Source organism: Nonomuraea sp. NPDC050691 (assembly GCF_040654455.1).
GTDB lineage: Bacteria > Actinomycetota > Actinomycetes > Streptosporangiales > Streptosporangiaceae > Nonomuraea.
In genome coordinates, this window is record NZ_JBFAIA010000010.1 from 1 (window position 1) to 57,671 (window position 57,671).

At 65.6% G+C, this 57,671-nt stretch carries 55 protein-coding genes, 2 tRNA genes and 5 pseudogenes (1 of these 62 running past the window's edge); 31 read left to right on the plus strand and 31 right to left on the minus strand.

The features are described 5' to 3' along the window. Positions 1–12: 12 nt before the first annotated feature. A complete protein-coding gene (locus AB0H81_RS06415) occupies positions 13–168 on the plus strand; it encodes a hypothetical protein (protein WP_358370308.1) in 156 nt (51 codons plus the stop codon). Between the two features lie 93 nt (positions 169–261). Next, positions 262–645 (plus strand): annotated as a pseudogene (locus tag AB0H81_RS06420) (DUF4158 domain-containing protein); the annotation flags it as partial. A 131-nt stretch (positions 646–776) separates the two neighbouring features. Here the strand turns inward: AB0H81_RS06420 and AB0H81_RS06425 are convergent. Further along, positions 777–956: pseudogene (locus AB0H81_RS06425) on the minus strand (hypothetical protein); the annotation flags it as partial. Positions 957–1,367: 411 nt separating this feature from the next. Beyond that, positions 1,368–1,894, minus strand: a pseudogene (locus tag AB0H81_RS06430) (transposase); the annotation flags it as partial. A 339-nt stretch (positions 1,895–2,233) separates the two neighbouring features. Between AB0H81_RS06430 and AB0H81_RS06435 the strand changes: the two are divergent. Then, on the plus strand, positions 2,234–2,842 hold the full coding sequence (locus AB0H81_RS06435; RefSeq protein ID WP_358370070.1) for a TetR family transcriptional regulator: 609 nt from the start codon (positions 2,234–2,236) through the stop codon (positions 2,840–2,842). Between the two features lie 2 nt (positions 2,843–2,844). Next, positions 2,845–3,801 carry a hypothetical protein gene (locus AB0H81_RS06440; protein ID WP_358370072.1) on the plus strand — a complete coding sequence of 319 codons (957 nt, stop codon included), beginning with the start codon at positions 2,845–2,847 and terminating at the stop codon, positions 3,799–3,801. 283 nt (positions 3,802–4,084) lie between these two features. On the opposite strand, the gene AB0H81_RS06445 is transcribed toward AB0H81_RS06440, so the two are convergent. Next, positions 4,085–4,279 (minus strand): DUF6461 domain-containing protein, encoded by a 195-nt coding sequence (locus tag AB0H81_RS06445; RefSeq protein WP_358370074.1) that lies wholly within the window; start codon positions 4,277–4,279, stop codon positions 4,085–4,087. A gap of 274 nt (positions 4,280–4,553) precedes the next feature. Between AB0H81_RS06445 and AB0H81_RS06450 the strand changes: the two genes are divergently transcribed. After that, a complete protein-coding gene (locus tag AB0H81_RS06450; RefSeq protein WP_358370077.1) occupies positions 4,554–5,051 on the plus strand; it encodes a hypothetical protein in 498 nt (165 codons plus the stop codon). 110 nt (positions 5,052–5,161) lie between these two features. Here the strand turns inward: AB0H81_RS06450 and AB0H81_RS06455 are convergent, their stop codons facing one another. The 5 genes from AB0H81_RS06455 to AB0H81_RS06475 all read right to left on the minus strand — a co-directional run bounded on the left by AB0H81_RS06455 (position 5,162) and on the right by AB0H81_RS06475 (position 8,247). Beyond that, a complete protein-coding gene (locus AB0H81_RS06455; protein WP_358370080.1) occupies positions 5,162–5,467 on the minus strand; it encodes a hypothetical protein in 306 nt (101 codons plus the stop codon). Between the two features lie 5 nt (positions 5,468–5,472). Next, a complete protein-coding gene (locus AB0H81_RS06460) occupies positions 5,473–6,441 on the minus strand; it encodes a winged helix-turn-helix domain-containing protein (protein ID WP_358370083.1) in 969 nt (322 codons plus the stop codon). A gap of 105 nt (positions 6,442–6,546) precedes the next feature. Further along, the gene (locus AB0H81_RS06465) at positions 6,547–6,867 is read right to left on the minus strand and encodes a hypothetical protein (protein WP_358370086.1); all 321 of its coding nucleotides are present in this window, start codon (positions 6,865–6,867) and stop codon (positions 6,547–6,549) included. Between the two features lie 916 nt (positions 6,868–7,783). Beyond that, positions 7,784–7,975 (minus strand): hypothetical protein, encoded by a 192-nt coding sequence (locus AB0H81_RS06470; protein WP_358370088.1) that lies wholly within the window; start codon positions 7,973–7,975, stop codon positions 7,784–7,786. A gap of 59 nt (positions 7,976–8,034) precedes the next feature. Further along, positions 8,035–8,247 (minus strand): NUDIX domain-containing protein, encoded by a 213-nt coding sequence (locus AB0H81_RS06475; RefSeq protein ID WP_358370090.1) that lies wholly within the window; start codon positions 8,245–8,247, stop codon positions 8,035–8,037. Positions 8,248–8,694: 447 nt separating this feature from the next. On the opposite strand from AB0H81_RS06475, the gene AB0H81_RS06480 reads away from it, so the two are divergent. After that, positions 8,695–9,099, plus strand: coding sequence for a hypothetical protein (locus tag AB0H81_RS06480; protein ID WP_358370093.1), 405 nt, complete (start codon positions 8,695–8,697; stop codon positions 9,097–9,099). A 278-nt stretch (positions 9,100–9,377) separates the two neighbouring features. On the opposite strand, the gene AB0H81_RS06485 is transcribed toward AB0H81_RS06480, so the two are convergent. Beyond that, a complete protein-coding gene (locus AB0H81_RS06485) occupies positions 9,378–9,692 on the minus strand; it encodes a helix-turn-helix transcriptional regulator (RefSeq protein WP_358370096.1) in 315 nt (104 codons plus the stop codon). Positions 9,693–10,116: 424 nt separating this feature from the next. Here AB0H81_RS06485 and AB0H81_RS06490 point away from each other — a divergent pair, with 424 nt between their 5' ends. Both AB0H81_RS06490 and AB0H81_RS06495 read left to right on the plus strand, forming a co-directional pair. Further along, positions 10,117–10,695 carry a hypothetical protein gene (locus AB0H81_RS06490; protein WP_358370099.1) on the plus strand — a complete coding sequence of 193 codons (579 nt, stop codon included), beginning with the start codon at positions 10,117–10,119 and terminating at the stop codon, positions 10,693–10,695. Beyond that, positions 10,692–11,183: a hypothetical protein gene (locus tag AB0H81_RS06495; RefSeq protein ID WP_358370102.1), complete on the plus strand. Its 492-nt coding sequence runs from the start codon at positions 10,692–10,694 to the stop codon at positions 11,181–11,183. Before AB0H81_RS06490 ends, AB0H81_RS06495 begins: the two co-directional genes overlap by 4 nt. 523 nt (positions 11,184–11,706) lie before the next feature. On the opposite strand, the gene AB0H81_RS06500 is transcribed toward AB0H81_RS06495, so the two are convergent. From AB0H81_RS06500 to AB0H81_RS06525, 6 genes are all read right to left on the minus strand, one after another. Next, positions 11,707–12,243: a hypothetical protein gene (locus tag AB0H81_RS06500; protein WP_358370105.1), complete on the minus strand. Its 537-nt coding sequence runs from the start codon at positions 12,241–12,243 to the stop codon at positions 11,707–11,709. Between the two features lie 149 nt (positions 12,244–12,392). Then, positions 12,393–17,996 carry a DNRLRE domain-containing protein gene (locus AB0H81_RS06505; RefSeq protein ID WP_358370107.1) on the minus strand — a complete coding sequence of 1,868 codons (5,604 nt, stop codon included), beginning with the start codon at positions 17,994–17,996 and terminating at the stop codon, positions 12,393–12,395. A gap of 472 nt (positions 17,997–18,468) precedes the next feature. Further along, positions 18,469–18,756, minus strand: coding sequence for a winged helix-turn-helix domain-containing protein (locus AB0H81_RS06510; protein ID WP_358370110.1), 288 nt, complete (start codon positions 18,754–18,756; stop codon positions 18,469–18,471). Between the two features lie 1,002 nt (positions 18,757–19,758). After that, a complete protein-coding gene (locus AB0H81_RS06515; RefSeq protein WP_358370112.1) occupies positions 19,759–20,121 on the minus strand; it encodes a hypothetical protein in 363 nt (120 codons plus the stop codon). 132 nt (positions 20,122–20,253) lie between these two features. Next, positions 20,254–20,937 carry an HAD family hydrolase gene (locus tag AB0H81_RS06520; RefSeq protein WP_358370114.1) on the minus strand — a complete coding sequence of 228 codons (684 nt, stop codon included), beginning with the start codon at positions 20,935–20,937 and terminating at the stop codon, positions 20,254–20,256. Next, positions 20,934–21,776: a GntR family transcriptional regulator gene (locus tag AB0H81_RS06525; protein WP_358370117.1), complete on the minus strand. Its 843-nt coding sequence runs from the start codon at positions 21,774–21,776 to the stop codon at positions 20,934–20,936. The genes AB0H81_RS06520 and AB0H81_RS06525 overlap by 4 nt, the downstream gene beginning before the upstream one ends. Before the next feature lie 139 nt (positions 21,777–21,915). On the opposite strand from AB0H81_RS06525, the gene AB0H81_RS06530 reads away from it, so the two are divergent. The 9 genes from AB0H81_RS06530 (at position 21,916) to AB0H81_RS06570 (ending at position 27,968) form a co-directional block, all read left to right on the plus strand. Beyond that, entirely contained in the window at positions 21,916–22,245 is a 330-nt protein-coding gene (locus tag AB0H81_RS06530) for a hypothetical protein (protein WP_357621515.1), read from the plus strand. Between the two features lie 104 nt (positions 22,246–22,349). Further along, positions 22,350–23,723 (plus strand): FtsK/SpoIIIE domain-containing protein, encoded by a 1,374-nt coding sequence (locus AB0H81_RS06535; protein ID WP_358370121.1) that lies wholly within the window; start codon positions 22,350–22,352, stop codon positions 23,721–23,723. Positions 23,724–23,809: 86 nt separating this feature from the next. After that, a complete protein-coding gene (locus tag AB0H81_RS06540) occupies positions 23,810–24,457 on the plus strand; it encodes a DUF2637 domain-containing protein (protein WP_358370124.1) in 648 nt (215 codons plus the stop codon). A 13-nt stretch (positions 24,458–24,470) separates the two neighbouring features. Beyond that, positions 24,471–24,872, plus strand: coding sequence for a hypothetical protein (locus tag AB0H81_RS06545; protein WP_358370127.1), 402 nt, complete (start codon positions 24,471–24,473; stop codon positions 24,870–24,872). After that, positions 24,869–25,015, plus strand: a complete 147-nt coding sequence (locus AB0H81_RS06550; RefSeq protein ID WP_358370129.1) for a hypothetical protein — start codon at positions 24,869–24,871, stop codon at positions 25,013–25,015. The genes AB0H81_RS06545 and AB0H81_RS06550 overlap by 4 nt, the downstream gene beginning before the upstream one ends. After that, entirely contained in the window at positions 25,012–25,137 is a 126-nt protein-coding gene (locus AB0H81_RS06555; RefSeq protein ID WP_358370132.1) for a hypothetical protein, read from the plus strand. The genes AB0H81_RS06550 and AB0H81_RS06555 overlap by 4 nt, the downstream gene beginning before the upstream one ends. Positions 25,138–25,280: 143 nt before the next feature. Further along, positions 25,281–26,663: a replication initiator gene (locus AB0H81_RS06560; protein WP_358370133.1), complete on the plus strand. Its 1,383-nt coding sequence runs from the start codon at positions 25,281–25,283 to the stop codon at positions 26,661–26,663. After that, on the plus strand, positions 26,653–26,838 hold the full coding sequence (locus tag AB0H81_RS06565; RefSeq protein ID WP_358370135.1) for a helix-turn-helix domain-containing protein: 186 nt from the start codon (positions 26,653–26,655) through the stop codon (positions 26,836–26,838). The genes AB0H81_RS06560 and AB0H81_RS06565 overlap by 11 nt, the downstream gene beginning before the upstream one ends. Next, entirely contained in the window at positions 26,835–27,968 is a 1,134-nt protein-coding gene (locus AB0H81_RS06570; RefSeq protein WP_358370136.1) for a tyrosine-type recombinase/integrase, read from the plus strand. The genes AB0H81_RS06565 and AB0H81_RS06570 overlap by 4 nt, the downstream gene beginning before the upstream one ends. A gap of 69 nt (positions 27,969–28,037) precedes the next feature. Here the strand turns inward: AB0H81_RS06570 and AB0H81_RS06575 are convergent. The 7 genes from AB0H81_RS06575 to galU form a co-directional block, all read right to left on the minus strand. Continuing rightward, positions 28,038–28,111 (minus strand) — tRNA-Ala (locus AB0H81_RS06575). A 67-nt stretch (positions 28,112–28,178) separates the two neighbouring features. Beyond that, entirely contained in the window at positions 28,179–28,817 is a 639-nt protein-coding gene (locus AB0H81_RS06580) for a hypothetical protein (protein WP_358370138.1), read from the minus strand. A 124-nt stretch (positions 28,818–28,941) separates the two neighbouring features. Continuing rightward, complete coding sequence (locus tag AB0H81_RS06585) at positions 28,942–29,586, minus strand: GNAT family protein (RefSeq protein WP_358370140.1); 645 nt, start codon at positions 29,584–29,586, stop codon at positions 28,942–28,944. A gap of 40 nt (positions 29,587–29,626) precedes the next feature. Further along, positions 29,627–30,109 (minus strand): MogA/MoaB family molybdenum cofactor biosynthesis protein, encoded by a 483-nt coding sequence (locus AB0H81_RS06590; RefSeq protein WP_358370143.1) that lies wholly within the window; start codon positions 30,107–30,109, stop codon positions 29,627–29,629. Beyond that, positions 30,106–30,579 (minus strand): cyclic pyranopterin monophosphate synthase MoaC, encoded by a 474-nt coding sequence (moaC, locus tag AB0H81_RS06595; RefSeq protein WP_358370146.1) that lies wholly within the window; start codon positions 30,577–30,579, stop codon positions 30,106–30,108. Before moaC ends, AB0H81_RS06590 begins: the two co-directional genes overlap by 4 nt. Positions 30,580–30,590: 11 nt before the next feature. After that, positions 30,591–31,778: a gephyrin-like molybdotransferase Glp gene (glp, locus tag AB0H81_RS06600; protein ID WP_358370149.1), complete on the minus strand. Its 1,188-nt coding sequence runs from the start codon at positions 31,776–31,778 to the stop codon at positions 30,591–30,593. Positions 31,779–31,877: 99 nt separating this feature from the next. After that, complete coding sequence (gene galU / locus AB0H81_RS06605; protein WP_358370151.1) at positions 31,878–32,780, minus strand: UTP--glucose-1-phosphate uridylyltransferase GalU; 903 nt, start codon at positions 32,778–32,780, stop codon at positions 31,878–31,880. Between the two features lie 24 nt (positions 32,781–32,804). Here galU and AB0H81_RS06610 point away from each other — a divergent pair, with 24 nt between their 5' ends. From AB0H81_RS06610 to AB0H81_RS06630, 5 genes are all read left to right on the plus strand, one after another. Continuing rightward, positions 32,805–33,374 (plus strand): 5-formyltetrahydrofolate cyclo-ligase, encoded by a 570-nt coding sequence (locus AB0H81_RS06610; protein ID WP_358370154.1) that lies wholly within the window; start codon positions 32,805–32,807, stop codon positions 33,372–33,374. A 23-nt stretch (positions 33,375–33,397) separates the two neighbouring features. After that, complete coding sequence (locus tag AB0H81_RS06615; RefSeq protein WP_358370157.1) at positions 33,398–34,903, plus strand: potassium/proton antiporter; 1,506 nt, start codon at positions 33,398–33,400, stop codon at positions 34,901–34,903. Positions 34,904–35,112: 209 nt separating this feature from the next. Then, a complete protein-coding gene (locus tag AB0H81_RS06620) occupies positions 35,113–35,433 on the plus strand; it encodes an FmdB family zinc ribbon protein (RefSeq protein WP_358370160.1) in 321 nt (106 codons plus the stop codon). A 774-nt stretch (positions 35,434–36,207) separates the two neighbouring features. After that, entirely contained in the window at positions 36,208–36,471 is a 264-nt protein-coding gene (locus AB0H81_RS06625; RefSeq protein ID WP_358370162.1) for a hypothetical protein, read from the plus strand. A gap of 327 nt (positions 36,472–36,798) precedes the next feature. Then, on the plus strand, positions 36,799–37,458 hold the full coding sequence (locus tag AB0H81_RS06630; RefSeq protein ID WP_358370165.1) for a DUF6461 domain-containing protein: 660 nt from the start codon (positions 36,799–36,801) through the stop codon (positions 37,456–37,458). 101 nt (positions 37,459–37,559) lie between these two features. Here the strand turns inward: AB0H81_RS06630 and AB0H81_RS06635 are convergent. Both AB0H81_RS06635 and AB0H81_RS06640 read right to left on the minus strand, forming a co-directional pair. Further along, positions 37,560–37,652, minus strand: a pseudogene (locus AB0H81_RS06635) (IS5/IS1182 family transposase); the annotation flags it as partial. A gap of 63 nt (positions 37,653–37,715) precedes the next feature. Next, positions 37,716–37,940, minus strand: a pseudogene (locus AB0H81_RS06640) (MFS transporter); the annotation flags it as partial. 143 nt (positions 37,941–38,083) lie between these two features. Between AB0H81_RS06640 and AB0H81_RS06645 the strand changes: the two are divergent. The 3 genes from AB0H81_RS06645 (at position 38,084) to AB0H81_RS06655 (ending at position 40,615) form a co-directional block, all read left to right on the plus strand. Next, a complete protein-coding gene (locus AB0H81_RS06645) occupies positions 38,084–38,890 on the plus strand; it encodes an S-methyl-5'-thioadenosine phosphorylase (protein ID WP_358370168.1) in 807 nt (268 codons plus the stop codon). 344 nt (positions 38,891–39,234) lie between these two features. Next, positions 39,235–39,729 carry an SAF domain-containing protein gene (locus AB0H81_RS06650; protein WP_358370171.1) on the plus strand — a complete coding sequence of 165 codons (495 nt, stop codon included), beginning with the start codon at positions 39,235–39,237 and terminating at the stop codon, positions 39,727–39,729. A gap of 292 nt (positions 39,730–40,021) precedes the next feature. After that, the gene (locus AB0H81_RS06655) at positions 40,022–40,615 is read left to right on the plus strand and encodes a plasmid pRiA4b ORF-3 family protein (protein WP_358370174.1); all 594 of its coding nucleotides are present in this window, start codon (positions 40,022–40,024) and stop codon (positions 40,613–40,615) included. 69 nt (positions 40,616–40,684) lie between these two features. Here AB0H81_RS06655 and AB0H81_RS06660 read toward each other — a convergent pair whose 3' ends face one another. Then, entirely contained in the window at positions 40,685–41,731 is a 1,047-nt protein-coding gene (locus tag AB0H81_RS06660; protein WP_358370176.1) for a D-alanyl-D-alanine carboxypeptidase family protein, read from the minus strand. A 1,594-nt stretch (positions 41,732–43,325) separates the two neighbouring features. On the opposite strand from AB0H81_RS06660, the gene AB0H81_RS06665 reads away from it, so the two are divergent. The 3 genes from AB0H81_RS06665 to AB0H81_RS06675 all read left to right on the plus strand — a co-directional run bounded on the left by AB0H81_RS06665 (position 43,326) and on the right by AB0H81_RS06675 (position 45,841). Continuing rightward, positions 43,326–43,398: transfer RNA gene (locus tag AB0H81_RS06665), tRNA-Arg, on the plus strand. A gap of 671 nt (positions 43,399–44,069) precedes the next feature. Continuing rightward, the gene (locus tag AB0H81_RS06670) at positions 44,070–44,543 is read left to right on the plus strand and encodes a hypothetical protein (RefSeq protein WP_358370179.1); all 474 of its coding nucleotides are present in this window, start codon (positions 44,070–44,072) and stop codon (positions 44,541–44,543) included. A gap of 263 nt (positions 44,544–44,806) precedes the next feature. Next, the gene (locus AB0H81_RS06675) at positions 44,807–45,841 is read left to right on the plus strand and encodes a hypothetical protein (protein ID WP_358370182.1); all 1,035 of its coding nucleotides are present in this window, start codon (positions 44,807–44,809) and stop codon (positions 45,839–45,841) included. Between the two features lie 199 nt (positions 45,842–46,040). Here AB0H81_RS06675 and AB0H81_RS06680 read toward each other — a convergent pair whose 3' ends face one another. The 6 genes from AB0H81_RS06680 to AB0H81_RS06705 all read right to left on the minus strand — a co-directional run bounded on the left by AB0H81_RS06680 (position 46,041) and on the right by AB0H81_RS06705 (position 54,818). Next, the gene (locus AB0H81_RS06680; RefSeq protein ID WP_358370185.1) at positions 46,041–48,017 is read right to left on the minus strand and encodes a hypothetical protein; all 1,977 of its coding nucleotides are present in this window, start codon (positions 48,015–48,017) and stop codon (positions 46,041–46,043) included. Further along, positions 48,014–49,132 carry a 5'-methylthioadenosine/S-adenosylhomocysteine nucleosidase gene (locus AB0H81_RS06685; RefSeq protein ID WP_358370188.1) on the minus strand — a complete coding sequence of 373 codons (1,119 nt, stop codon included), beginning with the start codon at positions 49,130–49,132 and terminating at the stop codon, positions 48,014–48,016. The genes AB0H81_RS06680 and AB0H81_RS06685 overlap by 4 nt, the downstream gene beginning before the upstream one ends. Further along, a complete protein-coding gene (locus AB0H81_RS06690; protein ID WP_358370190.1) occupies positions 49,129–49,863 on the minus strand; it encodes an NUDIX domain-containing protein in 735 nt (244 codons plus the stop codon). The genes AB0H81_RS06685 and AB0H81_RS06690 overlap by 4 nt, the downstream gene beginning before the upstream one ends. A gap of 994 nt (positions 49,864–50,857) precedes the next feature. Then, positions 50,858–52,024: a hypothetical protein gene (locus AB0H81_RS06695; protein ID WP_358370193.1), complete on the minus strand. Its 1,167-nt coding sequence runs from the start codon at positions 52,022–52,024 to the stop codon at positions 50,858–50,860. Continuing rightward, positions 52,021–52,500, minus strand: a complete 480-nt coding sequence (locus AB0H81_RS06700; RefSeq protein ID WP_358370196.1) for a DUF4365 domain-containing protein — start codon at positions 52,498–52,500, stop codon at positions 52,021–52,023. Before AB0H81_RS06700 ends, AB0H81_RS06695 begins: the two co-directional genes overlap by 4 nt. Before the next feature lie 434 nt (positions 52,501–52,934). Further along, a complete protein-coding gene (locus AB0H81_RS06705) occupies positions 52,935–54,818 on the minus strand; it encodes a DUF2075 domain-containing protein (RefSeq protein ID WP_358370199.1) in 1,884 nt (627 codons plus the stop codon). A gap of 296 nt (positions 54,819–55,114) precedes the next feature. Here AB0H81_RS06705 and AB0H81_RS06710 point away from each other — a divergent pair, with 296 nt between their 5' ends. The 3 genes in view from AB0H81_RS06710 to AB0H81_RS06720 are tightly spaced (at most 42 nt apart) and all read left to right on the plus strand, a layout consistent with a single transcriptional unit that may run on beyond the window. After that, entirely contained in the window at positions 55,115–55,822 is a 708-nt protein-coding gene (locus tag AB0H81_RS06710; RefSeq protein ID WP_358370201.1) for an HAD family hydrolase, read from the plus strand. A 42-nt stretch (positions 55,823–55,864) separates the two neighbouring features. Next, positions 55,865–56,155 (plus strand): hypothetical protein, encoded by a 291-nt coding sequence (locus AB0H81_RS06715; protein ID WP_358370204.1) that lies wholly within the window; start codon positions 55,865–55,867, stop codon positions 56,153–56,155. Further along, positions 56,155–57,671, plus strand: partial view of a hypothetical protein gene (locus tag AB0H81_RS06720; RefSeq protein WP_358370207.1) — the 5' portion only. The gene runs 520 nt beyond the window's last position; 1,517 of the gene's 2,037 nt are visible here — the first part of the coding sequence; it begins with the start codon at positions 56,155–56,157; its stop codon lies beyond the right edge, outside the window. Before AB0H81_RS06715 ends, AB0H81_RS06720 begins: the two co-directional genes overlap by 1 nt.

A 57,671-nucleotide genomic window follows, 5' to 3' on the forward strand; every position in this document is an offset into this window, starting at 1 on the left:
CAGGCCGCGCTGATGGACGACATGATCAGCCATCGGCGATCCGTCGGCGTGGAAGCCATGCGGATGCGGGAGGTCAAGGAGCTGATGGACCGCAGAATCGCCGACGGCCACGGCGACCAGGGCTTCTCAAGCCTGTTCGAGCTGCTGGCCAAGCACAGCGGCACGTAAGACCGCCCACTCCGCGCACGCACACGACCCCGGAACGCAACCCATGCCATCGAACGACACCGCGAGCGTGCCCGCCAAGGCAGACGCCCGCCGATGGGCAGGACTGGCCATCCTCGCCCTGCCGTCGGCTGGGCCCTGCAATGGGGCACGGTGCGCAGGCCCGGGGTGTTCCTGACCGACGACCCGCTGGCCGTACCCCCGGGCGCGGTCGCGTTCGTGACCGAGCAACTCGCGCTGGACCCCGCGCACTTCGCCGACTACGGCCAGCGGCAGCAGACGGTGTACGAGCACGCCAGGAAAATCCAGGAACTGCCGGGTTGTCGCGACTTCGGCTCGTGCGAGAGCGAGGTGCGTCAGTACATGGCGGCCCGGGTGTGGGCCTCGGTGGAAGGGCCGCGGGCGCTGTTCGACCGGGCTCGGGTCCACATGCTCAAGGAACGCATCCTGCTGCCGGGCATGACCGTGTTGGTGCGGCTGGTCGGAGAGGTGCGGCGGGCGGAGAACGAGCGGCTGCCACGCGCTGTTGTCGGGGCGGTTGTCAGCCAGGTGTCGCTCAGCGGCATCGACTCCCGCTTGGCCAGTTCCTTCGCGCCGGACGGGGCCGCGCCCACGACCGACGGGCCGAGGACCCGCACGCCGTGCTTGGTCAGCGCCTCGCGGAACAGCGCCGACACGTACGCGGTCGCGTCGTCCACGGCGGCCCGCTCCTGGTAGGGGGTGGCGACCGTGCCGGTGATGACGACGGGTGCCGTGCCGGCGCTCGATGAGCACGTTCGTGGACGGGCCAACCGTCGCGTTGTTGACGATCTTCAGGTAGTCGGTCTCGGGCGTGGTGGAGACCTTGACCTTGTCACCGTCGGCGGCCGCCCTGCGCGAGTCCGCAGGCGCGCCCCTGCCCCCGAGGAGCGCGGCGACGTCGACAGCATCACGGCCACAGCACGATCCGCCCTCGGTGACGAGGCTTTCACCACGGCACGAGGACCTCGACCGAACTCCTGAGAGATGAATCTGCCGCCGGGCACTGCGGGCCGTTCTTGGAGAGGCTGGACTGAAGTTGACGGGATCCCGTCTGATCATCGCGATCAGGCGGGATCTGGTCGTTTCAGAGGTTTGCGAATTGGGTTCGTCCTGGTTTGGGGACCGCGGAGCGGGGACTGTACGGTCTTCGGCTCCGTCTCTCTTTCGGTGGCGACAGAGGGTTAGGCCAGGATGATGCGGTGGCGGAGCAACGTGAAGCCGGCCGGACCGCGCATCTGGCGCATGATGCGCTTGGTCTTTTGTGTTAACGCCCTCGGCCCCGCCGTTGTGGTACGGCAGGGTGACGGCCGCGCGGACGGCATCGCGATCCTGGTCAAGGCCGCGGACGAAGGCATGCAGATGAGGGAGATCGGCGGCGCGGGCGGTGGCGATCCACGCCAAGAGACAGTCGGCGTTGCCGTCGCGTGTCCGCAGCAGGTCGGCGAAGCCATGGACGAGTCCGGCCTGGTCCATCATCTCCGGGCAGGCGGCGGTGAGGTCGTACAGCAGGCTCCGGTGCGGCTCTTTGAGATCGTCGAGCCGGGTGAGCAGGAGCCGGGCAAGTCGGCCCGGGGAGATGGGCAGGCGGTCGGCTTCGACACGGCCCTGGGTGATGTAGCGGTAGAGAAGATGAAGCTACGCGGGGGCCGAGGGCTTAGATCTCGTTGAACAACTGCAGCACGGGGACGGCAGGGTTGTCGGCGCGACGGTGACCGAGCCGGCCGCTCGGTTCTCCACGCCCGCGCCGCCGCCGCTGAAACCCTCCTCAAGGCTGCCTCCTCCGCATGAGGCCCGGGTCAACCCCAAAAGCTTCTGGAACCGGCCACCTGGCTAGTGGGTCCGAGGCCAGCACTGGTCAGGCGGCACTTCGTCAGAGATTTCTTCATTGAGCCTCCGCCAACTTGAAGAAGCAGGTCAAAGGGATGGTGTGACGGGCTTCCGGGGTGCTCGTGCTGGTTGTGGGTGGCAGTCTGCGGAGAGATCATGTCAGTGGATCGAATGACAGACCGAGTTTGTTTTTGAACCGAGTATGGTTATTGTGACCTGTGTGGCAGGTCTTCGCGAGCGTAAGAAGGAACAGACCAGGCAGCGGATCGCTGCGGTGGCGTTGCGGCTGTTCGCCGAGCGCGGTTTCGACGCAGTGACGGTCAACGAGATCGCAGAGGCCGCCGAGGTGGCCAAGGCGACGCTCTTCGCGTATTTCCCATCCAAGGAATCACTCGCCCTGAATGGTGTGGGCGGCGACGACTTGGCCGGGATTGTCGCCCGGCGCCCGGCCGACGAGACCTTCCTGGACGCGCTACGAGCGCACTATCGTGCGTTCGCCGCCGGACAGATGCCAGATGCGGGCCTTGACGCGCTGCTCGCTCGCGCGCGTGTGATCCAGGACAGCCCGGCACTACTGAACGCGGCGAACGGCTTGCTCTACCAGCAGCGCCAGGCATTGGCGCAGGTCTTGACCGACGAGTACAGCCCCACGGCAGCCGCACTCATGGCCGCCCAGATCGCGGCGTCCCTGCTCACTCTCCAGGAGACGTACTTCCAGCGTCTGCTCGGCGGCATCTCAGCCCAGGACGCCGGCCGCGCTCTGGCCCGGGACGTGGAGTTGGCCTTCGACCTGCTGGAACACGGACTCACTCACGCGGAAGGACACTGACGTTGCGCGCACGAGGCATCAACTACGACACCGGAACCTTCCCTGGCCACCTGCTCACCCGAAAGACCTTCGATCCCGAGCAAGTCCGACACGAGATGACCGCGATCGCCGACAATCTGCACTGCGACGCCGTGCGCATCTCCGGCGGCGACGCCGAGCGGCTGAGCATCGCAGCCCGGCATGCAGCCGATGCCGGCCTCGAGGTGTGGTTCTCCCCGTTCCCGGCTGACCTTTCCCCGGGGCAGATCCTGCCGTTCTTCGCCGACTGCGCGCAGCGCGCCGAGGCCCTGCGACAGGGCGGCGCCCAGGTGGTGCTCGTCGCCGGCTGCGAGCTCAGCGCCTTCTCCCACGGCTTCCTTCCCGGCGACACCTACCTCGACCGCCTCCACGCCATGGCCACCGCCGACATCCAATGGTGGACCTCACTCGGGCCGGTCCCCGAACGCCTCAACACCTTCCTTGCCCAAGCCGCGACGACGGTCCGCGCCCACTTCGGCGGGAGGATCACCTACGCATCCGGCCCCTGGGAGCCCGTCGACTGGGGCCCGTTCGACCTGGTGGGCATCGACGCCTACCGAACGGCGCAGAACGCCGACACCTTCCGCATCCATCTCCGCGAGGCCCTCTCCCACGGCAAGCCTGTCGCTATCACCGAGTACGGCACGTGCGCCTACCGCGGCGCGGGCGACCTCGGCGGCATGGCCTGGCAGCCACCGCAAGGAGCGATCCCGGACGAGGACGAGCAGGTCCGTTACCTCAATGAACTCCTCGACATCTTCGAGGAAGAAGATGTGGATACCGCGCTGTGGTTCTCCTTCGCCAACTACGACAAGCCCCGCGACCGCGACATCGCCTCCTACGGTGTCGTGCGCATGCTCGACGAGACCCGCTGGGAACCGAAGAAGGTCTTCCATGCCATGAGCGCCAGACACCAACGGCCAATCCGCCGCCCCAACTGACGTGACTCTCCGCGACGCAGGATCTCACTCACCCATGAGGAACTCAGCCACAGCCACCACGAGGCGAAGGTCTTCTGGCACTGCAGTAGCGATCGCGCCCTGAGCCAGGGGTCGGCTGGCGGGTGGGGCTGTAACGGCGATGCATGGGATCGAACCTGGCGCGCACCTGGCCGTCGATGGCGTAGCCTTCCAGTTAACGTTGCGCTTGACGGTGGCGATGACCGTATCGGCCGACATATCGCGAACGACGTCTCGCATGATGCCTGCGTAGCCACCCATTCGATCATGACGGATCCCCCGATGCAGTGCCCACCTCGATGCCGCCCGGGCCGATGTAGTCGGGGTCGTCCACGGCCCGCAGGCGGCGCAGCACGTCCTCCGGATCAAGCGCCTTAGCAAAGGTGAAACAGAAGCCGGAGTCGAAGCGGTAATCGAACTCCTCCAGCCAGCGGTAGTCATCGGCCGTCACGCTGCTCATAGCCATCTCCTTTATCGGCAGCCGCCATCATTCCGCGACAGCTGACGGGATCACGTGGTCCTTCAGATGATCTTTCACGTCCAGCGAATGAGCTGTGTCTATCACCCCTACGACGGCAGAGCGGACTGCTCTCCGAGACTCTGCAGCGAGGGATCGCCTCAAGGCAGCGCACAGTGCGTGGATTGTCGAGCCACGCGGCGGGTCTGCAGTCGCACAGGGACAGCTGTGGCAGCCGACTGCAGACGAGGAGTCCGTCCGCGGGCAACTTGAGTTGTTGCGTGAGCAGGTGGCGGCCCTGGAAGAGCGACTGAGTGACCTGGCCACCGCCCGAAGGGTAGTTGCGCCGATGCTGGCCGGCGTTCCCGGCCCGAAGCAAGCGCCTTCTGACGGCACGCCTGACGCCCCGACGCACGCCTCACCGAAGGAAGCCGCGTCGGCGCCGAAACCGGTCGCCGGGGTCGACAAGCAGGTCGTTGGGATCATGGCGAGTTCTGGGCGGACGATGCGCGCCAAGGAAGTGGCTCAAGCGTTGGGCGAGCCCGACGTGTTCGCATTGCTCGTCACGGTCGCCAACGACCACTTCCTCGACCAGTGGCACCACACCCGCCGGCTCCAAAACGAGCCGATCACACCCGCCCGACACCCCGTCAAACCACGATGTATCCGATTCGGAAATCCCCGAAACGACAAGATCCCGTCCGTTCAGACGGGATCCCGTCAACCTCAGTCCAGCCGTTTCAGGAACGGCCGCTGGTGGGGTGTTCACGAGTAGGTCTGGCCTGGAGCGCGAGCAGGGTCGAGAAGATCGCTTCCCAGGCTGAGGCTGATCGTTTCCCAGGTTTCAATCGCTGACTCAACGCGTGGTGTCGGCGATGTCCACCGTCACGCGGGGTGGTCTTGGTCGAACCGCTCGCTGGTCCAAGGTGGCTGCGGGTGGGTGCTGGCGTCCACCGCGAAGGTCAGCGGCCACTCGGGCGGGCCAGCGGCCATCAGCAACTCACCCACCCGTTCCGCATCGATCCGGCCTGTGGCCAGCGCGTCGTACAGACTGCCCCAGCTGCGGCGAAAGACCGGCTCCAGGCTCAGATATGGCAGCGAGGTGACCGTCGGCGCGGACAACACCGCGTCCGTGAGCTCGAATAACGCGTCCGCCCGCACGGTCAGGCAGTCATACCAGCCGCCGCGCAACTCGGTCAGTTTTCGCCATCCAGGAGGGCCGAGCCGAGAGGGGTGAGTGCATGAAGAACTGCGCTTCCCGTCCGGGTCGTCGTGATGAGTCCGGCGTTCCGCAGCACTGCGGTGTGCTGGCTGACCGACGCGAGAGAGATTCCGGCCCGTTCCGCGACGGCGGTGGTTGTAGCCGGCTCGCGAAGAGCCATGAGGACGCCCGCTCGCGTCCGGCCGAGCAGCGGTCCAAGAGCGTCGGCGGAGCCGGTCGGCGACCCCCCGGTGTACATCGGATAGATGAGTACGGTCGAGTCATCCGGCCGGGACATCACGGTGGGTCTGAGCGCGAAATACGACGGGATCAGCATTAAGCCGCGTCCGCGCAGCCGGACGTCGCATGTCGTGGCAGTCGGCATGTGCAGGATTGGCGGCCGCCAGTACCAGTCGGCACCGAGCGTGGCGAGTAACGCGTCGATCCCGCCCCGAAGCAGGGTCTCGGCCCGGAGGGCACGGTCGGCGACGGCCGTGGCCCGGATCCGCGGCCACAGCGAGTGGAGTGAGCTGTTGAAGTAACCGATCAAATCTTCGGCGAGAGTCCGCCGTGCCGCGGCGGCGCCAGTGGAAATCTCTCTGTACCAGCGGCCGGTCCGTTGTGAGGGATGAAGTGGGCTGAGGTCGGCGGCCAACCGTGTGGTGGGCGTCTGCGCGGCCAGCTCGACGGCTGGCACCAGGTCATGGACAGACGGCTGGAGCAGGAAGTCGGGCACGAAGCCGTCCTGTTTCCGCGGTATCAGATTGAAGAGCACGCCCGCCCGGTCCTCCAGGCCACCGGCCATCTCCCGGCACCACTTCTGGAGACCGGGACGGGAGATACCGCGACCTGTGGGCCCGACAAGCGTCCGGTGCACACTCATCGTGGTCTCCAGCAGGGCGTTCGGCGCGGGCGCGAACGTGATCTTGAGCAGATCGACGGCGGTGAAATGTAGACGCATCATGCGGCCCATCTTCGCTCGGGCAAGGCATGCGAACAGCCCCGACACCGCAAGGCATCGGGGCTGGGTGGTGCCTGGGATAACGGCACGAACGGCTGTCTGCTTTCCCTACTCGTTGTCCAGGCTGGCCTCACCGCCGCACTTTGTGCCACGGAAGGTCGCCTTGAGGTGATACCAGGAGTACACGCGGAACAGTCTGGTGGAGAAGTTGGAGACGCCCGTTGCCCGGTAGATGATTTCCTGGTTGCGGGCGTCCCAGATGTAGAAGTCCGCCTTGCATCCCGAGTACGGATCGACATGGACATCGATCCAGCCGTTCGCGTGCGCCTGCACAGCATCGGTGGTGCAGCTGGTGATGACCGGGTTGAGCCATCCGTTGACCGAGCAGTAGGACGATTGAGCCTGGGCGACGCCCGGGGAAGCTAGCACCGCCGCCCCAAGGGCCGTTGCGGCTGCTACGGCCGATAACCGCTTAACGACTGCCGTACGGGTTCCCATTATTTTCCCCATGCTTGCCTCCAGTTATACGGGTTGAGCGATGCGGGATCTCATCGAACTTATAGGTAAACCTCCGGGCCGCACGTCCCGAGATTGTTGCAGACGTGGAAACTCCGGAACCGGGATCTTTCGGTGATCGGATATTTGGTCGTGCACTGGTATGTCGGCACGGTGAGGTATCCGCCGATTTCCTTGCCTGGAATTTCTGACTCCGTATAATAAAGTCTCGCCCAGGCTATTCCCCCTCCCGCGCAAATGGTGGCCTTGGCTGGATATACCGTCCCGCGAGCACCGTCCACCTCCTGAACCGCGGCCCATGCCGGGGCCGCCGCAGTAACTAATAACAGTGTTGCCGCTCCCAAAACGGTAAGCGCATGCATAAACCGACTCCGACGCCACGGAGCCACGACAATTTTGTGCAGCTTCGACTGTCGCATCATGTACTCCCTGCTTCTTCCGGGGAACATGACACATCGTGGTGTCAATGGTTATGCCCCCGCGTGCACCATCGGCCGGTGGCCCTTGAGTGACATCATTAGACTTCCCGGAAGGCTGTGCAACGCCTTTCAAGGCAGGCTAAAAAGCCCACGTCGTCCGCCTGCCGGCAGCAGGCTCGTCGAGGACCTGCGAGGAATCGCCCACTCTATTGGAGCTGCGCTTTCATCGGCATTTGCGGGTCGCGTGGATGTCGGCGCACTCCCTGACATGCAGAGCTGAGTACGAGTAAATGTGCAAAGCCTCATGGGGGTCGAGAAGATCGCTTCCCGAAGGGGTAGTGATCGTTTCCCGTACTGCCGCGTCGTCGACGGGGGCAGACGAGTGGACGCTTGCTGCAGTACGTCGCCTGCTATGGGGCGCCTGGCAGGTCTCGGCGGCGAATCCGCTGGTCGAGTTCCCAAAGCGCTGTCTTGTCGTCGTCGTAACGCAGCGACTCGTATGCGGCCTGATACGGCAGCCACTGTGTGTCTCGATGCTCCGAGGAGAGCACTATCTGGGCCTTTTCTCGGGTGACGTCGCAGGCGAAGAAGTGCTTGGGCACGATATAGAGGCTGTCGGGCCAGAGCTTGCTCGCCGCAAAACAACTCTTCTCTACTCCGCTTACCATGTCGAGCTTGAACAGCGATCAGTCGCAGACAGGCCGGTCTCCTCGGCGAACTCGCGACGGGCCGCGCTCTCCAGATCCTCGCCTTCTTCGACGCCGCCAGCCACGCTCTGCCAATGGGAATCATCCGCTCTCTGAAAGAGAGCGCATTCCGGCATACCTGCGATTGTCCGGAAAGGAAAAACGAGCACGGTGTAGGGCTGGCGCATATGGCGTGTCCGATCTAGGAGGCTATGCCTTGAATGTTCCGAGCAGCGGGAGAGTGACAGCTCGGCTATGACTACCTGACGATGGACGGTCTCTTCTCTCCCGGTCCACGGGCCGCCGGAGCCTCTACCTTGTGTTGCTGGCGGTGGCTCATCCTCGGCAAGCAGTTTGCGATCTTACTGAGGTCTGCCGGTGCAGCACCGCTGTCGAGCCTTCCGGCGGTCTGCAGTCGTGGAGGCGGAGCTGTGCTCGGCTGTGAAGGGCCTGTTGCAGATGTGTCTCTTCACGTGCAGGCACTGTGTGACTCTGTGCAGCCGCAAACTCTCGCGGGTTAAGCACGGCGCCAGTACGTGGAGGTCGGCATGACGTTGGGCGAAGCATCGCTGCTCGAGCAGCTGGCTGCGGACGTGAAGTCCGTCCATGCGTAACTTGAGTCGCTGCGTGAGCAGGTGGCGACCCTGGAAGAGCAACTGCGCGACCTGGCCACTGCCCGAAGGATAGTCACGCCGATGCTCGCCGGGCGTTCCCGGCCCGAGCAAGCGTCTTCTGGCGGCACGCCTGACGCCCCGACGCACGCCTCGCCGGGGAAGGCCGCGCCGGCGCCGAAACCAGTCACCGGGCTCGACAAGCAGGTCGTTGTGATCATGGCGAGTTCCGGGCGGACGATGCGTACCAAGGAAGTGGCTCAAGCGCTGGGCGAGCCCGACGTGCGGGGGCGGGTGGAGACCACCCGAGCACGGCTCAAGCGGCTGACGGCGCTGGGCTGGCTGACCCAGCACGAGCCGGGCCTGTTCTCCATCGCCCCAGACATCAATGGCCACGCGCTGGGGGGAGTCGCCAACGACGAGGCATAGAGCAAGAGCCACATCGCAGGTCGGGCACTCGACGACGGTCGTGGGCGCCGGGCCGGACGAGCAGGGTGCCGACGAGATTAGGCCCTCGGCGGCACCCGAGGTTGCGTGAGCACCCTCCAGCTTCTAACTGACAGTGCCTCGCCCACTCCCGAGAGTAACTCGAATGGGGTCTCTTGGGGAGGCGTCGAGCCTGGATTTCGCCTGCCCTGCGATCGGCAGGGCAGGCGCGGGAAGGATCGACGATGCCCTCACCAGGGCGAGAAGGGGTCTGGCACGGGTCAGTTTCCGCGGGTCCCGGTCGGCGAAGCAGGCCACAGCCGGACGGCCAGGCCGGCCTCCAGTTGGGCGATGGTGGCCACGTCCGGCCAGCAACGCCCGGCGGCCACGTCGTTGACGGTCTGCCGGTTCACCCCACTGATCTGGGCCAGCTGGCGGAAGCTCAGCCTTCGCTCAGCCATCACTGCTTGCAGAGCTGCGGCGATGGCCTGGACGACGGCGGCGGCCGGATGGCCGGACAGGTCCGCGTGGGGCCAGTTCTCCGGGTCGTCGGCCAACTCCCGGGGAGAGCGGGAACGCCCGCGTCCTCCGACCATGACAAACGGCTCCTTTCATAGATGTCGTCGCCCTCCGTAACGGCAGGTTGTTCTGCCGCTATGGGTGGGGTGTGACTCTCGACGCGGAAACCTCGGCGAAGATCACCGGCTATCGGCCGCAGCAGGACACGCCGGAATGGGAACAGATCACCGGGCACGTGCGGATGTTGGTCGCCGCCAGCGCCGACCGCTCCCCTACCGGTGCAGCGGCTGCTCACCGCGACCACCCGGCTGGCCGTGTGGTGTCACCGCTCCGGCCTGCCCGATGACCCGGAAGTATGGCTGCGGCACGAGACGATCGACGCGTTCATCCTGACCGGCTGCACCGACCTGGCCCCGAGCTCGGCGCAGACCTACCGCAGCTGGCTGCGGCACATGCGCCCCACCGGCCTGGCTGGAACGCGGCGAACAGGTGCCGCCACCGATGACGGCCCCCGAGACGGTCAGCCCGCCCTACTCGCCCGCCCAGCTCGGCCGCCTTCGCGGCTGGGCCGAACACCTGCCCGGCCAGGCTCGCACCGACGCGCTCATGCTGATGGCGCTCGCCTGCGGCTGCGGTCTGACCTCTGGAGAAGTGGCCGCCGTCCGCACCGAGCATCTGTGCCGCTTGGACTGCGGCGCGGTCGTGGTCGCCGCCCCCGGCACCGAGCAGTTGATCGTCTGCCGCGCCGCCTGGGAGGACGTCCTGGCTCATGCCGCCCACCAACCGGGCGACCGGTTCGTGTTCCGGCCCAGGCGCACCGCCCGGCACGCCAAGAACCTGTTCAGCTCCTGGACAGCCCGCCACGCCCCGACCGGCGGCCTGCCCGCCCTGTCGGTGCGCCGGCTGCGCTCCTCCTGGATCGTCGAACTGCTGAGCGCCCGCATCGATCTGGGGGTGGTGGCCGCCGCGGCCGGGATGAGCACCTCCGCGCTGGCCCTCTACCAACATTTCGTCCCCGTCCTGGACGAGTCCACCGCGGTCGCGCTGCTGCGCGGCAGGCCCGACGAACAGGCCCAGTGAGCACGGCGAAGCCACGCGCCTGGCCGCCGCGCACCACCCGAGCCCGAGCCACCCGGCCCCGGCCACCCGCCAAGCGGACGGCACAGATTTGCGATGCCGTCGTCGGTCATCAGCAGACCGTCACCCTGCACCCCGGCGACCTCGGCCACCTCGACAAGTTCCGCCAGGACCTGGCTTACCTCAGCTCTTCGTGGCGGGCGACGTACTCCACCGTCAGGGCGATGACGGAGGGACTGAACCGCCGTCTCAATGGCCACGACCTCGACCTGAGTGACCCAAAGAACCGGCTCGCCCACGGCCGCGTCGCCCAGACCATCCTGGTTGCCCTGCTCGTCACCTTCGCTAACGACCTCTTCCTCGACACCTGGCGCCACACCCACCAGCCCCCAGACGAGCCCGACACATCCGCCGAGACCTTCGAGATCCCAGCAGAGCACCTCGACCGCTCGCCGCTCACAGGCCGGAGCCGGCCACCACCCATCCCATAACGCGCAGTTCAAATCGCCTTGTCGCAGCACCCAGCCCGGAGCCGGCATCGCCATGCCCAGCGACGCAAACCCAGTCCTCCACCAGCGACCAGACACCACCCGGGCCTTCCCGGACACCCGCTCCGCGATCCCCAAACCAGGAGGAACCCGATTCGGAAACCCCCGAAACAACAAGATCCCGCCTGATCGCGATGATCAGACGGGATCCCGTCAACTTCAGTCCAGCCGTCTCAAGAACGACCTCTTGTGGAGATGAGGGGATTCGAACCCCTGACCCCTTCGATGCGAACTCACTTCACCAAGCGTCCCACCAGCGCCTTCGCTGCCCTGACTGCTTTGACAGCCCGTTGATGTCCTCAGACGTCCACGCTCGTACGTCTGGGCTGTCACTCAGTTCGTCACTCAAACGGGCACCATCAAGGTGAAGGCGCCGTCCACCCCAGGGCCAGTGTCGCAGGAACCACCTTCACCGTTGCACCGAAATCGGGCTTGCGCGATCTGCCAATAATTGTACGGACTTATGCTACTCGTCAGCACTACCTTCAGGCCCGACAGGGGGACGAGTTATGGACAGTCCCGATTGGGGTTGATTGATCCAGTCTTGATCCAGACGTGCACCAGTAACATCCTCGATAATAGCCATCGCGGTGGCCGTCAATGCAGGCCATTTCCGCCTTGATGCCGACCGGAGGAGAGGCAGGTAATCATCAACTATATCCAGGCCTATTCCGTGGGCTGCACTAGGGTCCAGGTCAAGAATTTCCGCCTGGACGTGTCCATTCTGCGCCACGCGCATCATGCTTCGGCCGGTAATATTCCAGGATACATGCCAGACGCTGTTGTCGACCGCGAGGCGCTCCATATTCGGCGCGTATCCCACATGAGAGAACCCCTCCGCCTCAAAGAGGGCCAAACATGTGTTGCGGGCATCAATATAAGCGACATCAGGCAGCCCCACTATCAGGCCCGTCTGCAGACAGTTTCCCGGAAGTTCAAGTCGAGAGATCAAGTCTGGGATAGAAATCTTTTCGTTCTCGGGGACGAGCACCGTCCAAGCCATGCCCTCACCTAACCACTCGACGTCCCGCATGAGCTGCCCATAGTGACTTACGTTCCCCTGAAATGTCATACCGCTACCTCTCGCTAAAACGACCACTGCCCGCCTCCACTGCAATTCGAATCGGCGGAGACGGGCAGCGTACGCAATGGTTAAGGCTCGTTCGTATACTTACCCACGGCCGGCTTCCAGCATACCTGATCCATTGATTCGACCGACGTGAGTTGCGTATTGAACCTCATGAAGAATGGATCAGCGCTACGCAGAACTCTTTCGCGATTGAGGAAGCGAGTGAAGATTTTCCCCGCTATTTGATTGGGCCCCGTTTCGCTGCCCCGCATTGCGCAGACCGATAGATTGCGCTCTTTATCGCTATCCCTAGTCCTTTCTTTGGTAGCAGCCCAGGGGTACTCGTCACAGTCTTGACCGTTTCTTCCGTAGCTAGGCCACAAACTCTTGCAGCGCGTTGTGGCCCTACCTCTATTAGCTACAGCTGTGGCTGTGGACTGAGCGCGGTGTAGATATTGCTTCTCGTGTGGAGGCGTATTGCTCGAGAAGTTCCAGCAGCCGGGAATGCTTTTGCTGGCTTTCTTGGGGTACGTATCCGCTCTATCGTAGCAGGCCTTCCAGATATGCTTGTATGCAGCGTCATATCCCGAAGCCATCTTCAGCATTAAGGACGGCACAGAACTCAGCACACAGCCCCCCTGGAACTGCACGTTGATGTATCCTGCGGAGTCACACCTGGCAGTAACGGGCTGCGGCGGCGCGTCATAGTGCCAATCGAATTTGATCGGCTCCGCAAGATCGTCGTCGTCGGTATACACCCATGGATTGAAACTGCAATTGGAAATGCGGTCCGTGGCAGAGGTGTCCGCAGGAGCGGCACGCATCCGGAATGTGGCGACTTTCTCGTAGTCCTCGTCGAGCGGATGGCCGAGGACTCTGACCTCCTCTCCTGACTTTGTGATCTTGTTTTTCTGCGTCCCACCGTTCCAGGTTGTGATGTGTTTGCAGGCACTCTGCCCATCGGCCGGCTTGAGCCCGAGCGTGTAATCCGCCGCGACAAAATCGTCGTCGGTGAAGGTGAACTCGCGGAAGTAGAGGTCGTAATACATATCACGGCTGGTCTCACCCTTACCAGGGTCTCGACCTTCTATGCCGTTGGTGGTATTTGTTACCAGCATGACGTACACGCGGCCCCTATCGGCGCCATCGCCGGCGAACCTCAGCTCATGTATCGTACAGCCAGAGAAGCGGTTTCGAACATATTCTACGCCGACTCTGTTTCGGGCCAGGAACTTTCTCCAGCACATCTGCGGTGTGACGCGATCATAGTTCATCGGATCAGCAGCCATAACGTTGTCCGACTTTGTCCCTACACGACTTGCTGAGATTCTTTCGATTGCGCTTCCATCGAATAGCTCAGCAATCTCGTCGTGCGTCAATGCCCGATCGTAGATCCAGACCTCGTCCAGAGCTCCGTTCATACGTGTGCCCAGCGTGAGCGGACCGGCGGAATTCCATCCAGGAAAACTGATCGGAACGGTCGCGATTGGATCGATATCGTCCGATTCGTCGTCTTCTTCGGGATATCCGATTAGGTCTCCGTTGAGATACAGATCGGCAGTGCGTTGAGCGGCGTTGTAAACCGCGGCAACATGGAACCACTCATTTATCGGGCTGTTATCTCCAGACAACACCCCTTCCACGACTGCATCCGCGGAGTCAGAGCTAGCGAGTGTGAAGACAAGCCCTTTCTCCGGATCATTGCCCAATCGGAAGGGAGAATTATGTTCCCCCTTCTGCTCAAGAATCGTGTAGTTGCCCAGATTGTCGTTCCACTTGACCCAGGCGCCCACGGTGAAGCTCTGGTCTGTGCGAATCACCGGTCCAGCAGTCGTGGCGAGCGGCTTCTCACCGGGTTGGGCGACGGCCACAGTGACCGACTGCCACTCCGCCCAGCCGGAGTTGGCCGTTCCAGCAACCGCGCGGGCTCGCCAGCGAATCTTCCATCCGTCGGTGAGCTGGCCGCCAGGGATTTGTATGCCAGCTTGCGTTCCAGAGGCGATATTGTCCACAGCACCAGCCCAGATCTGTCCGGTGCCCTGCCCGGTGGCGGCGGGGTCATGCTCGACCTCGAACTCTGCCCTGGACGGGTTTCCGTCTGGGTTGGTGACCGTGGCCTTCAGCATGGGTGTGAGCACACTCGTGATCGTCACGCTGTCCACAACTCGCGAGGGCGTGATGACCAGTTCGCTCACGCTCGGCGCCGACGCGGTGACGGTGACAGTGACGAGCTGCCAACTCGACCACCCCGAAGTGGTGCCGGCGACGGGGTTGGCGGCTCGAGCCCGCCAGCGGATCTTCCACCCGTTGGTAAGTTTTCCGGTGGGGATGGTCAATGTGGCCTGGCCGCCGGAGGCGACAGCCGCGGAGCTTCCGGTCCAGATCTGTCCGGTGCCCTGCCCGGTGGCGGTCGGATCGTGCTCGACCTCGAACTCGCCGGTGAGGTTACCACCGATCGCATCGGTGACAGTGGCGGCCAGTCGCGGAGTGAGCGAGCTGGTCACCGTGGTGCCGTCAACCGTCTTGGCCGGGGTGATAGTCAGAGCGCTGACCGTTGGGGAAGAGGAGGGACCGCTGCTAGTGACAATCAGCTTCGGTGGGATGTTGAAATCGGAGTCGTCCGAGGAGGTGAATACCCGGTAGTTGTCGACGTTGGTCTCGGACGGGGACTGCAGCACCAGGCCGTGGTTGGAGGCCCCGGCGGCCCAATCCTGGGCAATGCCGGTGACATTCCACTCCATGGCATCAGGCCACGTGGCACAGTTCTGGTTGACGCCCTTGGTGTTTGTCGAGGCGTCCTCGGTGGTGGATGGGGGCATGTTGGCCCAGTAGAGGTTGTTCGGGTCCCATGCTCCGGTAAGGCGGCGCACCTGGATGCCGGCGCCAACTGCAGTACCGCAGGCAGGTGCATCCAGGGTATTCATCGAGAGCTTAGCGTCGGTCACCGTGCGCCCCACCAGCTCCGTGGTGTCGAACTTCAGGTGCGCCCGAGACTTGACACCTCCAGATATGGTGCCTGCCATCAGGTTCGTAGCGGAGGGGTAGGCAGGCACATCTTCCGTGCTGTCGTTGGTCACCTCCACATCCGCAGTGAGTGGCAACGTGATCGCCGGATCCACCCGGACGGGATAGACGGTGGCCGGGTCGGCGAGAACTGTGGGGTTGGGCTTGAGCACTAGCTCGGTACGGCCGCCCCTTTTCACGACGTCTGTGTCGACCTTGGTGCTCTTGGGGAGCGAGAGCAGACCCTTGGCGCTGCCAGGCCACATCAGCGGCTGTGGCGCCGAGGCGACCAGCTTCTTGTTCTTGTCCTTCAGCAGCAGTCGTCCACCCTCACCCTCGGTCAGGGTCAGGCCGTCGTCTTCTACACCGATGCGCAGTTCTAGCGGCTTGGAGGGCCGATGCCGCAGCACCACATCGTGCCGAAACCCGGTTGGCAGCACTGTCACCACGAGGTCGGCTCCGGCGCCTGCGGCATCGGTGTACGTAGCCACACTGCCCTTGACGGTCGGCTTCGGAAGCGGCGTCGGCCAACGCAGCGCGTAAGACTTTCCGTCTGTGGTCATCTTGACGAATGGGTCCGTACCACCAGCCGAGAGCTCGACCATGGCGCCCTCGGCAAGCGCCTTGGGGCGAAGCTTTCCGGCCTGCTCGACCAACTGGGTGTCGATCGGCACCCATGTGCTGCCCCGCTTGGTCCGCACGGGACCAGCCGTGATCTCAGTCCTGAACGTCTTCCCGTCGGGCTGGGCATATGTGATGCTCGTCGCGGTAGTTTCGTTCGCGACCTCGACCCGCGTGGCCCGCGCTTTCGCTTGCTGCAGCGCGATTGCGTGTGCTGATGGAGGGTTCCGCGTCTCGTCGTTCTCCGCAGTGGTTGAGGTTACGCCAACGTTGGTCAGCGCGGAGTCGGCTATCCCAGGAGTCCACCTCGTGCCCTCGTTGATCGTGGCTTGGTAGCCATTACCGGACGAGTCAGCGGTTGTTGAGCCTTCTCCTTCTGCGAAGGACCATCGCGCCTTGACTCCATCTACGGGGGCGGGAAGTGGCGCCTGAATGAGATCGTCGGAGTCGGCGACGTTGTGGTCTACAGGGTTGGCGAACTTGGCCTGGAAGGCTTCGTCCGAGAGCGCCGGAAGCGAGGGTTCTGTTTCCGACAAGCGGCCACGCGCCTTGAGGGCCTCGATCTCCGCAGTCGTCTGCGGCATGGGCTCTCCGGGCTCAAGCATGACAACGCCTCGAAGCGGCTTAGGCGCAAAATCCACCGTGAGGATAGGCGGGTGGAGCTGCCCCTTGCAGGCCTCCCGCGGCGCTGTGGTGCAGCCGCCGGCGTCCTCGGATCGGTAGCGTCGCCAGTTGGTCACGTCAGATTCGCTACCAGCGGTGAGCTGGATGCCGTAGTTGGGGTCGCCGTCGACCCATGCCTGGACGATGTCGTCGACTGAGTGGATCAGGTCCCAGGCGTAGTTCATCGAGCCGGCGCAGTCAGTGCTGTAGGCGCCGGGCTCATTGTCAGCACCCACATTGGTGACGGACGGCTGGGTGTTCCAGTGCAGCGTCGTCTCATCCCAGTCGGAGGTGATCTGCCGTGCCGTGATGCCAGAGCCGACGTACTGCCCGCAGGTGTTGGACAGGTAGTTCCACAGAATCAGGTCGGCGTTCTCGACCTTGCTGCCTGCGAACTCGGCGGGGATGTCAGGGAACTGGAGGTAGCCTCGCCAACGCACTGAGCCGCTGTTGGACTTGCCGACCAGAATGCGGTCCAGCGTGAAGTTGTCCCAGCTGTCCTGGTAGTCGGCGTTGTTGACGAAGGTGTCCATGCCACCGAGGTGCCATTCGCTGGTGTCGGTCTCCCACCAGTCATCCGCGGCGGCTGCCATCGTCACCGGATAGGTGACCGCCGGGTCGGCCAGAAACGCGGCGTCCGGAGTGAACACCAAGGTGTTTCCGTCCTCACCGAGCGCGACGGCCGTCTTGCCCACCTTGCCCGCATCCATCGACGCGTTGGCGTCGGCGGCCTTGGCGTCCTGCAGCAAGGTCGGCCGTACTTCGGTGAGCGTCTTGCCGCCCTTGCCCACGATGATGGGGCGGCCGGCGTCGTTCTTCTTGAATGACAGGCCCTTAGGCAGGTCCACCGGCACCCGGAAGGAGACCGGGTCGGTGGGACGCTCAGCGATGATGATCTGCTGCCGGAAGCCGGTCGCATTAGCGATCACTGCCAGGTCGCGCCCCTTGCCGTAGGCATCAGGGTAGGTGGCAGTGTTGCCCTTCAGCCGCGGCTTCGGTAGAGCCGACGGCGTGCTGATTTCTGCTGTGGCGTCAGCCGCCTGGCTCTTGAGCAGGGTCTTGTCCTGGCCGGCGGAAAGGACCAGGTTACCCTTCACAGCCTTCGGCTTTATGGCGCCGTCCGCCTCAACGAGGGTGGTGTCGATCGGCGTAAAACCTTTGCCGTCGGCGTTCTTGACACGGATAGGCTGGGTGTGGAGCTCCATCCGGACCGTCTTGCCGTCCGGGTTGGCGTAGTAGGTGGCGCTCTCCGAGCGCAGTGACTCGATCTCAACGCGCCGGTTGTCCTTCTTGGCCTGCGCGAGCGCCTCGCTGGTAGGCGTGGTGGCCGGTGGCTGCGAGGTTACGGGAGTGGACTTGGGGGGTGGCGTAGGCTCCTGGGCGATCGCAGGCGCGCTCATCAGCGAGACAGGCAGCGTCAGAGCCGCGATCAGGGCAGCGCGACGGCGTGTCCGGGTGGATAAGCCGGACGCTATTCGTGATGTGTTCACTCCAGCCTTTCGAACAGACATTGGCAAAACGGAGTGATCATCACATGCGTAGTGGATCTAAGTAAAGATCATTTTCGTGAGGGGAGGGTTACGCATCGCAAGCACCGGCCGGGCTAGGTGCTGGCGAGGTGTGACGTAGTGACCAGTCTGGGTAGATGGACGCACTATCCGTGGTCGATGCCGCGGCGTTCTCACAGGTTTGGACGCGGCCTCGTTCGCGATCTCAGCTATCCGAACGCCGCAAGGACGGTATACCGCCCCTCTCAACCCTTCATGTTGCCACTCTGAGCGGTCGCGAATCCAAAGACTGCCTGGATGCTCCCACTCTTACTCACAACGCTCAACACCAAGAGAGGCGAGACTGACAGCACCTAGCGCACCCTCAACAGCGGTTACTCTCTTCATCCTTCACCCGCTGATCTTTGACATCCTGGCGCTCCTCAGGGGTTGTCACGAAGCTGCCCATGCCAGGCTCAGTGCGAATCAAGCCGTCAGCACGCAAAGCGCGCATGACCTTCTGCCCGGTGGCATTGGCAATGCCGAACTCTTCGATGAGCGCAACGAGGGACGGGATGCGCTCACCCGCCTTGTACTCGCCCATGCGAATACGCTCGGCGATGATCGCATGGACCTGCCGCCACCTCGGTTGATTCGCCTTCAGCTCCACCACCCATGAACCGTAGGAAGCTGTTGCGTGCCATGGCGATGGACAGTGCGCTATAGCGCGCTATAGCTTTCCTAGCTTAAGATGCGCTCATGGTTCCTCGGGAGACGTCCTCAGTCGCCCTTGACCGGTGCATAAGTCCGCATGTGGCGATGCCACAGCGTGACCATGTGCGCCTGGATTGGGATGTCTCCAGTTTCCGTGTCCACAGGGCACGATCGCTCGCCTGGACCTGCGACTGCCGTGCCACGGTGTACGAGCTGTGCGCCGGCGGCGGCCAAGCCTTCATCCGTCGCACCATCCAGCTCGACGACGCCCACCAGGTCCACGAGACCCGCCCGTCATCCATGACGGAAGCCTGGAGGCTATGGACGGACCTGCTTTCAGGAGCCGCCCGATAGACGGGGCGTGGCGGCGCGCGTTCTGGAGGGACCATGCCGCCACGTCCTTCTCTTGGATTGAGGGTGACTTTCACGGCCATTGATGCCCGGCACACCCACCCTCTGATCACCTCGTACGCCGTCGACCCACCGCGGAGCGGCAGCGGGCCGGGGACGGAGTGTCAAGCTCGGCTTCGCGTGTACGCTCACCCCGGCCATTCCTCGATCATTCGATGCCAACGGTCAGAGCTGAGCTTGATACGGAGGAGCCGGGCTGCTGGGCTTGCCTGGGTCGATGGTGTGCGAGGTGATCAGCCCCCAGCAGCCATCCACCGACCTCAGCTCAAGCGCGATGATCACCTCGGTGCCGGAGGCCCCTGCCAGAGGCATGCTTGAACTTGCCCGATGAGACAGGTCAGCCGGCAGATACGTGGACCTTCGCTGGTCTCGCTTGGCGACCTCTCCCTCGTCGTTCCGCTACGCCTGGTTGTGCGGCGGGGCGGCCGGGCGGGACCGGCCCGGAGAGGCCGCACGCCCGCCCGGACCGCCCGGCCGCCCGCCGCCCAACGGGCGGCGGCTTGATGACGTAGGGAAGGTTTGAACCACACAGACCCGCCAGCTCAGCTTGTCATCGATCTTGTGACTCTGCCGTGCAGTTGCTCGCCCTGGCGATGCGTGGGGCGAATTCCTCCATGTACTCGCGGTGTTCCAGGTGGATCACGGATTCCGGGATTTTCCCAAGGGGTGAGAGATCGACACCATCGAGCTTCCCGCATCCGTCGAGTTCGCTCAGCGCGTGTAGAAGCGCCTCCAGGGCCACCCGAGACTCCTCGTGCGGGGCCAGCATGGCGATCAGGTCCCCTACCACTCCGGCTTGAGTGCTGGAGAGCAAGTGCACGAAGTCCGAAACACGATCGCTCGCCTCCGTACGCACCGCTTCGTCGAGACTCAGAAGGTCTCGTAGGAAGTCGAAATAATACTTGCTTTCCATACGTCCCTCTTCCACTTCAGTGCGCGGGCACGGCACCGGCAGATGGCACCCCTGCTGGCGCCTATAAACAGGGATGCGCATTCTTGTTATACGTCTGAGGCGAAATGCTCGTACATGCCCGAGCGAAGCGCGCTATACAGCCCTGAGCGCTGTCGCAATGTCGTTCATGGCGTTGGCAACAGCACTAGCCCCAGCCTGCATGAGCGCCACCTCTTTGCCCGGCTCGTTGGCGTAGGCGATGCTTCGGGCGCCGGCGTTGATGGCCGCCTCCATGTCGAACCCCGAGTCTCCGATCAGTACGGCTTCTTCCGGCCGTACCGCAGCTATCTCGCAGGCTCTCAGCAGTGATCGCGGATGGGGCTTCATCTCAGCAGGCCTACCAATGGGGCGCCCGACGATCCCGGCCAAGCTGCCATCAAGACCGGCGCGGCTAAGAAGCCGCTCGATAGCGGGCTTCGAGTTGTTGCTGACTATCACCACCGGCCGACCAGCCTCAGCACACGCAGCCAGTAGTTCCCTCACACCCAGCGTGATCTCGGCAGAGTCCGCGGCTTCTACCTCATTCGCCATCAGTGCAGCCTCAACCTTGTCGATCATCTGGGGCACAAAGTCCGCGGTACGCTGTAGCACCCTGAGCGGGTCATCTAGCTCGGCCACGTCCTGAGGCAACTCGGCCCCCTCGTCCTGGAGCAGGCGCTTGAGCCTGGCCGCCACCACGGGGGCCGGCAGGCCGGCGAAGACCTTGCACACCGGCCCGTCGAAGTCGAGCAGCACAGCGCGCGTTTGCCGGAAGATCTCGACCAGGGCATCGCTCACAGCTCGACCTGTCGGCTGATCGTGTTCCACATGCTCTCGAACCACTGCCGCACCTGCGTCACGTACTGCGACTGCATGGAGGATGCGTCCTCGGTCACCTGGTAGTGGAACAGGACCGCATCCTTGCCCATCACGTCGTACAGCTCGTGCGGCTCGCCCTTGATCCGCACGGTGTGCTTGACCACCGGGTAGAACCCGAAGAACACCTGATCCCGGTTGATCACGTAGAACTTGAATGCCGGCGTCGTCTGATGAACCCGCACCTCCACAGACGCGGTCTTCACCAACCCCAGGTCCGCCAGCTCGTGTACGGCATCGGCGATGGCCTGAGTGCTGCGCTGCTGGATCCGAAGGGCACGTTCCCGGATCACCGGATCGTCCTCCAGGTCCTCGGCCCGACATGGCAGCGACATCGGATGCCCCATGTCCGGCACCAGGATCCGGATCCCGATCGACTCCGGTGTGAGCCGTCCGAGCCGGATCTTGTCCAGCGGCTCCTGGAGCATGCCTTGCAGCGTCTCCCCCGAGAAGCCTGCGAAGTCGATGGACACGTTGCTCGCCTCGAAGGCGTGCTCGATGTGGGGCCGCAGCTCCACCGGCCGCTCCGTGCGCTCGCGCACGAACACGCCGCTCCCCTGACGCGACACGATCAGGCCCTCGTCCCGCAGGATCCGGATGGCCTGCTGCACGGTCATCCGCGCCACGCCGTACTGCTTGGCGAGTTCGGTTCCTGAGGGCAGCTTCTCCCCCGGCTCGAACTTCTTCGTCAGGATGGCCGCGCGCAGGGCGTTCGCCACCTGCTGATACGGCGGACGCGGGTCGTCAGGATCGAGACTCATCACGCAAACCAGTCTAGTTCTCCTAGGTCGCCTAGGCCAGTTCTTCCAACATGCTTGACATGGCTAGCCATGCTGGTCAACATGAAGTCATCGACAAGATGCCTAGCCAAGTTAGGCAACCTCGAAGGAGTTGGTTTCCATGCGCAACATCCCCGTCGACACCTCTGCCCTGGCGTTCACGGTCGCGGGCGAGCCCGAGCCGAAGATCGTGGACCGCGCCACCGGCGAGGTGAAGAGGGACGCGGAGGGCCGGGAGCTCTACACCATCCCGCTCCTCCCCAAGCCGAACGACGACCGGCGCAACCCCGTGATCGTGGTGACGTTCCCGAGCGAGACGTTCCCGCAGATCCCGGAGGGCGTGCAGGTCGTCCCCGTCGGCCTGGCCGCCTTCTACTGGCAGATGAACGGGCGCTCCGGCCTCGGCTTCCGCGCCGAGACCATCCGCCTGGCCCACGCCAAGGCGGCCTGACTACGGGTCCGCGAAGTTCATGCCCCTGGAGCGGGCGCATCGCCTGGCAGCTACTGCCCGCTCCGGGGCCTTCCTCTCGCAAGCACGAAAGGACTGACCCGATTATGTCCGACCACATGGTCTGGCTCGTGCTCGGCGTGGCCTCGATCGTCTCGGCCCTGTGCGCCTGGCGCCTGCTTCACCCGGTCTCGTTCTGGTACGGCCTCGGCTTCCCGCTCAAAGTGCTGAGCGTCTACTTCACCTGGGGCAACGTCGCCGCCGGCTGCGGACTGACGCGCAAGCGCCGCCGTCTGCGCTGGACGTTCGACGGCCTGCCGGTCCTCGGCAACGCGACGATCACTGTCGCCTCTCTGTCCCACAAGCGCAAGCTGCGGCGGGTCCCGATCGACAAGCCACCCCGTCTCGGCATCGTCCGACCCTGCAAGCTCGGCTTCCGGCTGAACGTCCGGCTCATGGACGGTCAAACGCCCGAGGACTACAGCGCGCGCCTGTCGAACCTCGCCCACGCCTGGCGCGTCCACTCGGTGCGGCTGACTTCCTGGAAGCCGGGCCGGGTGACCTTGCTGGCGACCACCGGCGACCCGCTCACCACGGTCAGGCTGCCGGTCCTGTCCGAGGGCCTGCTACGCGTCCGCGTCGGCGTCCTCGACACCGGTAGTCCGTGGGTGCTCGACTTCACCACCGTGCCGCACTGGCTGAACACGGGTGCGACGCAGTCTGGAAAGTCCACGCTCGTCAACGCCCTGATCACGGGGCTGGCCTCGCAACCCGTGGCACTGGTCGGCTTCGACCTCAAGGGCGGCGTGGAGCTGACCCCGTACAGCAAGCGCCTCACCGCGCTCGCCACCGAACGCGCCGAGTGCGGCGGTCTGCTCAATGACCTGATGACCGAGGTCAAGCGGCGCATGGCGCTCTGCCGGACTCACACAGTCCGCAACATCTGGAAGCTGCCGGAGTCTCTGCGCCCCATCCCGGTCGTGGTCCTGGTCGACGAGGTCGCCGAACTCTTCCTGATGGCCCACAAGGGCGAGAAGGACGAGATCGCACAGACCGCGACGCAGCTCCTCAGGCTCGCCCAGCTCGGCCGGGCCTTCGGGGTCTACCTGTTCGTCTGCGGACAGCAGGTCGGCTCCGACCTCGGTCCCGGCGTCACGGCACTCCGGTCTCAGCTCTCCGGCCGCGTCTGCCACCGGGTGAACGACCCCGAGACCGCGAACATGACCCTCGGCGACGCCGACCCGGCCGCTCTCGTCGCCTCCCGGCAGATCCCCGCGAACATGCCCGGCACGGCCATCGTGATCGGCGAGGACGGCCGCTGGTACCGCGCCCGGTCGGTGTACGTCACCGAGGAAGAGGCCGAACGCGCCGCCGAGACGTACGCGGACCTGACGCCGACCTGGGCGGAGATCACCACCACGGTCGAACCGATCAGCGACGAAGAGCTGAACACCCTGCTCCCCGAGTCGGCACCCGCCTGACCCGGCACCCATACGGCCCCGGCCCGAGCCCAATCCGGCCACGTCCCTACCCGATCCATGCCTGAAACCGGAAGGAGACCCGCACCATGACCGAGACCCGGCCCGGCCGCGTCCGCGCCACGCTGCTGGACTCCGCGCCCGTCGTGGTCCTGGCCGTGATCGCCGCCGTGGGCTCGTTCACGCACATCGCCGAGCTGGCCGCCGAGCACGGTCAACGCGGCTGGCAGTCCTGGGCGGTCGCGGTGTGCATCGACCTGATATGCGTCATGGCCGCCCGGGAACGCCAGCGCGACCGGCGCACCGGACGCCCTCGCCGCGGGATGGTCTCGTGGCCGGCACTCGTCCTGACCGGCGGCATCGTGCTCACCCTGGCCGCGAACCTGGCCCGCGCAGAGCCGTCCGCCTGGGGCTGGGTGTGCGCCGCAATGCCCGCCGTGGCCTTCCTCGTGGCGGTCTCCATGCTGGAACGCCGCGCCTCCCACAAACCGGCACCTGCACCGGCAACCGCTCCCGAGAGCAACCCGGCTCCCGAACCGCCTCAGTCCTCCCCCGCAGAACTGGAACTTCAGTCGGCCCCGTCCCCGGCCCTGCTCACCTACGCCCGGCGCCTGGCCGACGAGCACAGCTCCAAGCACGGTCGCCCCATCACAGCGGACCTGCTCCGCGCCCGCATGGGCATCTCCGGCGACCTCGCCACAGACCTCCTCCGCAAGATCACCGTCAACCCGACCTGAGAAAGGACTCGCGATGACCCGTCCCTATCTCCCCCGTCTCATCGAGGCCGCCCGCGCCTGGGCACGCGGCTCGTACTCCACCGAGGCCGCGGTCGAGCTGCTGATCCAGCACGACGTCTGGCTGCGACGCAGCGACTTCCTCCGCATGGGCATCGAGTACGCCCCGGCGCACTACAGCGGCACCTCGTACGCCGTCTTCCGCTGGGACACCCTCCACAGCGGCCTCATCAACGGCCTGCTCCCCTGCTGCAACTCGGAGGCCGCCGTCCTGCGCCTCGCGCTCAGCCTCGCCGAGGGTCACCCCGTCGACCTCGGCCCGGCTATCGCCCGCCTGGACCGTACCAACCTGTCCCTCGTCCTGGCCGCCATCCGCCACGCCGGGGGCGACCGCTCCGCCTGGGTCATCGCGCCGTGATTCTCCGCCTGCGCTGCCCGTTCTGCTTCTGCTGCGCCCGCTACGGCTGCGAACTCGACGGCGACCCGGCCGAGTGCGACCGCCTCGACCCCGACGACGAGACGCCCTGTCCCTGCCCCGAACCGGAGGAGGAGAGCCCGTGATCCACCACTACGCCTGCGCCACCTGCAACGGCACCGGCGTGGTCAACGACGACCACAACCCGACCCAGACGACCGCCACGTGCCTCGACTGCGACGGCACCGGCATCGACAACCGCCACTGATCGGCGACGCCACCACGGAGCGGCCCAAGCCGGCCAGCTCGCCGCTCCGCGGGGCGCCTCCCTTCGCTCACTCGCAAAGGACAACCCAGTATGCGCCACCGACCCATCACCGCAGACCACCCCGGCCCCAGGAAGGAGGACACGTGACCGAACAGCCCATCGTCATCGGCGACCTGGTCGGCCCGGTCATCCGGGACCTGGCCCGCCGCTCCGGCCGCGACCTGAACCGCTGGCTCCACCAAGTGGAACGGCTGCGCGGCTGCTCCGCCCCCGTCCGCCTGGTCGGCGAGGTCTCCGCCCTCGACCCGACAACCGGGGAACTGCTGCACCACTACACAACCGACCACGAGCCCCACGGACACCTGCTCGTCCGCTGCGGCAACCGCCGCGCCTCCCGCTGCCCGGCCTGCGCCGAGACCTACCGCGCCGACACCTTCCACCTCATCCGCGCGGGCCTGCTCGGCGGAGACAAAGGCGTCCCGGCCACCGTGAGCAGCCACCCGCGCCTCCTGGCAACCCTGACCGCCCCGAGCTTCGGCCCCGTCCACCGGGGACCCGACAAGCACAACCAGTCAGACGTCTGCCACCCACGCCGCACCGGCCCGGCCTGCTTCACCCGCCACCCCGCCGACGACCGCCAGATCGGCCAACCACTCGACCCCGACACCTACGACTACGTCGGCCACGTCCTGTGGAACGCCCACGCAGGCGTCCTCTGGCACCGCTTCGGCATTTACCTCCGCCGGCACCTGGGCACGGCGGCCGGACTCACCCGCGTCCAGTTCAGCCGCCAACTCCGGCTGTCCTTCGCCAAGGTCGCCGAGTACCAGGCACGCGGCATCGTCCACTTCCACGCCGTCGTCCGCCTCGACGGCCGCACCCCGGACGGCGACATCACCGCCCCGCCGCCCTGGGCAACAGTCGACCTGCTCACCGACGCCATCCCACCCGCCGCACACCGCGTGCGCATCGACCTGCCCCACCCGTACGGCAACGGCTCACTCTCGCTCCGCTGGGGCGCCGTCGATGTCCGCCCGATCCAGTCCAACACGGCAGACGACACCACGATCTCCGAAGCCGCCGTAGCGGGCTACGTCGCCAAGTACGCCACCAAAGCCGCCGAGACCTCCGGCACCCTGGACCGCCCGGTCCGGCACCACGACCTCGCCCGCCTCGACCAGTACGGCGTCACCGACCACGCCGCCAGCCTGATCCGGACCGCCTGGGACCTCGGCAACCCCGAGACCCATCCCGACCTCGCCCCGCTGCGGCTCCGCCGCTGGGCCCACATGCTCGGCTTCCGCGGCCACTTCTCCACCAAGAGCCGCGCCTACTCCACCACGCTCACCGCCCTACGCCGCGTCCGCCTGGACTACCGCCAGGCCCGCGACCACGACCGCCTCCCGTACGACCCGGCCAACGCCCTGGTCCTGGCCCGCTGGAAGTACGGCGGCCAGGGCTTCACCACCGGAGAGTCCGCACTCGCCGCTTCGATCAGCAGCAAAGGAGACGAGCATGGCCGATGACACGCAGCTCTATCGCATCCCCGACGCCATGCAGAAGCTCCGCATGAGCCGCAGCGTCATCTACGAACAGCTCCGCTCCGGCCGCCTGCGGTCCGTCAAGCAGGGCCGTTCCCGTCTGATCCCCGCGACCGCCCTCGCCGAGTACATCACGCTGTTGCAGCAGGAGGCATCATGACCAAGCGCCGCAGCCGCGGGGACGGCGGACTGCACTGGGACGAGGCACGGCAACGCTGGATCGCCTCAGTGACGGTCGGCTACACACCGGCCGGGAAGCGCATCGTCAAGAAGGCCAGCGGCAAGACCAAGACCGCCGCCAAGGACAAGCTCAAGCAGATCATTCGCGACTACGAAGACGGGCTGTTGGTCACCGCGACCGGCTACACGGTGGCCAACGCCGTTCAGAACTGGCTGGAATTCGGGCTCAGTGGACGCGACCTCGCGACCGTCGACAAGTGCACGATCCTCGCGAGCAAGCACATCATCCCGGCCCTGGGCGCCCGCAAACTCGTCGACCTGACTGCGGACGACGTGGACCGCTGGCTCGCCGACAAGGCCAAGGAACTCAGCACACGGACTCTGCGTGAGCTGCGCTCGATCCTCGTCCGAGCGGTCTCCCGCGCCCAGGCCCGCGACAAGGTGAAGCGCAATGTGGTCCTGCTCTGCGAGATCCCCAAAGGCAAAGAAGGCAGGCCGTCCAAGTCGCTCACGCTGGACCAGGCCGAAGCCGTCCTCAAGGCATCCGAGGGCAGCGCCCTGCACGCGTACATCGTCCTGTCGCTCCTGCTCGGCGTACGCACGGAGGAACTGCGGGCGCTCACCTGGTCACACGTCAACCTCGACGAGACGCCGCCCGTCATTATGGTCTGGCACTCGGTACGGGAAGGCGGCGACACGAAGACCCGCAAATCCCGCCGCACACTGGCCATGCCCAAACGCTGCGCGGAAGCCCTCAAGCTCCACCGCGAGCGACAGGAGGTGGCCAAGAAGGCGGCAGGCGACCGATGGCAGGACAACGACCTCGTCTTCGCGTCCAAGGTCGGCACGGAACTCGACTCGCACAACGTCCGCCGCTCGTTCCGAGCCGTCCTCAAGAAGGCCGGCCTCAACGCGCAAGAGTGGACGCCGCGCGAGATGCGGCACAGCTTCGTCTCGATGCTCTCCGACTCCGGCATGCCCATCGAGGCCATCTCTCGCCTGGTCGGGCACCGCAACACCAGCGTCACCGAAACCGTCTACCGCAAGCAGCTCCGCCCCGCCCTCTTGGAGGGCGCCGAAGCGATGGACCGGATCTTCCGGGACCTGTAGTCACTCAGTTAGTCACTCAGCAACGCAAAAGGCCGCTTCCAATGCTCTGGAAGCGGCCTTTGACCTGGGTGGAGATGAGGGGATTCGAACCCCTGACCCCTTCGATGCGAACGAAGTGCGCTACCGGACTGCGCTACATCCCCAAGAACCTCGACCAGATTAGCAAACCTTCAGAGGTCCTCGCGCCACCCTCTGACCCCAAACCCCAAGTCAGTCACCCACCGCGCGCCTCGGCGGCTCCGCGTACTGGTCGAACAGGACATCCTCCTGCCGCGCCGACAGGTCGATGATCTCCGCGCGTTCCTGCTCAGCCGTCTCGCGGGCGACACGTTCGCGCTGCTCGCGGAGGCGGCGGGTGCGTTCCGCGCGGGCCTGGGCGGCGCGCGTGCGCCGTTCCCGGTCCACCTGTACGGCGATGCGCAGGAACAACAGGTACGACAGCGCGACGACCACCGAGGGCGCCACCCCCCACCACGGCATCATCTTGACCGCGGCCGTCACCACCGAGGCGATCACCAGCAGCGCGGTGAAGAAGAGCAGCCGGCGGCGCCGGGCCACGATGATGGCGCGGCGCTTGGCGCGGAACTGGCGCGGGTCCACCCGCTCGCCCTCCACCACACCGGGCGGCGGGACGAAGGCGGCCCCCAACGCGGTGCCCAAGGCGCCACTCGAGCCGCCCCCCTCCTGGGCCTCCAGGCGCTCGAGGTCGGGCAACTGGTGCTCGCCGGTGTAGTACTCTTCGAGCTCCGCCAGTTCGGCCAGGTTGGTCTTGTCGCGGCGCAGCCACATGGGCACGAGCACGCACAACCACATGACGACGATGGCGAGATAGAGGAGGACGCTGCTCACGGCCACCTCCAGGCACGACGAAGACACCCGTGTGTCGTCGGCGTCTTCGATGTGCTCACGTCACGCACCGTAAGACCGCGTGTCACTGATTGACGAGCATTCGGTGCGGTGTGTCGCGAGATCGTCAAACCTCTTCTACCGGAGACCCGCCGTGAGAGGCCGACTCGCGAGCGCGTCGCCACTGCACGAGCAGGCCGCCGGGGACGTCCTCGACGGTCAACGCGTAACAGATGTGATCGCGCCAGGCTCCGTCGATGTGGAGCTGGCGGCGACGAATGCCTTCTTCCCGGAATCCGAGCTTCTCAACCACCCTGCGGCTGGCCTGGTTTTCGGGGCGGATGTTGGCCTCCAGGCGGTGCAGGCCGGTGGTGAAGAAGCAGTGGTCGACGGCCATGGCCAGCGCTGTCGGGGTGATGCCCTGGCCGGCGACGGCGCCGTCGATCCAGTAGCCCACCTGGGCCGAGCGGGCCGACCCCCAGACGATGGCGCCGACGGTGAGCTGTCCGGCGAACCGGCCACCGTACGTGATCACCCACGGTAGCGCCAGGCCTTGCCTGGCCTCGCGGCGGAGGGTGCCGACCATGGAGACGTACGGGCCCAGACCGGTACGGAACAGCGGCGTCTCCGGGTTGCTGGGCTCCCAGGGGCGCAGCCAGTCGGCGTTGCGCACCCGGGTGTCGCGCCACACGCGCACATCGGCCAGCCGCAGCGGCCGGAGGCCTACGGGCCCCTCTTCCAGGGTCGCCGGCCAGCCACGAAGTCGATCCACCCCCTCATCATCCCCCTATCAGGGACGCCGCCGCCACGGATCAGGACGAGCGCGGGTGATCGCCGCCGTTGATCTGTTCCACCGCGTGCCCGAGGACGGGAGCGAGGACGGCGACGCCGTCACGTACGCCTCCGGTGGAGCCGGGGAGATTGACGATCAGCGTACGTCCGGCCTGGCCGGCGAGGCCGCGGGACAGAATCGAGGTGGGCACTTTGTCGCGGTTCGCCTGCCTGATCGCCTCGGCTATGCCGGGAATTTCCCGAGATATCACCCGAGCGGTCATCTCCGGAGTGAGGTCGGTGGGCGTCAGTCCCGTCCCGCCCGTCGTCACGATCACGTCGTACGCGGCCTCGACCCCGTCACGCAGCGCCGTCTCCACGGGCTCGCCGTCGGGCACCACCACGGGCCCGTCCACGGAGCACCCGGCCTCCTCCAGCAGGGACACCAGCAGCGGCCCCGACCGGTCCTCGTACACCCCGGCGGAGGCCCGGTTCGACACCGTCACCACCAGGACGCGCGTCATGGCCGCGTCCAGTGGCCGGTCTTGCCGCCCGTCTTCTCCTCCACCCGTACGTCGGTGATCACCGCGGCCGGGTCCACCGCCTTCACCATGTCGATCAGCGCGAGCGCGGCCACCGACACAGCGGTCAGCGCCTCCATCTCCACGCCGGTACGGTCGGCGGTCTTCACCCGGCAGGTGATCGCGACACCCTGGTCCTCGACGTCGAGCGTCACCTTCACGCCGTGCAGCGCGATCGGGTGGCAGAGCGGGATGAGATCGGGTGTCCGCTTCGCCCCCATGATGCCGGCGATGCGCGCCACGCCCAGGGCGTCACCCTTGGGCACCTCGCCCGACCGCAGCAGCGCCACGGCCTCCGGCGACAGCAGCACGCGTCCCGTGGCGACGGCCGCGCGCGCTCCGACGTCCTTGCCCGACACGTCCACCATCCGTGCCGCACCCGTCTCGTCCAGGTGCGTGAACTCACTCGCCAAAGGTCACCTTCTCACAGGGGGATCACCTCGACGGCCGTGCCCGCCGGCACTTCCGTCACGTCCTCGGGCACCACGATGAGCGCGTTCGCCGTGGCCAGCGCCGCGAGCTGGTGCGACCCCTGTCCGCGTACCGGCGTCACGGTGCCGTCCTCGTCGAGCACACCGCGCAGGAACGACCGCCGCCCCTCCGGCGACCTCAACGGGCCGACGACGTACGCGGTTTCGGTCTTGGGCGGCCCGGCCTCCAGGCCGCGCATCTTCCGCAACGCCGGCCGTACGAACAGCATGAACGACACGAACGACGAGACCGGATTGCCGGGCAGCGCGAAGATCGGCACCTGGTCCTCGCCCACGACGCCGAACCCCTGAGGCATGCCCGGCTGCATCGCGACCTTCTCGAACCTGACCGTGCCGAGCGGCGACAGCGCCTCCTTGACCGGCTCGTACGCGCCCATGGACACGCCGCCGCTGGTGATGACGGCGTCGGCGCGCAGGAGCTGCGCGTCGAGCTGGTCGATGAACGCCCCCGGATCGTCGCCCACGGTGGGCGCCCGGAACCCCTCGGCGCCGGCGGCGCGGACCGCGGCGGTGAGGGCGAAGCTGTTGGAATCCCAGATCTGGCCGGGCTGGAGCGGAGTGCCCGGCTCGGCCAGCTCGGCGCCGGTCGACAGCACGACGACCCGCGGCAGCGGACGCGCCATCACGCGCCGGCGGCCCACCGCCGCGATGATCCCGAGCTGGGCGGGGCCGATCACGGTCCCCGGTTCCAGGACGACGTCGCCGGCCCGCACGTCCTCGCCGGCCCTGCGGATCGCGTTGCCCTCAGGCGCCGTGCGCTCGATCGTGACCGTGACCGTGCCGCCGTCGGTCCACTCCACCGGCACGACGGTGTCGGCGCCGGCGGGCACGGGCGCACCCGTCATGATCCGTACGGCGTGCCCCGGCCCGACCGCCCGCAACTGGTTCGAGCCGGCGGCCACGTCGTCGATCACCGGCAGCGTGACCGGCACCTCGGCGATGTCGGCGGCCCGCACCGCGTAACCGTCCATGGCCGAGTTGTCGAACGGCGGCAGCGGCACCGGCGAGGACACCTCCTCGGCCAGCGTCGCGCCCAGCGCCCGTTCGAGCTCCAGCTCCAGGGGCGCCAGCGGGCGTACGGTGGCCAGGATCTCGGCCAGATGCGCGTCGACCGACTTCACCGAGCTCCCCCACTCCGCTTCACCGAGACCGTTCGCGCCTGTGCACTGTCGATCGAGATCACTCGCTCCCCCTCATCGAGATCCCCCGCCCCGCCGAGGTCAGCCGAGCTCGTCGAGGAACTCGCGCAGCCACGGTACGAAGTCCGGCGCCAGGTCCTCCCGGTCCGCCGCGAACTTCACCACGGTGCGCAGATAGTCCAGCTTGTCGCCGGTGTCGTAGCGGCGCCCGCGGAACAGCACGCCGTGGACCGGCCCGCCCTCCCCGGATCCGCGGCCGGCGAGCGTGCGCAGCGCGTCGGTGAGCTGGATCTCGTTGCCGCGGCCGGGCGGGGTGTTCTCCAGCACCTCGAACACGGCCGGGTCGATGACGTACCGGCCGATGATCGCCCAGTTGGACGGCGCCTCGTCCACCGGAGGCTTCTCCACCAGGTCCGTCACCCGTACCACGTCGGACTCGTCGGTAGCCTCGATCGTCGCCACGCCGTACAGGGAGACCTGCTCCTTCGGCACCTCCATCAGCGCGATCACACTGCCGCCGTAGGTGTCGCGCACCTCGATCATGCGTTTGAGCAGCGCGTCACGGTAGTCGATCAGGTCGTCGCCGAGCAGGCAGGCGAACGGGTGGTCGCCCACGTGCTGCTTGGCGCACAACACCGCGTGACCGAGGCCCTTGGGCTCGCCCTGCCGTACATAGTGCAGCGTGGCAAGTGACGCGGGCTCGCGAACCTGGGACAACCGGTGCTCGTCACCCTTGGCTTCGAGCACCTCCTCCAGCTCGAACGCGCGGTCGAAGTGGTCCTCGATCGACCGCTTGTTCTTGCCCGTCACCATGAGAACGTCGAGCAGCCCGGCGGAGGCGGCCTCCTCGACGACATACTGGATGGCGGGCTTGTCGACGATGGGCAACATCTCCTTGGGTGTCGCCTTGGTCGCCGGAAGGAACCGGGTGCCCAGACCCGCGGCGGGCACGACGGCTTTCGTCACAGGGTCGAAGTCAGCCATGAGTAGACCCTAGTGGAGGTACCTGTGGACAAGCTGAACCTGCGCCGGGAAGTGATGTCGTCACGTGCCTCACTCTCCCCCGAACAACTACGGACGAACGCCTCCAAGGTACGCGAAACGCTGCTCGATCAGCCGTGGGTGCAGATGGCCGGGCTCGTCGCCTGCTACTGGTCGATGGACACGGAGCCGGGCACGCACGGGCTGGTGTACGCGCTGTGGAAGCACGGCGCGACCGTGATCCTGCCGGTGCTGAAGGAGGACAACGACCTCGACTGGGCGGTGTACGACGGCCCCGACACCCTGGCGCCGGGGCGGTACGGGGTGATGGAGCCGGTCGACACACGCCGCGGCGTCGACGCGATCCGCACCGCCGCGCTGGTCATCGTCCCGGCGCTGGCCGTGGACCGGCTCACCGGGGTACGCCTGGGCCGCGGTGGCGGCTCGTACGACCGCGCCCTGGCCCGCGTCGGCCCCAACGTCCCGACTGTCGCGCTGCTCCACCCCGGCGAACTCGTCGAGAACGTCCCCTCCGAGCCGCATGACCAGCGGGTGCGCTGGGCGATCAGCCCTCGGGAACTCACTAGGCTTATGTGACCGAACGTGCGAGAGGGGGCCAGATGCCACTTGATGTCTGGCTCCTGATCGGTGCGGCGATCGTCATCGCCGCCATCGCCTCGGTACGGGTCGCGCACCGCAGCGGGCTGCCCAGCCTGCTGCTGTTCCTGGGGTTCGGACTGGTCCTGGGCGAGGCCGGGGTCGGCATCCCGTTCGACAACCCCGACCTGGCCAAGCAGATCGGCATGACCGCCCTGGCCGTGATCCTCGCCGAGGGCGGTCTGACCACGACCTGGAGCCACGTGCGCCGGGCGGTGCCGCTGGCGCTGATCCTCGCCACCGTCGGCGTCGCCGTCAGCATCGCGGTGCTGGCGCTGGCCGTCCACCTGCTGCTCGGGGTCGAACCGATCACGGCGCTCATCCTCGGCGCGGTGCTGGCGCCCACCGACGCCGCCGCCGTCTTCTCCGTGCTGCGCCGGCTGCCGCTGCCGCCCCGGCTGGCGGGCGTGCTGGAGGCCGAGTCCGGCTTCAACGACGCGCCGACCGTGATCGCCGTCGTGCTGCTGAGCGCCACGGCCCACACGACGCCGTCGATCGGCATGTTCCTGCTGGAGACCGGGGTCGAGCTGGTCATCGGCGCCGCCGTCGGCCTCGCCGTGGGGCCCGCCGGCGCGTACGCGCTGCGCCGCGTGGCCCTGCCCGCCTCGGGCCTGTACCCGATCGCCGTGCTGGCGCTGACCTTCGTCTCGTACGGCGGTGCCGTGCTGCTGCACGGCTCCGGCTTCCTGGCGATCTACCTGACGGCGCTGATCCTCGGCAACTCCCGGCTGCCGCACCGGGCGGCGACAAGGGGCTTCGCCGAGGGAGCGGCATGGCTGGCGCAGATCGGGCTGTTCGTGATGCTGGGGCTGCTGGCCAGCCCCAACGAGATGCCGTCGGCCATCGTGCCCGGCCTGATCGCCGGCACCGTGCTGGTGCTGCTGGCCCGCCCGGCGTCCGTACTGTTCAGCTCGGTGCTGGCCCGGGTGGCGCGGGTCGCGAAGGTGAGCTGGCGGGAGCAGGCGTTCCTGTCGTGGGCGGGCCTGCGCGGCGCCATCCCGATCGTGCTCGCGACCATCCCTTGGGCGGAGGGCGTGTACGGGTCGAAGGACATCTTCAACGAGGTGTTCATCATCGTGATCGTGTTCACGCTGCTGCAGGGCCCGACGCTGCCGTTCGTGGCCCGGGTGCTGGGCGTGGCCGCGCCGGGCGAGGCCCACGACCTGGAGGTCGAGGCGGCGCCGCTGGAAGAGCTCCAGGCCGACCTGCTGCAGATACGGATCCCGCCCGGCTCCGGGCTGCACGGCGTTGAGGTCTTCGAACTCCGGCTCCCGGCGGGGGCACAGGTGACGCTCGTGGTCCGCGACGGCAAGTCGTTCGTCCCGTCGGCCACCACCCGCGTCCGGACCGACGACCAGCTCCTGGTGGTGACCACGGCGGCCTGCCGGGACCAGGTGGAGAGACGACTGCGGGCAGTGAGCCGCCGAGGCAAACTGGCCGGCTGGTACGGCGAACGCGGCCTGGAGTAACGGGGCCCGTGGCACGACCAGCACAGACCGGAACATTCACCAGGCCGGACCGCGAGCACGAGACCGCCCAACCGCCCAGGTCGCACTGAGGTCGCAGTGACCTCGTACGACGAGCGATCGCCCAGGTACTGGAATAGCCGATTGACCGGATCGGTTACCATTAGCAGTCGCACAGCTCGAGTGCCAAAGCAAGCCTGAAGGAGGAGCGCGTGCCGACCTACCAGTACGCCTGCAACGACTGCGGTGAGCAGCTCGAGGTCGTCCAGAAGTTCACCGATGACGCGCTGACCGTCTGCCCCGCCTGCCAGGGCAACCTGCGCAAGGTGTTCTCGGCGGTGGGCATCGTGTTCAAGGGCTCGGGCTTCTACCGTACGGACAGCCGCTCGTCGTCGTCCTCTTCCCCCGCCTCTTCGTCGTCGTCCTCGTCCTCTTCTTCCTCGTCGTCGAGCAAGAGCGAGTCGAGCAAGAGCGAGTCGTCGTCCTCGTCCTCCTCCAGCTCAACCCCCGCAGCAGCCGCCGCCACGAACTGATTCAGTTCGACCCCGGTAACGGCCGCCACTAGGAGCTGGCCTCAGCAGGGCAGGCCACCCCGGACGACAAGCGGGTCCTCGAATCCGCGCTTGGAGTCCGTACCCAAACCGGAACCCCCGGCACACACGCGAACACTGGCTCAGCGCGCCCCCCAAGCCGCTGAGCCGGATTCACATTCGGCCCTCGTGGCAGAAGTCGTCCGAGCCCGGCAACAAGGCACGCATGAGCTGCTGGGCCGGTGACGTGCATAGACGACGTGAGCCGCCGTCGGTCCTGTCCCGACGCACACCCATCTCAAGCCAGCTCAACGTCGATTCTCCTGCTTGTCCCGCCAGGAAGGCGAGGACGTCGTCTCGCACTGCGCCCGTATCGGAAGTGTCGGGAGGGACGATCCGAACCGACACATGCACGGACGCCCGTGCGATCGCGGTATAGGCGATCTCCGCTGCACTTCACAGCCGCAGATCCCTACTCTGCGGTACGGACCCATCTGATCCGTTTCCTTCAAGCCCGCCCTGGCAGATCCGCCCCTTCAGGCACGGGCACAGCTGACCCGTTTTCTAGGGCAAGGACCTATTCGCGGTCCCCGCCTCACACGAGATCTTGTCCCGGGGGAGAAAGAACCTCAGCTGCGGGACAAAGAACTACACCTGCGGCCAGGAGCGATGCCTGCCACAAGGGTCAACCATCTGTCACTGTGCGCTCACATAGTGGGCCCTGGCCGGTTCACCGCCACAGGAGACCCTTCCTCGTTTCTGCAAAGGCAGGAATACGTGGACGTAGAAGCGCATCTTCTCGACCTGATGTCGCGCGTGCGGGCACTCGAAGCAGGCGTGCACATCACTGACGGCATCATTGCCACGATGATCGGCATCACCCACGACGTCACTCAGCTCCGGAACGAGATCAGGGAAGATCTCGCAGCCCTCGGCGACGAGGTGGCCGCCCTTCGACGGCATATAGCCGCACAGTCCGCTTCCCTCCATACTCAGCCACTGTGGACGCCCGGCTCACCGTCACCCGAAACGACCACCTGACAGCTCCGCGCTGATCGATCTCACGACCGCCATAGGGGCATTGCGGGCGCCGAAGGCGGCGCGCGCGGCGGCCGCCGCAGGGGCGCCACCAAGGAGCCTTTGCATCCTCCTCCCAGCCGCTTCAGGATGCGACTGGATGAGGGCTCCTCGGCTCTCACTATCCCGTCGCTCCGATCGGCGGCAAACCCCGACGGGACCGCAACCGGCCCTGTTGAACGTTGGCGCCATGCATCGGTGGCTGCCAGATCCGACTGAGTGTCGGGGCGGCCTGCCACCATGGCCCGCATGCCGGCAACCGACCCCTTAGCCCCTTTCCGGTGGCTCGACGTGTCCGAAGACGAAGGCGGCGGCCCACTGGGCGTGATCTTCAGCGTGGCTTTCCTCCGCGGGCTCACCCCTGCGGAGGTGGTGCGACGCTTCAGCCGCGGCGAGGACACCGGCCAGGAGTCGGACTTCGGCGGACTCGACGACAAGGTCTACGAGTTCGTCAATGAGACGGATGGTGGTGATGGCGGCGGCTACGTGGGCGTCTTCCAGGCCGGCGAGTGGTGCGTGGCCATTGAGCCCTACGGCTGGATGGCCACGGACCACGAGGTGGTGACCAAGCTGTCGCGAGGCTGCGAGGTGCTGGCGGTCACCAGGCACGACTATGCTGCCGAGCACAGCTTCGAGTACGCGATCGATGGCACGATCGTCACCGGCTACCGGCTGCGGCACCCGTACGAGCGTTACGGCTCCGCCCCTGACCGGCTCAACGGCTTCATGCGGGACCTGGGCATGGGACTGGACAAGCCGGAGGGCGAGGCCGCGTGGCACGCCGTCTGGGAGGACAACCACTACACCGCCGTGCCGAGAGGCTTCGCCCTGGCGGCGAAGGTCACTGGAGTGTCGTTCACACCGGACATGCTCGACCGCCCGATGCTTGTGGCGCCCATCATGGAAGGACGATCACGGCCGCCCAGAACCCAGCCCTCCCATCCTGAGTAATGGCCCATTCGACCGACTGCGAGTTCGGGCCGCCCTGAACGGACTACGAGTTCGGGCCGCCCTGAGACGACGCCAGCCGCACCTAGCCTCGAGGACCTGCTGGCCTGCACGAGTGCGGTTGCGCGATGCTGGCGGCAGCGCTGCCTGGTCGACAACTTCCACGTCTTCGAGGTCGCGACATCACGCCCACCGATCACCGACCGCCGACCCGCCGAGCTGGCGGGCTGGCGAACGACCGCGCCGCTGCCCTCCAGCCCGAACAGGTGCTTGCGCCCGAACTGGTCGCCCAGCTTGCCCCACAGCGGCGTGGAAACGGTCGAGGCCAGCAGATAAGCCGTCACGCCCCAGGACAGCTCTTCCAGGCCGCCCAGATCACTCACGATCGTCGGCAGGGCCGTGGACGCGATCGTCTGATCGAGCGCCGCGAGCAGCATGCCGAGCATGAGCGCGATGATGATGATCGCGATACCTCTTCGCCGCATGGGCCGATCCTACTGACCGTAATCTCATGATCACTCCACGCTAAGGCGCTTATCCACAGAACTCCGTTCTGCCGCCTCCTTCGTCCACAGAACGCCGTTCCACCCACCCTCCCCACCCGCCGGTCCCGGCTAATCTCAGCGCCATGCTCACTCGCGCAGACATCGGCGTCATCGGCGGCTCCGGCTTCTACTCCCTGCTGGACGACGCGGAGGAGATCCAGCTCGCCACCCCTTATGGCCCGCCCAGCGACGTCGTCACCGTCGGACGGATCGGGTCGCGTTCCGTCGCCTTCATCCCCAGGCACGGCCGCGACCACCGCTTCCCGCCCCACCGCATCCCCTACCGAGCCAACCTGTGGGCACTCCGCTCGCTGGGCGTGCGGCAGGTGCTCGCCCCCAGCGCCGTGGGATCCCTGCGCGCCGAGCACGGGCCGGGCGCGATCGTCATCCCCGACCAGCTCGTCGACCGTACGTCCGGGAGGGTGCAGACCTATTACGACGCGGGCGGCGCGGTCCACGTCTCCTTCTCCGACCCGTACTGCCCCTCGGGCCGCGTGGTCGCTGTCGATGCGGCCAGATCCGGCGGCTGGGACACGGTCGACGGCGGCACCCTCGTGGTCATCGAAGGGCCCCGGTTCTCGACGCGGGCGGAGTCGCGCTGGTTCGCCTCCAACGGCTGGACGATCGTCGGCATGACCGGCTTCCCCGAGGCCATCCTGGCCAGGGAGCTGGCGCTCTGCTACACGTCCCTGTCGCTGGTGACCGACCATGACGCCGGGGTCGAGGCGGGCGAAGGCGTGACGCACGAGGAGGTGCTGAAGTTCTTCGCACAGAACGTGGCGCGCATGCGCACCCTGGTGGCCGACACGGTCCAAGCCCTGCCCACCGAACGCATGTGCTCCTGCGGCTCCGCCCTGGACGGCCTCACACTCCCCTTCGAACTGCCATGACCACCGGCCTACCGGCCCTCGCGCCGTCGCCCCCAAGCCAATCCACCCCGGGAGCAGACACACAAGACCGGCCGACCGGCGCGTGGGGCCGAAGGACTGACGAATGGGACGAGACAACCGGCAAGCTGAGCCTTAGGAACGGCGATGAGGCCTGGAACACCGGCAAACCAGGCCAGAGGATAGGCGGACGGAGTCAGAGGAGCGGCGGACCGGGCCGGAAACCCGGCGGCTGGGGCCGCAAGACCGGCGGATCCGGCGGATCCGGCGGATGGGGCAGGCGCAGCCGACGTCGCCTCATCGCCGCCGTCCTGGCCGGCCTCGCCGTCCTGCTCGGCTACGCGGCCATGCGCCCCCAGACATCGCCTCCCATCCTGGTCGCCGCCCGCGACCTGCGGCCTGGGCTCCTGCGTCCCGGCGACGTGCGCGCCGTATCCCTCACACCGGCACCCGACGGAGCTCTGAGAACGGGGGCGGTGGGCCGAGTGCTGGCCGGCCCCATGCGCCGTGGCGAACCGCTCACCGACGCACGCCTGCTCCACTCGCTCCGGCTCCCGGCAGGCACGGTGGCGACCCCGGTCCGCATCGCCGACGCCGACGTGGCAAGCCTGGTCTCCCCCGGCTCGACCATCGGCGTCCTGGTGGCCTGGGAAGACCAGCCGGCCCAACTGGTGGCGGACGACGTCATGGTCATCACCGTCCCCAAGACGACGGACGACCACGACGCCTTACTGGTCCTGGCCACCACCCCCGACCAGGCAGGCCGCCTGGCAGCAGCTCAGGCTTCCGGCCGCCTCTCCATCACCATCAAACCGGCTGCAGACCACCTCAACCCGGGCTGACGCCACGTTCCCAAGCAGGGACCACATCACCCCACGCTGAGATCGCATCGCTGGAGCACCGGCATCTGGCCGGCGCGTACACAGCTGAGGTCGGGCTGAGCCCGCTGGATGCGGCGCAGCGGCTCGTGCGCGAGCGAGCCACTTGCTCCAGCGGTATGCGCTGTTCGTCAGTCCAGGTCATGGTGAATGAGCTGCACGTCGTGGCGTCCAGGATCGGCTGGCCACAGCCGATCATTCGATCATTTCCGGCTATGGTGAACGTGCTCCGGAAACGGTCCGGCAAGATGCCGTCATGACCTCCAGACATACTTCCGCCGCCCCCACCATCCACCGGATCAAGGTCACCCTGGCCGGGTCACGGCCACCGATCTGGCGGCGGCTGGAAGTTCCTTCTGCCATCACGCTGCAAAACCTGCACGCCGTCCTGCAAGCCGCGTTCGGCTGGGAGGACTACCACATGTGGGTCTTCGAAACCCCGATAGGCCGTTACGGCGTCGCCGACCGCGAACTGCGAATCGCCAGCGCTGCGGCCAAACGGCTCCATCAGGTCCTCCCCGCACCCGAAGGCCGGATTGGCTACACCTACGACTTCGGCGACGACTGGGAACACACCATCCTCGTCGAGGCCGTTACACCGGCCGAGCCGGGTATCGCCTACCCACGATGCCTCACCGGGCGTCGCGCTTGCCCACCCGAGGACTGTGGCGGTATCTGGGGCTATGACTATCTACTGGAGATCCTCGCCGATCCCACCCACGAGGAGCACGAGGACAGGTTGGAATGGCTCGGCCTCGACTCAGCCGAACAGTTCGACCCGGCAGCCTTCGACCTGGCCAGCACGAACACCGCGCTGTCCCAACTATCAGCCGTCCTCATCGAGGACTGACTGCCCCTTCCCTCCCGAAGGACCCACACAGGATCAACGCGGTAATGCGTCAGAGCTGGGGAAGAGGGATTACAACAGCGAGTCGATCTTGGGGTCGTACTCCCAGTGCCACGGCTCGAACGGGCTGCTGTAGGCCCAGGCCGGATGGAACCACCCGTATTTCTTGGAGTTCTGCTCCATCCACACGAACTCCACCGACTTGTACCTCTCGACCCCACCACAGAGATCCACGGCCAGGCCAAGCCCATGATTACTACGCCCAGGCACCGCCGCGAACCCGGGACGCCGGTAGTACACCGACTGCTGCGCCGCCAGGCTCCGGTAGGCGTCGGTCACGCACATCTGCTTGCCGAACCGCCGGCGATACGCCTCGTTCAGGCTGACGAACGCGATGGCGGCGTCGGCCCGCAGACTGTGCCCCTTCTGCTGCAACGGACACAACATGGCCTTGGGGATCAGCCCGTTCGGGAAGGAGTTCGCCGTAGCGGCCCGCAACGGGTTGCAACTCAGGGCCGCCCGCCCCACCTTGTCAATCTTGATGCCCAGCTTCACCAGCGCAGCGGTCAGCGACTTCACGATCTTGTCGGAACGCTGCCGCAGCGTGTCCACCTCGGCCGCCATCTGCGCCTCGGCCAGCAGGTTGTTCGCCCTGATCTCCTGCGCCTCGGCCGCCAGCCGTTGCGCCTCCCTGGCCAGCACCGCGGTCTTCTCCACCGTCTGCTGCTTGACGTCGACCATGTACATCGCGTACGTCATCGCCCGCAACGTGTTCGGACTGGCGTCGCCCGACAGGAACGGCATGACCCCGTCTCCCCCCAGGGGCTGCTGGTACAGCGACTCCGCCATCTGCGCGACCGGCTTGCGAATCCGCGCGAGGTTCCGGTCGGCCTCCTGGAGCTTGTCCAGCTTGGCCTTCAGGTCCTTCTCCGCCGCGGCGATGTCGGCCCGGCGCTTCTCCAGAGCCTTCGTGGCGTCCTCAAGCTCCTTGGCCGACTTCTCGGCCTCTTTCCGCAGCGCGGTGAGATCGGCCGGGTCCTTGTTCTCCACCCGTTCCGTACGGCCGGCGCGCTCGGCGACTTCGGCCTGAGCGGAAGGCGTCGCGGTCAGAGAAGCCATCACCATGACGACCGCGATCAGACCCGCTGATCGAGGGGATGGCACGTCCGACTCCTCCGTTTGCGAACTCGTTACCCGGGTCAGGCACGCACGTTACTACAGGCCCTGGAGTGCCCGGACCGAACTCCGGCGACCCGCTATGTCACAAAAGCGCACTTTGTACGCCCACCCCGCCTGGACCGGCCCGAACGCCCCTCCAGCGAGATCACGCCCCCATATCGTGAACTACGCTCACGCCTCCAGCGCGGTTCGCCCGTCGTCAACCGAAGACACCCGATAGGGGCTCAGCACCCCCGAGCAGGTCCACGCCCAGCCAACCCCACCTAGACGCAGAAAGATCCGAAGACCACTGCCGGGAAGTCCTGACCCAGCCCTCCCAGCCTCACGGCCGCCACCACATCTCCCCCCACACGGAGACGCGACCGAACGCCCCGACCAGTCACACGACCGGACGACGCCCCCCGGCCGGCCCACATGAACGGGTGAAGCGACCGGCCGACGCAAGTGAGCCCCGCCCGGACGATGCAGCGGAGCGGCGCGTCCGTACAGCCCGATCCGGACAGTACGACGAGGCGACGCGACAGTACAGCGCGGCCGAGCGGCACGACCAAGCGGCGGGAACAACAGTGCGGCCACACGGAACAACCGAACCGCGAGACCGGAGGACACGACGCGACGGCACAACCCAGCAGCAGAACCGGACGATGCGACGCGCAGCCACGGAGGCACAGGAGCGACGAGGGCGGCGCCAACGAGGGAAGAACATGCTTGATCACGACGCATCCGCGGAGGCCCCATCGTCGCCCCCCTCAGCCGCCACCGCCCGCTCCTGCTCCCGCTCCCGGCAGACCTCCCAGAGCCACGTGTCCACCCACTCCCCCGGACACTCCTCCCCCTGGGCCGTGGCGACCCCATCCACCGCCTCCCCAGAACCCCGCCGCTCAGCGCCTCCGGGCGACATCGCGTCCACCCCAACCGCATCCGCCCGCGCCCCACGCGAGGAACGCCCCACAACACCCAGCTCCGGCGCAGAAGAGACCGGCATGACCTCAGGCGCGCGAGCGACCTCCGCCCGAGAACGAGCACGCTCCCGCATAACAGCAGGCGGCGGAACAACCCGCTCATACCGCCGCTCAGCGCGCGCAGGAGCCGGCATCAGGACCGCCTCGATCGCCACGTCACCGCCGTCAGCAACGGTCCTCAACTCCCGCCGCATCCCGGCGTGCTCGTACCCGGTGAGCTCCCCGGCCAGCAACCCACCCGCCAAGATCACCGGCGCCACCAACGCCGCCCCCAACACCACGGGCCGTCGATGCACGTCCTGCCGCCGCCTTCTGGTCACCCGCCCGACGTTAGCCAGCCCCGCAGCCGCCCGACCCGATCACCGCCATCCCTTTACGCCCCCTCACACCACCCATGACCCCACCCGCCCACCAGGCCCGCGACCTCGCAGTGAAGCAGGCCCCCCACGACAGCAACCCCGGACCAACCCGCTGAGACAGCACCGGCTCCCACAACGCATGCTCACGCCCCCAAAGTCGCCCGCCCCCATGGCCCACACAGTGCCGGACTTTCGCTAGGCTTACGGGAGTCCGCCTCCGTAGCTCAGGGGATAGAGCACCGCTCTCCTAAAGCGGGTGCCGCAGGTTCGAATCCTGCCGGGGGCACTCTTCTCCACCAGCCATATCGGCGCCTGACCTGCGATTTCTCGATCGCCGGTCTTTTGCTTGCCGAGCCCACCGGAGGCGGCCGAGGGCATCCGTATGCAGCCATCGGACCATGATCACGGGATATACACGGGATGATCTTGGCGGTGTTACCCGAGGTCAGTTAGAGATTCGTTGAGGCACTGTCGCAGCAGCGATGATCGTCTTTAGGGTGAAGCCGTGCAGCTCTCCATCCTCTTCGACCTCGACAGAACGCTCATCGACCTCGATGCGGCGTTGCTGCGACGGCCACAGAGCTCACCTTTTCGCCAGCGTCCGCGAACGCTACACGCCGGCCAAGCCGGTTGATGAACTCTTGATCGGAGGCGTATGCCTACCTCGCACAGGGAACCTGACCGGGCCAAGAACGTCATGCTGACCGTGTGATCACCAGCATCATCGATGCAATGGCCATCCTGCGATCAGTACTCACGAGAACCTGATCGTGCCGGACTTGCAAGCATCGCAACGCGTACGTCTAGATTCTCCGAGAAGTGCAGCTGCTGGACTTCATCGTGATCGACCGGCGAACATGCCGGCTTTGCCGTCAGCCTGCCGAAGCCCCCGTTGATTACGCTTGAGAGAAGAGAGCCAACATGAGCGAGGCCCTTGCTGGCTTAATAGGAGTCCTGGTGGGCTCCATCATCACGGCAATCGTGACAATCTACGCGGAACGCCAGAAGGGCAAGCGCGAGGCAGCGCAAAGCGATCGACAGTACGAGCGCGACCTCCGGCTGGCACGCGACACCTTCCAGCGGGACAGCATCCTCACCCTTCAGACCGCAGTAGCCGACCTGATCAAAGCCGCGTACGAGGAGCTCGACAGGGCCATCGCCATCGCGAAAGAGATGGGGCAGTGGCCTGCTCGGCACTGGGAGACGCCAACAGCCGTCGGATGGTCCACGGCCTTGCTGCTACTGAAGTCATCCCGGGCTCGGGTCTTCAATGAAGAGATCCGGTCGCTGGCCATGGAGCTTCAGGAAGCAGCCGGGGACTCAATCTGGGCCAAGAGTCTCGATGAGGCGGAACAGCACAGCAAGCGCCTCGAACCACTGCTGGATCGCTTCAATGATGCGATCGCACGAACGCTACCTTCGCTCTACTGACGTCGCCGTAGCCATCGCCGGAGGAGTCGGCAAGGCAGGCGCCGGTCCATGGACATCGCCGGGGAGCCCCGTGAGCGACGCACGGCATCAGTAACACGTTCGCGCATCCTTCCGAAGAAAGCCGTGTAACTACTGAGATGCCTGCCAACAGGCACGATGCGAAGGAAACGGCAGTGGGCTTCTCGTTCAAACTCATGCCAGGAGTGCGGCTCAGGGTCAGCAGCCGCGGGCTGAGAGCCGGAATTGGACCTAGCTTCGCGCGCATGCACGTGGGCGCTGGTCGTACCGGATTGTCCTCCTCGGTAGGGCCCGTCGGCTTCTACACGAGCCTGGGCGGCGGACGGCGCCGGTCTTCGACCGGACGCCGCGCCACAGCCGGCAGCCTGCAACGACAGATCGCTCAAGCTCAACGCGCCGCTGCCCAGGCGGAAAAGGCCGCCGAGGCGGAGAGGCTGGCAGACGCCTTTTCGCAGATCCTCAACCTGCACCGAGCCGAGTTTCCGCCCGCACAACCGCCAGTCGCTCCAGCGGTCCCACAGCCGACTCTCGGGGCATTCCTTGCCCCTCGCGAACAGGAGGCGCTGGCGGGCATCGGCGTGTTCCAGCGCAAGGCGCGCACCGAGGCCAGGCAGCGAGCGCGACAGGCCGCTGAGGCCGACATGCAGCGTTGGTGGATCCAGGCCAATGACGAGCGCGACAGGTACCAGTGGGAACTCAACCAGCAATGGCACCGCCTGTGCGGGAACGATCCGGAGATGGTTCTGCCGGTCCTGGCGGAGGCCTTCGAGGACAATGAGGCACCTGCTGTACCCGTGGCCCTGAATGGGTCCGAAGTGTCACTTGTGATCCTGGCACCAGGTCCAGACTTCGTACCCGAACGGTTCCCAACCCGTACTCCCGCGGGCAACATCTCCCTCAAGAAACTCACCAAGACTGACCGCGCGAGCTACTACGCATTGACGTTGTGCGGCTACCTCCTAGTCACCCTCCGCGAGGCGTTCGCCGTTGCCCCTGGCCTCAGCGCCGCGCGTACGGTCGTCCTGCGCACGAATCGAGTCGACGCTTACGGCAGGGTTCAGGTGGACTGCATGCTCGCCGGGCGGTTCGATCGACGGGCGTTCCACGGCATCCAATGGGACTCAGCCAACGCGGCCACCGTGGTCAACGACACAGCCAGCAACCTGCTGTTCAACCAGAAAGGAGCAGCAAAAGAGCCGTTCCCGCTCGATCTACGCGCCGAACCAGAATTGCAGGCCCTGGTAAACGCAGTCGACTTGACAGAACTCACCGCTCGATAGCTGGAAATGCCACCTCGACTAGCCGATGACCAAACGGCACAGCACTTATTCCCGGCGAAGGCGCAGCAGGCGATCGGAGCTCACGCCGGGAATCGTGGCCATCGGTTACCGCAAGGCATGGCCGAAGCACTTGCCCTTCTCCGGCGTAATAGCTAAAACCCTGCGGTGCGGCGAGGAAACTGCACACGCGTACGTGATCTCACTCATCGGGGTCGCTTAGGGCTCCCGAGAGGTTACCTGTACGCACCTCCTGTTGTTCGACCCATCCCTTTCCTTCAGCTGCGATTCCTTCCAGAACGTGAAGGGTGTGAGGAAGGCCTGCGGCGTCCAACGACGCCTCGGACACCGCGCCGGGGTGCTCTCCTTGCTGTAGCTCCTCCATGCCCGAGCTCACGTCAACGCTGATCTCATCGCCATTGACGAGTGTGAGCTTGAAGGTACGGTCATTGTTGTCCGCGTGGCTAACCCATACGGAGGCGACCGCTTCGAAGCGGTAGTTGAGCCGCTGCCGGTCATGGAAGGTGCCCTTTAGAAAGTCAAGCTTGACGGTGAGCTGGCGTACGCCTTCCTGGGTGATGAGGAAGACCAAGAGCCGGTACCTCTTGTAGCGCCACGGGCCGCCACGAAGTCGTGCGCGTTCGCTTGAGCTGGCGGGAGCCTCGATGAACGCGTGGGCGATCACACCACTCATGGTCAGCCTGTAGTGCCGCAACACCTCCTCAAGGAGTACCTTCCGGTCGCAGTCGAGCCAGGTGGCCATCTCCTCGTCACGAGGCTTGTCCGCCAGTCTCTCGCGCCACCGGTCCAGGGCTTCCATGTCGGTCTCCAAGGTCCGGCGGCTTTCGGTGTCGTCTGCGGCATACCGGCGGCGCTCCAGAACGATATGTAGCCACGCGCGGGCGCTGATCCCTCCGGAGACCAGCAGGAGGAGAATCGCGCCGATCGCGCGCAGAGGCTCGACGGGCACGGCGCCAACCGCGGCCCATCCGCCTCCAGTCGCCAGGGTGAGGAGGCCGAGTATCGCCAGCGCTTTCGTCCGCCCAGGGGTCGCGAGCTCCTCACGGTAGCTCCACAGCGTGCCTTTCCTGCGGCGCCTGCTTGCATCGCTTGCGCGATGCCGAATAAGCCAGGCGATCTTCTCGACTCCGACCCGCCTCCCTCCGTAGACGGTTGCGATCTCATCGCGCAGACTTCGGCGGATCCCCTTTGTCTCAGCCTCCCACTTGCCACGGTCCACGCCTGGTGGAAGGTACTTGGCGAAGTAGTGATTGATCCGGTGCTCGGCCTGCTTAGCGAAGTTTCCGATCTCGACCTTTGTCTTGGGCGCCAGATATTCCCTGTCTTTGGCCCGGCGACGTACGACGCGGAAGCGCCAGTCGCTGGCATTCGACACACCGGCATAGGCGCCGGTGATGCTCAGCAGGTATGTGAGCATCAGGAGAAAGCGTCCGTTCTGCAGGATCAGGTAGCCGAGGTAGGTTGCAGCCATGGCCAGCACAGCGGTGGCCGTTACGGCTTGCGCCCACATGCCTAAAGGCGTGTCGGGTGGTAGCGGCTCCAGTCGCAAGGGCACCGCCGGCGATGGATGGAAGAACTTCCAGATGCGATCCTTCCGTCCGTCGGCCATCTGATCCGTCTTGGCCTTCCTCAGCGCGCGGCGCCACAGATGGTCCTCGATCGGGCCGTCGAGGTACAGCTCCAAGTGCTCGAGGATCAGGCTGCGTTGCGGTTCACGGAGCGCATCGAGATCTTTGACCACGACACGAATGTCCTCTTCGGCCTTACCCGCCGACTCCAGGAGTCGGTCAATGATGCGTACGCCGTCCCGCCACGCATCCTCACCCGCGAGCCGCATGATGGCATGTCTGTCTCGCAACTGAACGGTCTCGTCCTTGCTCAGCTCATGTCGCGTCCGGCGGCTCACCATGGCGAGCAACCAGTAGAAATGGACCTCGTTGGTGGCGTAGCCGACCATGGCCTCGTTGATGAGTTGCCGGGCCGGCCCTGACATACGGCCTTTCAGGAAAAGAACACCTTTGCGGAACTTGGTCTCGGGCGAGTCCTGCGGGTCTCTCTCGTAGATGTTGACGTTGTGCACTGTCGCTGTCGCCGCCTGCACTCCGACGTAGGCGGAGCCTGTGGCCACGTTGTCGCCGCTGCGCCCTGGGTCGGTCATGACAGGGACTGGGCTAGGGCGATGATGGCGGTCAGCTCCACCGCCAGGTCGGCCACGTCGCCGACGAGCCCCCGTAGCTTCTTGAGCGCCAGCGTCAGCGTGTTCTTCCGGTCCGGCGTCTTTGTCTCCAGCGCCTGGTCGGCCGCGCCGAGTTCCGCCTCTGCCGCCTTGTAGGTCGCCTCATCCAGATGTCCGTCGGCCCACGCCTGCCACAGCCGAGTACGGAAGCCGGTCAGCGCCTCAGGAAGGCTGGTCGGTCGGGACGTCTCAGGGGTGATCCAGACGCCGCCGTGCACGGTGCCTGCCTGCACTCCCACGCGGGCGTTTCCCGTCGCGATGTTCCTGGTCGTCTCGGGCATGGCGGAACTCCTTGTCGTGAGTTCTTCGGTGGACAACTCCTCGGCCAGAGCCGCGGCGAACGTCGCCGCGTTGACGACGGCTCGCTGCTGCCACTGTTCTCGGTCTGTTGCTTCCTTGGTGCCGTCGGCCCGGTCGCTGATTCCCCGGACCACGACTACGGGCAGCGCCCTGTTCAGATGCCCGGCCAGTGCTACGCCGGCGCCTTCCATCTCGATCGCCCGTGCGTCGTTGTAGTTGTCGCGAATCCAGCGGGCATGTGCGGAAAGCCGGGAGTTCAGGACCACCTCCCCCGCGGCTATCGGCCCAAAGTGCACATTCGGGCGGGGGTCGAGATCCTTGGCCCAGGAGCCGGTGCGGTGCAAATGCTGAGCGATCTGATCGGCGGCATGCGAGGTCTCCCAGACACGGGGACGGCTCTTGAAGCCGTCGTCCTCGCTGGTGCCGCCATGGAACGCGTAGACGTGCGTGGCCACCACGACATCGCCGAGAGCGATGTGCGTGTGCAACGCGCCGGCCACTCCCACAAAGAGGAGTGCGGCCGGTTGGAACTCGGCAATGGCACGTTCGGCCAGCACCGCCGCGGAGAGGTTGCCTTTGCCGACGTGCGCCAGGACCACGTGACACTGCCCATTCGCCAGCCGGCCCACCTCGAAGCGGGTGCCTTGGGGGTGCCGGTGCAGGCGCAGGCCGACCAGTTTCTCTCGGACCGCCTGGTATTCCAGGTCTAGTGCGGTGAGGATTACGACTGGGCTCACTGCTCCGGCTCCTTTCCGTTCGACGCGTCGACAGGACGGATCATCGGGGGGTATAGGACCTCGCGAGGGCCGGCTCTGAACAGCCGAGCTGGTCGTCCGGTCGCTGCCTTCCGCGCCGAACCGGCCGGGATGATGAATCCGTCGGTTTTCTGGATCTTGCGGTAGAAGTTCCGGGGATCGAGCGGGATCCCCCACACCGCCTCGTACACGCTCTGGAGATCGGTGATCGTGAACGTCTGCCCACAGAAGGCTGTTGCGAGTGCGGAGTGTTCGAGCTTGACGCGGGCGCGTTCGACACCGTCCGTGACGATGCGCCGATGATCGAAGGCGAGGTCCAGCTCACCGGAGAGCACCCGGTCGGTGGGTTGCCACCCTGCATCAGCAGCATCGGTCCCGGCGGTTGGTTCAGGCAGCCGGGGCGCGATAGCCAAAAAGGCGACGCTTACCACCCGGCCGCGGGGATCACGACCAGGGTCGTCGTAGACGCCGAGCTGCTCGAGCTGAAGAGCCTCGACATCCAAGTCGGCCTCCTCGGCCAGTTCTCGGTGAGCCGCGGCGACGAGACTCTCTCCCGAGTGCTGCAGAAAACCACCCGGCAGCGCGTGGGCTCCCATGTACGGCTCGATGCCGCGCTCGACGAGCAAGACGTGCAGGCGCGATTCACGCATGGTGAGGATCACCAGGTCTACGGCGAGCAGTACGGCGGGCGGTTCCCATTGGTCGTCGATCACGGCCCGACTCTATGTTTTTGTCAGACTGACAAAAAGTAGCGTCGTGGTTAGCTCTTGCCATCCACGGCGATGCGGAAGGCTGTCGTGCTTCTCCGATGACCCCGAGGTCGCCCGCTTCGCGCCCCGGCTCGCGCAACGCCTTCTGGCAGGCATCCTCGAAGGCCTTGAGGGAGCCGTCGTCCCATGGTGCGCTCGCCTGCTGCTGTTCTCGATCATCTCGCCGTGCCGTTCAGAACGGAGCCGCAGATTCCTTCTCAGCCAGTCCGCGCCCCCACCCTCGTCACAAGATTCGGTGACTTAGTTCGACACTTGCTGTACTTCCTGCTCAGCATCGCGCACGGCTACCCCGAGACCCGCCCAGCCCGGCATGCCGACGCCGGCCGCGGGATCGCCGGATGCCAACCGCCTTAAGTGTCGTCAAGCGACTACCCCAGCTGATTGGGCACTTCCTGAACGAAAGCCCGCCATTCACCGACGCGTACGCCCTGACGCTGCAACGTGAGTTGGAGGGTCCGCTTCAGCGGATGAGGCGACTGCATGATTGCCTCATTTCGCAGCGCCAGACGGGTGAGCTGGCCTTGCGTGGGCGGCTGATTGCTTTTCTGCCCATTACATAACCAATGCACAGGGGCGAGGTAGCGGCTGCCAAGCGTGCGGAACGCGGCGCATTTCACGATCTATACCTGGCATGACACCGTACTGACGCCAACCTGAGAACTGCTGCCGCCAGGCCGAATACTTACCGCACATCGAGAGGCTTGGCAGAGTGCTCTACCGCGTAGGCATCGTCGTAGCCCGATCGGAAGATTGCGAGCGCTGCCGAGACGCAAAGGCCGCTCAGGTAGGAGTGAGAGGCGTTGGCTGGCCGGGCCCCATCTGGGCAGCGCCGTCAACGTGCCAAACGTGAGGAGATTGGAGCAGAACCAGGGTGAAGCCGCCCCCTATCATGCGCTGGGCGCGCAGAGAAACTTCGCTCTGCACCTGTGGGGCGCTCCTAAGCCGAGCGAGGCACTGCGTTCATCTCGAGCGGAAGGTAATCATCGACCCTGAAGAGGTGCACCTTAGGCATGGATAGCGTCCCAGCACCACTTTTCACCATGGGTCCGGTCGCTATGACGCGGAGCTTGAGGTCGTGAGCTTCCACCGCTGTGTGGTAGGCGTCTCCGCGTAGAACTATTTTGACAGGTCGGATCCTGTGACCCACAAGCGCCTTCACTTTGACGACGCCTTCTTCGTCGTCGGGATCACGATCAAGAGAACTGACGAAGCCGTAGATCACAGCATCCTCCAATTGGACCTGATCGCGGAGAATATGGCCGATCTCTCTAATCGCTCCTGCCGCTTCCTGCGGAAACTCGATAGTGTCACCGCCAGCGCGAGGCGGAGCTGCCGTCAGAGCCCATTGGAAGGTGATGTCCAGGTCACTGGCGTTCGGCGCAGACACCATTGCGGCCAAGGAGGCGCACGCATCGGCGGACAAGCCGGCTACCACGGCACGGTTCAGATCCTCCTTCGGAGGTATCCGTTCTCGAACGACCGCCAACTCGTGAATCTCTCGGAGAACATCGGCCATGATGCCCGTCACTCGGCGTGGAAAGTAGTTGAGCTCCGATTGAACGTCAATCAGCGGTTCCTGCTCACCCTCGATGATCACCGGTTTCATGACACCGATCGGGCTTAAGATGGGGATGACGAAGCTGCCCTCCCTGGTGTGTCCCATGCCCACGAAATCGGCATACTCACGAGCCCTCAATGGCTGTGAGCGGCCGTGATAGGAGCGGCGGTGGATGGCTGAACAGGCATTGGCGACGGCGAACGCTCGAGCACCTTCCAGTAGCCTGGCAGCTTCCGAGAGCGGGACGCGAGAACGATCTTCATCGAACTCCAAATCGATGACATCGTCTTCGATATAGCGGAGCTCGGTGGCGACATCGTCGATCCCAGAACCGCGCTCGCCAGCAATATCCTCAATGAAGTTCTTGATCCTCCGCGCGTAATCAGAAGCTTGGCGATTAAGCGGAATAAGGACTTCCCATGAATCTCTTCCCCATAACTCCATACGCGGAAGCGGCTTTCCTTGGAAGTGCCACGAGTTCGCTCGTAAATAGGCGCGCAGGCCCGCTGGAGTTACTTCTGAAGCGAGCGTATCTATATTGATCACGATCCGCCCCTTGCCTTGCGCATGAGTTGGTCCAGCGACGCGACCGTCAATCGGTTAGCCCGGGCCACCTGGACAGACTTGGTCGCTTTGTTGTTCGTTGGTTCGAGTGTCGACATACTGGCGTAATAGCCACACCGCCTTAGCTGCAGCCCATCAGCGCTGCAGCTGACCCAATCCACTTTGAGCGGGGGCACTTCCACAACAAAGAGATAGGCTGGGACGTTTCTTCCGGGGTCACTCAGAAGATTGTAGGTACGTGCGTCAAGAGGATAGGCGATATGGTCGCCTATCGCTTCCGGTTCATTTGTGCACTTCATCTGCACATCTACACGCAAAGCTCGATCGCGCAATTCCAGGTCAACCCCGAAGTGGTCAACGTGGACCACCGTCACAGCGTATCCGGCGGCGTAGGCCAGCGCTTCTACATAAGCGACGCTGAACCATTCCTTACATGCAGAAATGTCCAAGTTGCCCACATTGGTACGCTACCGCGGTCGGAATGAGAAGTCATTCCATGCAACATGATCGTGATCATACTCACATTACTGCATTCGTCAAAACGTCATATCTAGATGACCCAAACCCGGCTTCCGCAGCCTGAGCCTGAAGGACTCGTTCCCCGGGGCAGCTGATTGCGGCTCCGAACCCTCGTATCAGGACAGCGTGTTCGGTGAATGGGCTTAGGCATGACGAAGTATCACGGCGCTGGGATGCTTCAATGCAGGTGCTAGCGGCCCCACTGGCCAACCAGTTGGAGGTGGCCGGACGGGTTGCCAGGCTGCGCTTCTCAGGTGTAGCGAGTGACGCGGTTCTGATATCCTGACCTGGTGTTTCGTGCGGCCGGTCGTATCGGGCGGTTCAGGGCTACGGGACGTGGGCAGATGCGTCCCCCGCAATCCGCAGGTGGCCCTTATACGCGTGGCTCCAGCAGCTTCCCAAGGAATTCCTGCGTCGCCGGATCGGCCGAGTACACTGCGGTGCCCATCATGCCGCGGGTCAGCAGCACCTTGTAGGTGTTGCGGATCAGCCGGTCCGCTTGTTCATCACTGACTCCCTTCCGCACCAATGCCGGGTCTTTGCTGGCGCTGCGGACAGTAACCAGCCTGCCATCTCGATAGACCAGATCCGGGCCGAAGATGACGCCGTTCCAGTCGTACTCGAAGCCCTGGGCGGTGTAGACGCACCCCACCTGCTCGAACCCGCCGGGTACGGTGGCCCACAGAGCGCTGGCCGGAGCGTTTCCCACAGCCCTGTCACCCTTGACGTTCCACGGCCGCGCCCAGTCGCCGACCCGCACATCTGCGACCAAGCTGTCGTCCCCGTTCGGGGCACTCCAGGGCCAGCAGAACCCCGCCGTCATCCGTGCCGAGTATCCCGCGTCCAGCCGGCTCCTCAGCAGAGCTTCCAGCTCGTGGGGCGACTCGGCGAGGGAAACGGTGAAGTGGTCGTCATCCGACCATGCCTCCGGAGCGTCGCCGTCCAGGCCCAGCAGCCGCAGCACCCACTCCTCGTACTTGCGGCTCCCGCCGCAACGGAACTGCGCGTCCAGATCGACCTGGTGTACGGCGAGGCCGAGAGAATGGGCGTGGGCAGTGATGTCAGCGACCCGTCCCATCTCGCCCGGCCGTACCACCTGATGCTCGTCCAGCAGGAACACCGGCACCCTCGCCGCGGCAATCAGTTCGTCCAATTGTGGCCGGCCTGTCCGATCGGTCGACTTGGTGAACCGGTTGGCCGAGGTCTCGCGGATGCGGTGGGCCTCGTCACAGATCAGCACATCCAGTTCATTGGGATTGGCGGTCATGAAGTTGTTGAAGTACTTGAACATCGCCTTCATCCGGGTCGACCCCTTGGCAACGACGCGCCTCATCGTCTCGGTGAAGGAGCGCGAACCGGTCGCATGCAGAGCGGAGTAGCCGCGGTCGGACAGTTCGCCCAGCAGGGACAGTGCGATGACGCTCTTGCCAGAGCCGGGGCCTCCCGTGATGATCACCACCTGCTTCGAGTTGCCCGCCCGTGCCTTCTCCACCGCGTGCAGCACCATCTCGTAGGCGAGGCGCTGCTCGGCCAGCAGGCGGAACTGATCGCGGTTCTTGATCTCACCCGCGGCGACCTTCAGCAGTTGCTTGGACGGGCGGATGGCGCTGGAGAGCAGGCGATCGGCCGCCGCAGCCCCGGACTCGGGGGCGAACTGGGCCTTGAGGTAGTCGACGAACTGACCCCGACGGGTCTTGCTGAAGAGCCGGGTGCGCTCGTCTTCGACGTGATCGTAGAGATCGTGAATGTCCGGATCGCTGGCGTTGTGCAGGTAAGCGACCCCGCGCACCGCGTTCTGGTGTTGGTCCAGGGCTCCGGCGAAATCGGCCAGGTATTCGCAGTAGCCCCGCACCTGCAAGACCGGGTGAAGCTTGGGCCGGTTCCCCATGCCAGACACCAGAACCATGTTGGCGTCGTCCTCGTACAGCTCGGCCTGGCTCCACTGCTTGAGCTCGACGATGAGGTAGGAGTCCGCTCCGGTCCGCCTATCACGTCCGGCGAGGATGACGTCCGCCCGCTTGCTGGTTAACGGGAGTTGGTACTCGATGAGCATCTCGACGCCACCCAGGCCGGCTTCGACCAGGTCCCGGGCCAGAATCGGGATGCTCCGATCCCAAGACTTGCGTTCGCTCCTGCCTGGATTGATCCCTTGGGTGGCGCGCAGGTAGTCGGCGATCACATCACTGAGGACGCGCTCGGGCACCGACTCGGACACCAGCTGGACCAGACTTTCCGCCGAATGCCGGAAAACGGCCACGGATCTACCCCCAGGCAGCACGAAAGACTCGTGCGGTATGGGGGCGTGTCCGCCATCAGAGCGGAAGCCCGTCGGGCCGCATCACCGATACGTCCTGAAGATTACCGGGATCTTCGCTTAATCCAGCCCCTATCAGCCAATCAAGTGCGTGGAACAGCCCCCGGGTCGTCACCTGTACGCGACCGGAGGATCCTGATCGCTCGATATAGCCCGATGACTTGGCGGGCACCCCTGATGGGACATATCGGGTCAGGGACTGCCGGTGCCAGCGAGATGCTCACATCTAGGGTGGCCTCGTGCAGCGCCTCGCCCTCTTCGACCTTGACAGGACTCTCATTGACCTCGACGCCGCGTTCTTCCGCTGGGCAGAGGAGTTCGCCAAGCATTGGCGGTTGGGACCTGAGGGCGTGGCCTGGCTCGTCTCTCTGGATCAAGACGGGTACCCGCATCGAGAGGTCTTCTTCGGTAAGGTGCGCGAGCACTTCGCTCTGGCGGAGCCAGTCGATGAGCTGTGGGCGGCCTACCGCCGGCGTATGCCTCACCTCGTGCGGTGCTACCCCGGTGTTTTGCCAGGTCTCGCCGAGTTGCGCGCCGAAGGGTGGCGAGTCGGCATCGTCACGAACGGCATGGCCGACAACCAGCTCGGAAAGCTTCGGCGGACCGGTCTTGCTGACGCAGTCGATGGCTATGCGGTGTCCGGAGTCGAGGGCATCCGCAAGCCACAAGCCCGCCTCTTCCACATAGCTGCTGAGCGGTGCGGGGCCAGCCTCGCCCAGGGCGGCTGGATGGTCGGTGACAACCATCTCAGACATGGAAGGCGCCCGCACGGCCGGTCTACGTGCGATATGGATCGACAGAGGAAGGCATCGACCACGTGGTCGCCAACGTCATCGAGGCAATCGCGATCCTGTGTGATACGCAGTAGTCGAAACACTCGCTGCCCCTTATGCCGCTTCTGTCGTTCCCCTCGACGCAAGCGAAGGCTCCGCTTATCGTCACATTGATCCCAGGGATAGCCGTCTCGAAGGTCCAGAGGAACCCGGACGATGGCGACACAGGAACAGATCAACGCCGCTCGGCGCACGATCGAGCGATTACGCGACCAGCACGCCAACGACGTGCGCAAGCTCATCGGCCTGCTCGAAAGCGGCGCGATGAAGGGCAAGGCCGCGGACAGGCTCATCGAGGACTGCAAAGGCTGGCAGGCGGCCTACAACAGCGTCTTCAGCCGGGCGCTCGCCCTGATCGACTCCACTCCCATCAGCGCTGAGTCCGGCGCGGCCAACCCCGACCCACTCGCACGACCGCAGTCACATATCCGTGGGATGCCCTATTGATGAGCGCCTCGAACCGGATAGGCATCGACCCGACATTGATGGTCCAGCTGATCGGCGAGATCAAGCGCCTGGAGTCCGCCTGGTCCGAAGTGGACGTGCAGATCAACGGCGCCTTGCGGGCGATCGGCACGAACATGTCCGGGCCGGGCTTGTTGAGGGACGTCGGCTTTCAGATCGCCCAACGCGTCCCCGACTTACAGCGCCGCCTGGACCTCATCATCGCGACCCAGAAAATCGGCCTCGACAAGGGGCTCGTCTGGGCGGACGAGTCCCTCTGGGTGTCACAATCGCCGGCGAGCGGCGCAGCTGCGGCCAAGTCCATAGCCGACCAGCTTCGACAGGCATGGAAAGAGCGCAACTTCAGTGACAAGGCTGTCACCGGCAAGGCGCTCGACCTCTTGGAGAAGCACCAGCGTGATCCCTACTTCGCCGTGGCTTTCGCCAACGAGATGCGCCCCGCTGAGCTCAAAGCGCTTGTAGCCGATCTCTACCGCACCTTGCCCGGCAATCCCCAGAGCCGTGGCTGGAAGGACCTGCCCTCCACCGACGTAGACCGCTTGGTCACGGCGCTGAGCGTGACCTTGGGGACAGCATCACGCGGAGTCGGCGATATGAAGCTGCCCAAGGGCTACACCGACGAGTTGATCGCACCACAGGACGAGGCACTGACCGACTTCGTGGTCAACAGGCTCCTCAGACACGGCAGTTTCGATGACGCCTTCCTGCGCGACTTGGCCAACAAGGTCTACGACAACACGCAGAAGACGCCCGGCGAGCGGCAGCCCATGATCGGGTTTGGTCCTGGCATCGCAGCCGCCCTGGCCCACAACCCCCGGGTCGCGCAGGACTTCTTCAGCGACCCCACGCGCAAGCCGCTGGCCTTCCTGATGCGGGAGAACAGATGGAGCGGCGGCAACCAGGAACTGGGCCGAGCGATCGAGGCCGCGACCACGACTTACCGAGATCATGGCCAACCCCCGGGCAGCTCACGCGGGTATAAGTCCGCCTTGATCGCATCCTGGGCCATCCACTTCTGGTCAGATCCAAGAGCGCAGCGAACTCTTCCCGACACCCGGCGAAGCGCCGCCCGCGTCTTCGCCGCCTACATGAGCGACGTGCATCGGATCTCTCCTGAGACCAAGGAGAACATAGGCGTCACCCCTCTTCCTGACACCGATCCGATTCTCCCGGGCAAACAGCCATACGGCGCCGTGTTCGGTGACGAAGCCGCGAAGAGCGTCATGACCTGGGCGTTCAAGGACGCAGAGGCGCTCAAGACCGTCATGGCGAGCCACGGGAAGTACAGCGTGATGATCCTGGATGCCCAGGCGGCTCGGATCGAGAAGGCGAACGAAGCGATCTTTGACAAGTGGCACAAGAGCCATCCGGATGCGACCAAGGCAGAGATCGACGCTCAGCGACAGAAGATCCTCCGGGACACCATGGCCGGCGCCACCGCGGAAGAGTTCAAAGCCAGAGTTCAGGATCTGAGCAAGTCACTGAAGTTCATTGTCGA

Coding starts and splice junctions, on each gene's coding strand:
- AB0H81_RS06415 (WP_358370308.1), top strand. CDS start 13: ATGGACGACATGATCAGCCATCGGCGATCCGTCGGCGTGGAAGCCATG.
- AB0H81_RS06445 (WP_358370074.1), bottom strand. CDS start 4,279: ATGAGCAGCGTGACGGCCGATGACTACCGCTGGCTGGAGGAGTTCGAT.
- AB0H81_RS06460 (WP_358370083.1), bottom strand. CDS start 6,441: ATGATGCGTCTACATTTCACCGCCGTCGATCTGCTCAAGATCACGTTC.
- AB0H81_RS06475 (WP_358370090.1), bottom strand. CDS start 8,247: ATGCGCCAGCCCTACACCGTGCTCGTTTTTCCTTTCCGGACAATCGCA.
- AB0H81_RS06485 (WP_358370096.1), bottom strand. CDS start 9,692: ATGGTCGGAGGACGCGGGCGTTCCCGCTCTCCCCGGGAGTTGGCCGAC.
- AB0H81_RS06490 (WP_358370099.1), top strand. CDS start 10,117: ATGACGGCCCCCGAGACGGTCAGCCCGCCCTACTCGCCCGCCCAGCTC.
- AB0H81_RS06500 (WP_358370105.1), bottom strand. CDS start 12,243: ATGGCTTGGACGGTGCTCGTCCCCGAGAACGAAAAGATTTCTATCCCA.
- AB0H81_RS06505 (WP_358370107.1), bottom strand. CDS start 17,996: ATGAGCGCGCCTGCGATCGCCCAGGAGCCTACGCCACCCCCCAAGTCC.
- AB0H81_RS06515 (WP_358370112.1), bottom strand. CDS start 20,121: ATGGAAAGCAAGTATTATTTCGACTTCCTACGAGACCTTCTGAGTCTC.
- AB0H81_RS06525 (WP_358370117.1), bottom strand. CDS start 21,776: ATGAGTCTCGATCCTGACGACCCGCGTCCGCCGTATCAGCAGGTGGCG.
- AB0H81_RS06530 (WP_357621515.1), top strand. CDS start 21,916: ATGCGCAACATCCCCGTCGACACCTCTGCCCTGGCGTTCACGGTCGCG.
- AB0H81_RS06535 (WP_358370121.1), top strand. CDS start 22,350: ATGTCCGACCACATGGTCTGGCTCGTGCTCGGCGTGGCCTCGATCGTC.
- AB0H81_RS06540 (WP_358370124.1), top strand. CDS start 23,810: ATGACCGAGACCCGGCCCGGCCGCGTCCGCGCCACGCTGCTGGACTCC.
- AB0H81_RS06545 (WP_358370127.1), top strand. CDS start 24,471: ATGACCCGTCCCTATCTCCCCCGTCTCATCGAGGCCGCCCGCGCCTGG.
- AB0H81_RS06565 (WP_358370135.1), top strand. CDS start 26,653: ATGGCCGATGACACGCAGCTCTATCGCATCCCCGACGCCATGCAGAAG.
- AB0H81_RS06570 (WP_358370136.1), top strand. CDS start 26,835: ATGACCAAGCGCCGCAGCCGCGGGGACGGCGGACTGCACTGGGACGAG.
- AB0H81_RS06590 (WP_358370143.1), bottom strand. CDS start 30,109: ATGACGCGCGTCCTGGTGGTGACGGTGTCGAACCGGGCCTCCGCCGGG.
- galU (WP_358370151.1), bottom strand. CDS start 32,780: ATGGCTGACTTCGACCCTGTGACGAAAGCCGTCGTGCCCGCCGCGGGT.
- AB0H81_RS06615 (WP_358370157.1), top strand. CDS start 33,398: ATGCCACTTGATGTCTGGCTCCTGATCGGTGCGGCGATCGTCATCGCC.
- AB0H81_RS06645 (WP_358370168.1), top strand. CDS start 38,084: ATGCTCACTCGCGCAGACATCGGCGTCATCGGCGGCTCCGGCTTCTAC.
- AB0H81_RS06650 (WP_358370171.1), top strand. CDS start 39,235: ATGCGCCCCCAGACATCGCCTCCCATCCTGGTCGCCGCCCGCGACCTG.
- AB0H81_RS06655 (WP_358370174.1), top strand. CDS start 40,022: ATGACCTCCAGACATACTTCCGCCGCCCCCACCATCCACCGGATCAAG.
- AB0H81_RS06660 (WP_358370176.1), bottom strand. CDS start 41,731: ATGGCTTCTCTGACCGCGACGCCTTCCGCTCAGGCCGAAGTCGCCGAG.
- AB0H81_RS06675 (WP_358370182.1), top strand. CDS start 44,807: ATGCACGTGGGCGCTGGTCGTACCGGATTGTCCTCCTCGGTAGGGCCC.
- AB0H81_RS06680 (WP_358370185.1), bottom strand. CDS start 48,017: ATGACCGACCCAGGGCGCAGCGGCGACAACGTGGCCACAGGCTCCGCC.
- AB0H81_RS06715 (WP_358370204.1), top strand. CDS start 55,865: ATGGCGACACAGGAACAGATCAACGCCGCTCGGCGCACGATCGAGCGA.